This window comes from Billgrantia aerodenitrificans, from assembly GCF_021404405.1.
Lineage (GTDB): Bacteria > Pseudomonadota > Gammaproteobacteria > Pseudomonadales > Halomonadaceae > Halomonas > Halomonas aerodenitrificans.
In genome coordinates, this window is sequence record NZ_JABFTV010000005.1 from 112,808 (window position 1) to 168,598 (window position 55,791).

Here is a 55,791-nt window from a genome sequence, read left to right on the forward strand (position 1 = left end):
CCGAACTGCTCGATCAGCTCATCGATACCATTTCCCGCTTCGTACGCGAGCGCCTGATCCCCAACGAAGCTCGGCTGGCCGAGGAGGACGCCGTGCCGGCGGAGCTGCTCGAGGAGATGAAGGAGATGGGGCTGTTCGGTCTGTCGATTCCGGAGGAGTACGGCGGCCTGGGGCTGACCATGGAGGAGGAGGCGCTGGTAGCAATGGAGATCGGCAAGACCTCGCCGGCCTTTCGCTCGGTCTTCGGTACCAACAACGGCATCGGCGCCCAGGGCATTCTGATCGACGGAACCCCGGAGCAGAAGGCCAGATACGTGCCGCGCCTGGCCACCGGCGAGCTGCTGAGCTCCTTCTGCCTCACCGAACCCGACGCCGGCTCGGACGCTGCCAGCCTGCGCACCACCGCGGTCCGCGATGGCGATCACTACGTGCTCAACGGCACCAAGCGTTTCATCACCAACGGCCCCGAGGCCGATGTGTTCACCGTCATGGCGCGTACCGATCCGAACAACAAGGGCGCCGGCGGCATCACCGCCTTCATCGTCGATGGCGACACCCCGGGGCTGAAGCGCGGCCCGGCGGACAACAAGATGGGTCAGAAGGGCGCCCATACCTGCGACATCATCTTCGAGGATTGCCGGGTGTCGGCCGCGAACATCATCGGCGGCGTAGAAGGAAAGGGTTTCAAGACTGCCATGAAAGTGCTCGACCGCGGCCGCCTGCACATCTCGGCGGTGTGCGTGGGCGTGGCTGAGCGGCTGGTCGAGGAGTCGCTCAACTACGCCATCGAACGCAAGCAGTTCGGCGTGCCGCTGGCCGAGCACCAACTGGTGCAGGCGATGCTCGCCGACAGCAAGACCGAAGCCTACGCCGGCCGCGCCATGGTGCTCGACGCCGCGCGGCGCAAGGATGCCGGTGAGAACGTCTCGACGCTGGCTTCCTGCTGCAAGCTGTTCTGTGCCGAGATGGTCGGCCGCGTGGCCGACCGGGCGGTGCAGGTGCATGGTGGCGCCGGCTACATGGCCGAATACGCGGTGGAGCGCTTCTATCGCGACGTGCGTCTGTTCCGTATCTACGAGGGTACGACCCAGATCCAGCAGGTGGTGATCGCGCGCAACATGGTGCGGGAGGTGAGCTGATGGCTTCGCTGTCCCGCCAGGCGCCCGACGAACTCATCTTCGGCCGCATGGCGAGCGAGCTGGTAGCCGAACTTCCTGAGCGAATCAGTACCCGGGTGCTGGAGAACGCCGAGCGCCTGGGCGCCGAGCCGGCGCTGGTCGATGGCGAGATTCGCTGGAGCTACGCCGAGCTGGGCCGTGAGATTCGTGCCGCCGCCGACTGGCTCGACTCGCTGAGCATTCGCCCGGGTGACCGCATCATGGCCGTGAGCGAGAACGGACGGGCGCTGGTCACGCTGCTGCTGGCAGCCAGCGAGCGAGACGCCTGGGTGGCCATCGTCAACTCGCGCCTCTCGGCCCGGGAGGTCGATGCGATCCGCGACAACTGCCAGCCGCGACGGGTGTTCTACACCAGCGAAGCCTCGCCGGACGCCGAGGCCCACGGTGAACGTCACGGCGCTGCCGTCCACGCATCCCCATCTCTGGGACGCTTGAGAATATCACCGCTGGCAGAAGTCGAGCCGGAGCCGGTCGAGGCCGGCGCCAATCAGGTGGCGGCGATGATCTACACCTCGGGCACCACCGGCACGCCCAAGGGGGTGATGCTGACCCACGGTGGCATCCTCTATATCGCCTCGCTCTCGGGGGGCATGCGTCACTTGTGCCAGGGCGAACGGGTCTACGGCGTACTACCGATGTCCCACGTGTTCGGCCTGTCATCGGTGTGCATGGGTTCGCTCTACAACGGCGCCTGCCTCTACAGCGTGCCACGCTTCGATGCTCCCGCCATGCTGGCGGCATTGGAGCATGAGCGCATCACCGTTCTGCAGGGCGTACCGGCGATGTTCGCCCGTACGCTCGAGTTTCTGCGTCGCGAAGAACGAGCGCTGGTGGCCCCCGCGCTGCGCTATATCTCCGCCGGCGGTTCGCCCCTCGACGGCGACCTCAAGGGGCGCGTCCAGGCGCTGTTCGGCCTCACGCTGCACAACGGCTACGGGCTCACCGAGGCGAGCCCGACCATTAGCCAGACCCGCATCGAGGATCGCTTCGACAGCAATACCGTGGGGCGGGTGCTGCCGCTGCTGGAGTACCGCCTCGTGCCGCTGGGTGAGAGCGGCGAGGACGAGCCCGATTACGCCGGTGCGGGTGAGCTGTGGGTACGCGGCCCCAACGTGATGAAAGGCTACTTCCGACAACCCACGGCCACTCGGGCCTGCCTCACCGAGGATGGCTGGCTCAACACCGGTGACATCGCCCGGCTCGACGAGGATGGCCAGCTCTACATCGTCGGTCGCAGCAAGGAGTTGATCATCCGCTCCGGCTTCAACATATATCCTCCCGACGTGGAGGCGGTGATCAACGAACATCCGGACGTCACCCTGTCGGCCGTGGTAGGGCGCCAGGTGGAAGGTGACGAGGAGGTGGTCGCCTTCGTCCAGTGCGAGCCCGGTGCCACGCTCAGCGAAACCGAGCTGCGCGAGTTCATCGCCCCGCGGCTGGCGCCTTACAAGCGGCCCACGCGTCTGATCCTGATGGAGTCGCTGCCGGCCACCGCCAGCGGCAAGATCCTCAAGGGACGACTGCGCGACATGGTCGGTCGGGAGGGCATGGCATGAACAAGGCCGAACAGGCGCCGCTGATGGGTTATCACTGCCAGAAAGTCCCGTAGTTCGCAGCGAAATGCCTGCTCCTCTGGGGTGAAGTCGAGGTTCATGAGGCATGCTCCCCGCCAACGGCCTGGCTGGCCTGACGGTGGGGGCCGCCCAGGTAGCGAGGGTAGCCGAGCGCCTCGATGGCGAGCAGGTCGATATCGCTTTCGCGATAGGCCCAGCCGCGCTCGGCCAGCATCAGGCTCGCGGCCTCCATGGCCGCCCGGGGATTGGCGGCATCGTCACCTGCCGCCTTGGCCAGTGACGCCAGTAGGCTGCCCTGACGGCTGACCACCACGGGCAGGCGCAGCGCCTTGAGTGCATTCGCCACGGCCTGCTGCTGCTCGGCGCTGGCTCTCAGCGCCACCAGTTCCGCCATGCTGCTATCGGCCAGGACCAGGGCCAGATCGGCGGCCGCGGTATCGAGCTCCTGTGCTGCCTCGGGAGTCAGCACAGCGATCTTCAAGCAAGCCTCGGGGCAAGCCGAGTCGGCGCCAGGGGTGACCAGGCAGGCCTGGGTATTGGCATCCGGGGCCGCCGTGAGTTCGATGCCGGCTCGCTCGGCCTTGCTGCGCAGGCGCTCGAACAGCGGGTGCGTACCGAGCAGGGCGAGGCGGGTCAGTGCTGCTGCCTCGCCGGCGTCGGGCACCTTGTGCGGTGCGCGTGCGGCGAAGAAGGCGTGGATCAGCCCGGCACGCTGAGGCGAATCCATGCAGGCGAAGAACAGCTCACGCTCGCGGCGCAGGCCATCGACCAGACTGCCTTCACTGCTCAAGGCAATCGCTTCGACGCAGCGGAAGGGGGAGTAGAGCTCCGGCACCTCGCTTTTCAGCTGGGTCCGGTAGCGCTCGATGGCCGCCGGATCGGCAGAGGGGGGCGGCAACTCACCGGTGACCCGTGGCGTAAGTTTGCCGGCCAGAACATCACGCGCTACCGCCAGGCCCACCTCGAGCGGGTCGTCAGCGTCCACCACGGCGTCGACGATGCCCAGGGCAAGTGCCTCTTCGGCATCGGCAAAGCGACCGCTGGTGATCAGATCGAGGGCCGCCTCGACGCCGGTCAGGCGTGGCAGCCGCTGGGTGCCGCCGGCGCCGGGCAGCAGACCCAGCTTGACCTCGGGCAGGCCCACTTTGGTGCCGGGCAGGGCCACGCGCAGCTGACAGCCCAGCGCCACCTCGAGGCCGCCTCCCAGCGCGGTGCCGTGCAGTACGGCAACGATGGGTTTGCCGCTGGCTTCGAAGGTAGCGATCACCTCCGGCAGAATCGGCGCCTGGGGCGGCTTGCCGAACTCGCGAATGTCGGCGCCGGCAATGAAGGTACGGCCGCGCGCGACGAGTACCAGCACCCGGGCCTCGCTATCCTCGCTGCCCCGGATGACGGCCTCCATCAGGCCCTGGCGAACGGCCTGGCCCAGGGCGTTGACCGGCGGGTTGTCGATGGCGATCACGCCGATGTCTGCATGGCGCTGGTAGCTGACCGGAGTCGTCATGGGGCGTGGCTCCCATTGGCTGGGCTTGGGTGAATTGGGTTGGTTGAGTTGGGTGAATAACGCATACGGTAGCTCATCGATCGACAGGATGGGTCAGCGTCGTTGCCCGTGGCCGTGCCTGGCGCCGGTTCCAGCGCGCCAGCAGTACGGCAGGCACCAGGGCGGCGAGGGCGTAGGCGAACAGCTCGAGCTGGCTGAGCGGTACCATGCCGCCACCGGGCAGGGCGAACAGCAGGCCGGCCATCAGCACCAGGCCGCGAGAGACGATTTCGCTCACGGCGCCGATACCGAGTCGGCCGACACCGATCAGATAACCCTGCATGGCGGAGGCGAACAGCACGATGCCGATCAGCGCCTGGACGAAGACCAGGCCGATCTGCAGTGGCTCGCCCTGCATGATCAACGCCGGATTGAGCACGAACAGGAAGGGGATGAAGTAGATCACGCTGCCCAGACGCATGGCCTGCAGCCCGGTGGCCATGGGCCGCGCGCCGGCCACGGTGGCGGCGGCGAAGGCGCCGAGTGCCACCGGCGGGGTGATGAAGCTGAGCATGCCCCAGTAGAGGATGAACATGTGCACCGCCATGGGGTCGAGGCCGCCGCCCTGGATCAGCGCCGGGGCCAGGGCCACGGCGAGGAAGATGTAGGCCGCGGTAACCGTCATGCCGATGCCCAGCACGAAGCTGGTCAGTGCCCCCATGATCAACAGCAGCGGTACGCTGCCGCCGGCGATATGTATGAAGTCGTTGGCGATGGTGCCGGAGAGGCCGGTCATCGACAGCGCGCCCACCAGCATGCCGACGCCGGCAAGAATGGCGATCAGCTCGGCGAACAGCTTGGCTGCCGAGGAGAGCGCCTCGCCAAGCTCGCGCCAGCCCCAGCGGTTGCGGCGTGAAAACTGATTGAGCACCAGGAGCAGCGCGGTAGCGTAGAAGGGCGCCACCGCCTCGCGCTGCATCACCAGCAGCATCCACACCAGCAGGGCGAAGACGAAGATGAAGTACCAGCCCTGCTTGAGGGTCTGTACCAGTGAAGGCAACTCGACGGCCGGCAGTCCCTTGATGTCGTGACGCGCGGCGTAGGCGTCGATCTGGATGAACAGACCGAGGAAATAGAGAATCGAGGGGATGACGGCGGCCAGCGCCACGGCGGAATAGGGCACGTCGAGGAACATCGCCATGACGAAGGCAGTGGCGCCCATTACCGGCGGCATCAGTACCCCGCCGGTGGAGGCGCAGGCTTCCACGCCCCCGGAGAACGAGCGCCCCATGCCGATGCGGCGCATGGCGGGAATCGACAGCACGCCGGTGGTCAGCACGTTGCTGATCACGCTGCCGCTCATCGAGCCCATCAAACCGCTGGAGAAGATCGAGACCTTGGCCGGCCCGCCGCGCACGTGCCCCAGCAGGGAGAAGGCCAGGTCGATGAAGAACTTGCCGCCGCCGCTTTTCTGCAGTACCACGCCAAACACGAGAAAGCCGATCACCAGACCGGCGAAGGCCTGCAGCGGTACGCCCATGATGCTCTCGGTGCTCATGGTGTGGTACATGGCGGTCTCCTCCAGGGTGGAGGGGAACGCCTGGATGGGCCCCGGCACGATGTCGGCTACCAGCGGGTAGAGCGAGAAGGCGGCCACGATCACGGCGATGGGCCAGCCACCGGCGCGCCGGGCCGCTTCGACGATCAACAGCCACCAGGCGTAGCTGGCCATGATGGCGGTATCCGGCGCGGCGAACGCCCAGCCGCGTTCGAGAATCGGTTCGGCGTGGTAGACGAAGTAGCCGCCGACGATCAGCGTGGCCAGACTCAGCGCATAGTCGTACCAGGGAATCGGACGCTGCTGCAGCGCCGGCGTGATCGGCCACAGCAGATAGACCAGCGGTAGCAGCAGTGCCACCACGGCATAGTAGAACTGGGTTTCCAGCCCGGTGACGAAGCGCAGCCAGCCGAGATTGAACAGGTAGTCCAGCGTCATCGCCATCAGTACCACGGTCACCGCGCCGGGAATCCAGCGCAGCGCGACCGGCAGCGTGCGGATGTGGGTGACCTTCTCCTTCAGCTGGCGCGTCGATTCGTTAGGGGCGTTAGGTGGGGTCATGGCGGCGTCCGTGAATCGGGAAAGGGGCGGCAGGGCCGCCCCGAGATCGGGCTGAGGCCCCGGCTCACTCGAAGACCGGGTCGAGGCCGGCCTCGCGCAGCGCTTCGGCGCGAGCCTGCATCCAGGCCGCCTCGAACTCCTCTTCGTCGTCGGGGGCGTCGCCGAGGAAGTCGTTCCAGGTGGCGAGCAGCAGCTCCTGGCGTTCCACCAGCGCCTCCTGATGCGCCTGCATGTCCTCGGTCCAGACACCGATCTCCTCGTAGTACGCCACTACCGCATCGTGGAACGGCACGACCCATTGCAGATCCTGGTATTCGAAGGCGTACCCAACGGCACCGGGGGCGGCATCCTTGTAGTCGTCGTAGTTGTCCTGCAGTGCCTTGATCAGGCCGTAGGCGACGTTGTCGTCGAGATCCTGATTGGCCACCACGATCGGATAGGGATAGCTGGCGCTGGGTACCGGATTGTCGGCGCTCACGTTGCCGGCTCCGGCGGTGACCTCGTGGGGCCGGAAATAGGGCGCCACCGCCATCATGCGCTCCCAGCCCTCGGCGTCGTCGGGGTCGAGCACCGGCCAGCTGATGCCGCGCGGGCTACTGGCGAGCTGCTGTGCCGGCGGTGTGACAGTGGTGGTGAAGGAGGCGTCCACGTTGCCGGCGATGATGCCGTCGAAGGAGCGGGCGTAACCGGGGAAGTCGACGCGATCGACGTCGTCCCAGGTCAGGCCGCCGAAGGCCAGGTAGGCTTCGGTGCCTTTGTTCAAGGCGTCGTCGCCGCGGATATACGCGATGCGCTTGCCGGCGAGATCGGCCGGGGTCTCGACGCCGAGGTCGCCGGCAACGGCCAGCGAGAGACCGAACGATGCGGTGGAGGTGGTGATCACGCGGATCGGCTGGGGGCCCCAGTCGCGGTTGGCGAACATCATGACGCCTTCGGCGCCGTAGTAGCTGGCGATGCCGCAGGCGCACAGATCGACGCGCCCCTGCTTGAGCGGGGTCATGCGTGAGACGTCGTTGTCACCGGGCAGAATGCGTACCGAGGTGCCGTAGTGATTCTGCAGCATGTTGCCGATGGCCACGGCCTGGGCATAGCCGCTGGAGTTGGTGCCATAGGCGGTCCAGGCCATGGTGCGGGGGAGTTCGACCTCGCCGGCCTGAGCCACAGCGGCAGAGAGCAGCGAGAGCGGAAGTGCCGCGAGGACGAGTGAGCGGGACAGCTGGCGCATAGGAGACTCCTGTACGGTGAATGGTTGTTGTTTTGCTATGCGGTATTTGATTCCGAAACTGAAACCGATACTAGAAAGCCACCAGAGCGGTGTCAACGAATGCGCGGGCGTCGGGTGTCGACGTGCTTCCGCCACGCGAAACCGCCCTGTGGATGACTTCCAAAAGCCCATTGAATTAACGAGTTGCCAGCGATCGAATGTCAGCGGGAGAAGAGGGTATTAGACCAAGGTTCAATGCCCGTAGGAGCGATCTCCGGGCGTCTGGTTTACTGCGAGGGACGTGAGAGTTCGCGCCAGGCGGCGAACGTGCTGAGGAAGACCCGCCCCGTCATGTCGTCGAGAAAATCGCTGCACTTGAGGCGATCCATGACCGGGCCTTTCACTTCGGCCAGGTGCAAGGTGACGCGGGAGTCCCTGAGCCGCGCGTTGATGGCATCGAGGCTCTCCAGCGCCGAGGCATCGATCAGGTTGACGGCCGAGCAGATCAGCACCACGTGCTCGAGCTCCGGGCGAGTGGCCACCAGGTCGTAGACGGTGTCTTCCAGGTAGCGTGCATTGGCGAAATAGAGGCTTTCGTCGATGCGCAGCAGCGCCACGTGGCTGGCGGTCTCGGTCTCGTGACGTTCGACGTTGCGGAAGTGCTCGGTGCCGGGAATGCGGCCGACCAGGGCGCTGTGAGGCCGGCTGGTGCGGTAGAGAAACAGGCCGATCGAGATGGCGACCCCGCTGATGATCCCGGTTTCGACGCCCTCCACCAGGGTCAGCAGGATGGTCACCGCCATGGCGAAGAAGTCGCTGCGCGAGTAGCGCCAGGTCTGACGGATCAGGGGAATGTCGATCAAGGTCAGGATCGAGACCGTGATCGTCGCCGCCAGGGTGGCGATGGGCAGGTAGGCCAGGGCTGGCGTGAGAAACAGCGTCACGGCGCCGATGCCGATGGCCGCGAACATGCCGGCCAGCGGTGTCTGGGCGCCGGCATCGTAGTTGATGACCGTGCGCGTCAGGCCGCCGCTGACCGGCATTCCCGAGGTGAAGGCAGCGGCGAGGTTGGCCCCGCCCAGCCCGACCAGCTCCTGATTGGGCGAGATGCGCTCGCGGCGTCGGGCGGCCAGCATCTGCCCCATGGAAACCGATTCGACGAAGCCCACCACGCTGATCAGCAGGGCAGGAACCAGCAGCGCCTGCCACAGTGAGACATCGAAGCCCGGTATGCTCAACGGCGGCAAACCCTGGGGAATGTCGCCGATCACGGCGACCCCGATGGCATCGAGTTCGAATTGCCAGGTCACGAGCGTCGTCACGATCACGGCAAAGACGGGGCCCGAGCGGGTGATCAGATCGGCCAGCGGGCGGGAGAGACCAAGGCCGCGCAGCGTGGAGCGACCGTATTGGCGCAGCAGCAGCAGGAACAGCAGGCTGCCTGCGCCGATGGCCAGAGTCGGCAGATGAATGGCAGGCAGGCCGCGGACGAGTTCGACCAGTCGTGGCAGCAGGTCGCGAGCGGTAAGCTCCACGCCGAGCAGATGGCCGATCTGGCTGGCGGCGATGAGCAGGCCCGAGGCAGCGAGAAAGCCGGCGATGACGGGATGGCTGAGGAAGTTGGCCACGAAGCCCATGCGCAGCAGCCCCATGAGCAACAGCATGAGGCCAGACAGAAGAGAGAGAATCAGGGCCGCCTGCAGATACTCGGGGGTGCCTGGCGTGGCGACACCGGACAGTGCCACGCCGGTCATCAACGCGACGATGGCCACCGGCCCCACGGCCAGGGTGCGGCTGGTGCCCAGCACGACGTAGGCCAGCGCCGGCAGCAGGCTGGCATAGAGGCCCACTACCGCCGGCAGTCCCGCCAGTACGGCATAAGCCAGCGACTGAGGTATGACCATCACGGTGACGATCAGGCCCGCCAGCAGATCGGCACCGCCCAGGCGGCGATTGTAGTGGGGGAGCCATGTCAGGATCGGCAGGTAGCGTCTGAGCATCCCGTCTCTTGGTCGTCAGGGGAATGAGCCAACCAGACTAAACGATATTGGTGGTGGGGTTGAGTCTTGGTTAGCATCAGGTGAAACAACGTACTCAGTAATACCAAAAACGATAGCGACAACAGGACACGCCATGAAGCCCGAAACTATTGCCCTACATCACGGTTACGCTCCCGACGACCAGCACGCCGTGGCGGTGCCGATCCATCAGACGACCTCGTTCTCCTTCGACAGCGCCCAGCACGCCGCCGACCTGTTCGACCTCAAGGTCGAGGGCAACATCTACTCGCGCATCATGAATCCCACCTGCGCGGTGCTGGAGCAGCGCGTTGCCGCACTGGAAGGCGGCATCGCCGGTCTGGCCGTGGCTTCCGGCATGGCGGCGATCACCTATGCGATCCAGACCATAGCCGAAGCGGGCGACAATATCGTCTCCATCAGCGAACTCTACGGCGGCACCTACAACCTGTTCGCCCATACCTTGCCGCGTCAGGGAATCGAGGTGCGTTTTGCCGACAAGGACGACATCGCCGGGATCGAGTCGCTGATCGATGCGCGCACCAAGGCGGTGTTCTGCGAGAGTGTCGGCAACCCGTCCGGCAGCGTGGTCGACATGGCCAGGCTGGCCGAGGTCGCCCATCGACATGGCGTGCCGGTGATCGTCGACAACACCGTGCCGACACCTTTCCTGTGGCGGCCCATCGAACATGGGGCCGACATCGTGATTCACTCGGCCACCAAGTACATCGGCGGTCACGGCACCACGGTGGGTGGCGTCATCGTCGATTCAGGCAAGTTTCCCTGGGCCGACCATCCGCAGCGTTTCCCGCTGCTCAACGAGCCGGACGTCTCCTACCACGGCGTCTGCTACACCCGCGACGTCGGCGAGGCCGCCTTCATCGCCCGGGCGAGGGTCGTGCCGCTGCGCAACATGGGGGCCGCGCTCTCGGCCCAGGCGGCCTGGAATCTGCTGCAGGGGTTGGAGACCCTTGCGCTGCGTATCGAGCGTATCTGCGACAATGCACTCAAAGTGGCCGAATATCTGGAAGCGCACGCAGCGGTGACCTGGGTGCAGTATGCCGGCTTGCCCGGCCACAAGGATCATGAGCTCGCGCAGCGCTACATGGGCGGCAGGGCCTCGGGCATCCTGAGCTTCGGCATCCAGGGCGGGCGCGAAGCGGGGGCACGCTTCTACGATGCACTGGGCATGATCCTGCGCCTGGTCAACATCGGCGATGCCAAGACCTGCTCGTCGATCCCGGCGTCGACCACCCATCGGCAATTGAGCGATGAGGAGCTGGCCGCGGCCGGGGTGACGCCGGACATGGTGCGGCTCTCCATCGGTATCGAGCACGTCGACGACATCATCGCCGACCTGGAGCAGGCGCTGGCTGCCAGCCAGCGCTGATGGCACGGGCCGCCTTGCGCGGGCGGCCCGCTTCATATCGGCTCGTTGCACAGTCCAATTTCCAGGTCATCGGCCGCAGGGTCAGCGACTTGAGTCGTGCTTTGGTATGTCAGGCCAAAGTGGTGATGCGCATACTGCTTACATGGCGTTAATCTCGAACGACCTCTCCAATAACAAAGAGATCTGACACCATGCGGACCCTGTTGCTTCTATTGGCCGCAGCTACACTGGCCGGTGGATTCTTCCTTGTGTACTTGAACGGTTCAGGTTGGCATGCCTATGCCGGTCTTGGGTTCGGTTTGGTGTCAGGGGCCGTATGGGCTCTGAGCGGCATGGCGGCAGTCTATAGGGCTGATGCCAATACGCTTGCCGAGGGGCATTTCCACACCTGGCTGCCGTTTACCCGTGACTACCTCTCGCTGCGCCGCATGGCCCATGGCCTGATCCGCCAGGCCAGCGCCACGGCCATCGCCTCGGCCGAAGTGTCCCACCATGCCGACCGCATGGACCACCGGCTCGAGCGCCAGGAGCAGACGGTCCGGGAAGCCTCATCGAGCATGGCGGCCATCACGTCGGCCATCGAGCAGGTGGCTGCCAGTGCCGCCAACGTGGCCACACTGGCCAGCCGTTCGCGGGATGCCAGCCACGTCAGCCGCGAGTCGCTGAGCCAGGTCATCGAAGAGATGCAGGCCCTCGCCGAGCGTTCCGAGGAAGCCCTGGAACTGCTCAACGTGCTGAGTCAGAAAGCCGACAGCGTGCGCCATGTCACGTCCCTGATCGAAGAGATCGCCGAGCAGACCAATCTGTTGTCTCTCAATGCTTCCATCGAAGCCGCCCGGGCCGGTGAGCATGGTCGCGGATTCGCTGTGGTTGCCGGCGAGGTCCGTCAACTTGCCGGCCGCACGGCGGACGCGACCCGCAACGTCGAGGCCCTGGTGGGTGACATCGGCGACAGCAGTCATCGAGTGGTCGATACCATCGGCCACCTGATGCAGCGGGTGGGAGACCGGGCCAAGGAGATGAGTAAGGTGGGCGAGCAGCTCACCGAAATGACCGGGCACTTCGATCAGGTCGAGGGCGAGATTCGTTCCATTGCCGTGGCGATGGAGGATACTAACAAGCACTCGCAGCGCGTGGCCGGGACCCTGGGCACGCTGCAGGAAGATGCCGAGCAGGGCAACCGCGACATGCATGGGTTGGCCAGCCAGGCCCGGGCGCTCATGGCGGGCGCCGAGGGGGTCGACGCGGCGCTGGCACAGCAGCGTCTGGAAGGGCGCCATCAGCAGGTGTTCGAGGCGGCGCGGGAAACGGCGGTCAAGCTCGGCAAGCTGCTCGAATCCGCCATCAAGAAGGGCGACCTCGACGAACACACCCTGTTCCACGCGACCTATACCCCCATTCCCGGCACCAACCCGCAGCAGTACGTAACCGGATTCGTCGATTACACCGACGAGCACTTCCCACCCATCCAAGAACCGCTGCTCGAGCGCCTGGGCGTTGCCTACGCCATCGGCATCGATCGTCGCGGCTACATACCCACGCACAACCACAGCGTCAGTCAGCCGCCGACCGGCGACTACGAGCACGATCTCAAGTTCTGCCGCAATCGGCGCATCTACGAGGATGCGACGGGTCAGCGTTGCGGTAGCCATGAACAGACGCTACTGCTGCAAACCTACAAGCGCGATACCGGCGAAGTCATGCACGACCTCTCCGTGCCGATCTACGTCGAAGGCAAACACTGGGGTGGCTTCCGTGTAGGCTACAAGCCGGAAGTTGCCTGACCCGGCCGGCTCGGAGCGAGGTAACGTTCAATGTCGGTGGCGGGCCATGAAGCGCTCGTCCAGCCAGTGCTTCCAGAGCAGGCTGCTGCGGCCGGCCCACCACAGCCGGCCACGGATGGCCAAGCCCTGGTCCTGCCCTAGATTGAGGATGGTCAGCGCCTGGGCCTGGGGTCGGTAACGCTGCAATGGTCGGCCGTGAAGCCGGGCCTTGAGATTCGCCAGCAGCACCGGGGCCTGACGCACGCCGTAGACCCCCAGCCGGGGCAAGACGTGTTCCACCAGGGCGGCACAGTCGCCGGCAGCGAACACGTCCGGGTCGTCTACGCTCTGCAGGGTGTCGTGCACGGCCAAGCCCCTGCTGCCAAGGAGTGTCAAACCCAGACCGCCAAGCGCGCCCGGCGGGGCCAGGCCGCCGGCATGAATGACGTGATCGCACGCCAGCAGGCGCATGGCGTCCTGGCCCCTGGTCACGCCCTCCTCTGCAATCAGCAGGCCGTCCCGGTGGTGCGAGACGGCACGCATTCCAACTCGCACCTCCACGCCGATGCGGCGCAGATAGCCTGCGAGCCAACGTCGTGCACCGGATGGCGCCGTTGGAATCAGCTTGCGCGAGCTGGAAACCAGGGTAATGGCGGCGGGCGCCGCGTACCTGACCGCTAGGGAATGCAGGTTGCAGGCCAGCTCCACGCCGCTGGCGCCTCCGCCCACCACCACCAGCGCAGGGTGCTCTCCCCGCTCGTAGGCGCTTGTCAGCTGATGGCGAAGAGCGATGAGTTGTGCGATGGGCTTGACCGCCCAAACTCTGGGGCCCTCGGAGAGGGCAGTGAGCGTTGGGGCGCTAGAGCCCAGATTGAGGGAAATCAGGTCATAGTCGAGCGTGCGGCCATCCGTCAGCTGAGCCTTGTGCTCGCTCCGATCCAGTCCCGAGAGACGACCGCGAATACTTTCGAGCCCATACCGGCGGGCAAGCCGGACTGGATCGATGCGAACCTCGGCGGGGGCATGCGTGCCGCCGAGTACGCCGGCGGCCATGCCTGAATACCAGAAGGCGCCAGGATCGACGATGGTCATGTCTGCAGCGGCCAACCGACGGCGATGCCGCATCAGATAGAGGTGGGCATGGCCGGCACCGATCAGGACGATGTGCGGCCGGCCACCTCCTCGCAGCGCCGACATGGAGTCAAAGCCTCTCGCTTTTGCTTTGCTGCGGTGCGCCGGCCGGAGCGAGTGGAGAGCGGGACCTGTCGTTCCAGGCCGACCATGAGTAGAGGGCCAGGCTGGCCCAGATCAGCCCGAAGGTGCCCAACTGCACCATCGACAGAGGCTCGCGGAACACCAGCAGGGCGATGAAGAACTGAATGGTGGGGTTCAGGTACATCAAGAAGCCCAACGTAGCGAGGCGCAGGCGTCGCGCCGCGCCGGCGAAGGCCAGCAGAGGGAGGGCGGTAATTACGCCGCTGGCGATCAACAACAGCGTGAGCCGTGGCCCGTCCATGAAGTGAGAGAGTTCGGCGGTACTGAGCCAGGCCAGGGCCATCAGCCCCAATGGGAGCAGCAGCAGGGTTTCGACGAAAAGCCCGGACAGCCCGTCCAACGGGACCTGCTTGCGCAGCAGGCCGTAGGTGCCGAATGTCAACGCCAGTGTCAGGCTGATCCATGGCAGCTCACCCAGCAGCAGGAGCTGGATGACGATGGCCGTGCCCGCCAGCAGCACCGCGATGCGCTGCAGTCCCGCCATGGCCTCGCGCAGTACCAGCAGACCCAGCGCCACGTTGACCAGCGGCGTGAGAAAGTAGCCGAGACTGGCCTGAAACACTTGGCGGGTCTCGACGGCATAGATGTACAGTCCCCAGTTGATGGCGATGAGCACGGCGCAGCCAAGCACCCGGCCCAGGCGGCGTGGCTCCGCCAATGCCCGGCGAATCGGCCCCCAACGCTTTAGCAGCGTCACCAGCCCGACCAGGAACAGGCAAGACCAGATGATGCGATGGATCAGCACTTCAAAAGCAGGAACGCCCTCGAACAGGGCGAAGAAAAGAGGAAAGCAGCCCCACATGACATAGGCGAGCAGGCCGAAGCCGACACCTCTGGCGGCTTCGCGATCCGTGAGGGGCAACACTGACATTTTCGACTCTCTAGTAGTGTGGAAAGCTGTGGTTTGGAAAGCTGTAGCGTGGAAAGGCTTAAACTTAGCAGGCTACGGTATTGATCACCATGCTCTTATGCAGCCGCATGCGAAACGGCATCCGGGCTGACGCACGGCGACGCCTGGGGTAGGCTGAAAGCAAGTAACCATTCTTGGGCAAGACACACAGCAAGGGAACCAACATGAGCGATTTGCGTACCACCCTGGTGCAGTGCGACCTGCGCTGGGAGGACCCCGATGCAAACTGCCGCCTGCTCGACGAACTGCTGGGTGAACTCGGCGGCGAAGAGACCGATCTCATCGTGCTGCCGGAGATGTTCTCGACCGGTTTCACCATGAACTCCCGGGAAATGGCCGAATCCATGGCCGAAAGTCGCGCCGTGGCTTGGTTGAGCGAGCAGGCCCGCAAGCGCAACTGCGTCGTCACCGGCAGCGTGGCGATCGTCGAGGACGGCCAGTACTACAACCGCCTGGTTTGGGCACGGCCGGACGGCAGTCTTGTCACCTACGACAAACGGCATCTGTTCCGCATGGCCGGCGAGCATGAGCGGTACTCCATGGGGCACGACAGGGTCATCGTCACGCTCAAGGGGTTTCGCATCCTGCTCAGCGTCTGCTACGACCTGCGCTTCCCGGTGTGGCTGCGTCAGAGCCCCGAGCCCGGCGAGCATTTCGAATACGATGCGCTGCTGTGCGTGGCCAACTGGCCGGCGCCACGGCGGCACCCGTGGCGAATCCTGCTGCAGGCCCGCGCCATCGAGAATCTGTGTCCGGTCATCGGGGTCAACCGGGTCGGCGAGGATGCCAACGGCATGCAGTACGCCGGCGACTCGATGCTGGTGGACTTCAAGGGCGAGGCGCTCATCGATGAGCCTCACGGCACCACCTTCATCAAGACCGCCACGCTCTCGCATGCCGATCTCGAGGCCTTCCGCGAGAAGTTTCCCGCCTGGCGCGATGCCGACCACTTCACGCTGGCCGATGGGGTCGGGTTCTGATGCGTCTGGATCGATTTCTCGCGGAAACTACCGAGCTGACTCGAAGCCTGGCCAAGAAGGCGCTGCACCGTGGTGAAGTCACCCTGAACGGCGCCGTGGTAAAGCAGGCCGCGACGAAGGTGGGCGAGGATGACAGGGTGGAGTGGGACGGCAAGCCCCTTGCGCTGGTTGGATTGCGCTATGTGATGTTGCACAAGCCCACCGACGTGGAGTGCAGCGCGCGGCGCGGGCTCTATCCACGCGCTGTGGATCTGATCGAGCTGCCCAAGGCCGAACGACTGCAGACGGTAGGGCGACTCGACGTCGACACGACCGGACTCGTGCTGCTGACGGACGATGGTCAGTGGGCGCATCGTGTCACATCGCCGCGACGGCGCTGCGCCAAGGTGTATCGTGCCACCCTGGCCGAACCGCTGGTGGGGGATGGGCTAAAGGTAGCCATCGCGCGCTTCGAGGAAGGTCTTCTGCTCGATGGGGAGGAGAAGCCGACACTACCGGCGGATCTCGTCATGCGCAGCGACCATGAAGCCGAGCTGACGCTGTACGAAGGGCGCTACCATCAGGTCAAGCGCATGTTCGCTGCCATCGGGAATCACGTCACCGCACTGCACCGGGAGAGCGTTGGGGCGCTGACGTTGGGCTCGCTAGGCCAGGGAGAGTGGCGCGAACTGACTGCTGACGAAGTGGAATCCTTCGACTGATCAAGTGATGGCGGATGCATACGTCTCGCAGCGATCGCGTCCGCTGCGTTTGGCATGATAGAGGGCCGTATCAGCCAGTTGGAGCAGGGCGCAGGGATCGTCGGTATGGGTCGGATAGCTGGCGATCCCGCAGGACAGTCCGACGCTGCCGAGAGCGCTGTCGCCATGCTCGAAACGGTGCCTGCGGACCGTATCGAGCAGGCGCTCGATGGCCTCTCTGGCCTGTCCTTCGGACGTCGAGGGCATGAGAATGACGAACTCCTCACCGCCAAGGCGGCAGACGACATCCGCCTCGCGGAAATGCTCACCGATCAGCCGTGCCGTGGTAATCAGCACGCAATCCCCGGCTTCATGACCGTGCAGGTCGTTGAAGAGCTTGAAATGGTCGATATCGAGCATGGCCAAGGTCAGGGGCGCGCCGCGTTTGGCAATGGCGGCCTCGCGGGCAAAGATCTCATTGAAGTAGCGGCGGTTCTTGAGCCCGGTCAGAGGGTCCTGGTAAGAGAAGATGCGGAAGCGTTCGACCAGTTGCTGCAGCTCCTTGGTGCGCTCCGCCACCTCCTTTTCCAGCCGTTGGTTGAGTACGACCAGTTCGCGCTGGGTACGGGCGTAGTGGCGCAGCGAAATGGCCACGATGACGAGGCTGAACAGGAGCGCACCCAGGCTGACCGGAATGCGCTGCCAGGCCAGCAGGCCATGAGCGACCGACATGTCCAGCAGGAGCAACAGGCCGAACACGCCGTAGGCGGCGATGATCAGGCGCTGCTCCCCATCAAGCCGCTTGAGACTGCCGATGAGCAGGGCGAACAGCAGCGGCAGGCTGATTGCCAGCAGGGCGTCGAACACAGGAAAGGTGCTGGACAGATTGACGATGCCAGCAAGGGCCAGGCCGATAGCCAGCAACCAGTAAGTCAGGTGGAATTGCCAAAGGTAGCGAATCCAGCGTTTGTGCCGCCCGGTAAACCAGGTTTCCAGTAGCAGCCCGATTCCCACCGGCAGGGCATAGTAGCCACCCGCAGCCATATAGTCCCACGCCAGCGGTTTGGCCAGCAGGAACTGGCTGGCCTGGGTTTCGGCCAGGATCATGATGCCGGAGGCGAAGGAGAACAGCGCAATGCCCAGGTAGTTTCGGCGTCGCTGCTGCACCAGGGCGAAGCCGGCGGCGAGCAGAGCAAGCAGCAGGCAGAAAGCGCTGACGGCCAGATCGGTCGCCGAGCGCTGGAGTATCATGGCGAACAGGTCGGGGCGATCCATCAGACGAACTTCGCCCCACAGGCCGATATCGGTGTAGTTGGAATAGATCCGGAAGGAAAGCTGGCGGCCGGCGAAATCTTCCGGAAGGCTGATCATGTGCCACGGCCAGCCCACGAACGGCCCCTCGCCGCGCTCGTCGAAGCTGCCATGCTGGTAGATCAATACGTCGTCCAGGAAGGCCTGGGCAATGAGATCGATGCTGTAGACGTACAGCACCGGATCGCGCCATTCGCCTGCCGGCAGGCTGATCCTGAACCAGGCGTGCCGTTGACCATCTCGTCCCGGCGGGTTGGAAGGGAAGTCGATGCTGTGCCAGGCGCCCTCCGATGAGGTTTCGACCAGCCACGCTGGCGTGCCGTCTGCCAGATAAGGTGAGTCTCCCCAGCGATACTCCCAGCCCTCGTCGAGATCCAGCGCCGATGCCGAGGCAATGGCTGGCCACAGAAGCAGCACCAGTGACAACGTTAGGCAGGGCCACAGTAGCGGGGCAAGGCGGCGCATGAGTGACGTTCCCGGTCAGTAGGATTCACATTATGTCACGGTGTGCGTTGAAATCGCGTGGTGATGTTCTAGCTGCTAGTTTTATACCGTTATCTTTTATGGTTTTCTTCCGTATACGAAAAGTCGGAAACATCAATCATAAGCAGACAAGCCCGCAGCCTTGACCAAGGCCCGAGTGTAAGCGCTGGTAGGTTCAGCCAACAGCGGCAGACATTCCCCCTGTTCCACCAGCTCACCGTCCTTGAGTACCAGAACGCGATGCGCCATGGCACGAACCACCGCGAGGTCGTGGCTGATGAACAAGAAGCTCAAACCACGCCGAGCCTGCAGGTCACGTAACAGCTCCACGAGCTGCTTCTGTACCGTGCGGTCGAGGGCCGACGTGGGCTCGTCGAGAACGACCAGCGCGGGTTCCAGAATCAGCGCCCTGGCCACGGCAATGCGCTGGCGTTGACCACCCGAGAACTCGTGGGGATAGCGCGCGGCACAATCACTCGGCAGCCCGACCTCCTTGATGGCGGCCGTCACCCGCGCGGCGACTTCCTCTTCGGAAAGCTCGGGATAATGGAAACGCAGCCCCTCGCTGATGATGTCCGAGACGGGCATGCGCGGCGACAGCGAGCCATAGGGGTCCTGAAACACGACCTGGATACGGCGGCGCCGCTTGCGCAGGGCATTGCCGGTCAGTCGGTCCAACCGTTCTCCATCGAGTTCGATCTCCCCGCGCGACTCCACCAGGCGCAGCAGGGCCATGGCCAACGTGGTCTTGCCGGAACCGGATTCGCCGACGATGCCCAAGGTTTCACCGGGGGCCAGGTGCAGGTCGATCGGCTTCACCGCCTCGAAAGCGGGCGGGCGCTTGGCGAACAAGCGCTTGGAGCGCTGAAAGCTGACCGAGACGCCACGCGCTTCGAGCAGGCGGGCCGTCGAGGTGACCGGGGCGGGGCGTCCCGTCGGCTCCGCATCCAGCAGGGTACGGGTGTAGGCGCTGCGGGGCGAGGAGAAGACGTCGTCGACCGGGCCGGTTTCCTGCTCCTGGCCGTTGTAGAGCACGCAGACGCGATCGGCATGGCGCCGCACCAGATTGAGGTCGTGGGTGATGAAGAGCATGCCCATGCCATGTCGCTCGCGCAGCTCGGCAAGCAGGGCGAGGATGTCCTGCTGCACGGTCACGTCGAGTGCCGTGGTAGGCTCGTCGGCAATCAGCAGTTCAGGATCGTTGGCGATGGCCATGGCGATCATCACGCGCTGACGCTGGCCGCCGGAGAGCTGGTGCGGCCAGGCGTCGAGCAGCTCATCGGGCCGCGGCAGCTTGACCTGCTCGAGCAACTTGCGGCTGCGCTCACGTGCCGCGCGGCCTGACAGCCCCTGATGCAAGCGCAGGGTCTCGCCGATCTGCTTGGCGATGGTGTGCAGCGGATTGAGCGAGGTCATCGGCTCCTGGAACACGAAGCCCACCCGTCTACCCAGCAGCGACTGCCATTGGCGCTTCTTCAACGCGGCAAGATCCGTCTCGCCCAGCCAGCGACCGCCGCTGACCTGGGCGTTGTCCGGCAGCAGGTTCATGGCACCGAGCGCTGAGACCGACTTGCCGGAGCCGGACTCGCCGACCAGTGCCAGGGTTTCACCACGATGAACCTCCAGCGAGAGCTCCTGGAGTACCGGCTTGTCGCCGAAGGCAATCGACAGCTTGTCGAGGCGAAGCAAGGGCTGCGAATCAGGCATTGGGCTGAGTCCTGGTCAACGGGGTGGCGCTGGGTGCGTGCTGAATATGGCGAGGATCGAAGGCATCTCGCAGCCCCTCGCCGATGAAAACCAGCAGCGAGAGCATCAGCGACAGACTGACGAAGGCGGTGATGCCCAGCCACGGAGCATGCAGATTGTTCTTGCCCTGGGCCACCAGTTCGCCCAGGGAGGGCGAGCCTGGCGGCAGGCCGAAGCCGAGGAAGTCGAGAGCCGTCAGGGTGGTGATAGCGCCGGTGAACAGGAACGGAATGAAGGTCAGCGTGGCGACCATGGCATTGGGCAGTACATGACGCCACATGATCAGCCTCGACGGCAGGCCCATCGCCTTGGCCGCGCGGACGTACTCCAGGTTGCGCGCGCGGAGGAATTCGGCGCGCACCACGTCCACCAGGCCGAGCCAGGAGAACAACAGCATGATACCCAGCAGCCACCAGAAGCCGGGCTGTACCAGGCTGGCCAGAATGATCAGCAGGAACAGCACCGGCAGCCCCGACCATATCTCTGTGAGCCGCTGGCCGATCAGGTCGGTCTTGCCGCCGAAGTAGCCCTGTATGCCGCCGATGATCACCCCCATCACCAGCGAGCCGGCGGTAAGCACCAAAGCGAAGAAGACCGACAGGCGAAAGCCGTAGATGACCCGGGCCAGCACATCGCGCCCCTGATCGTCGGTGCCCAGCCAGTGGCGGGCGTCGGGCGGCGATGGTGAAGGCCGCATCATCTGCATGTCCAGCGTCTGGTAGGAGAAAGGAATCAGCGGCCAGAGCGCCCAGCCGTTCTCCTCGATCTGCTGCTGGATGAACGGGTCGTGATAGTCCGCCCGGGTAGGCAGGAAACCACCGAACTCGGTTTCGGGATAGTCCACCAGCAGCGGCACGTACCACTGCCCGTCGTACTGCATGACGATGGGCTTGTCATTAGCGATCAGCTCCGCCGCCAGACTCACCACGAACAGGGCGAGGAAGATCCACAGCGAGATCCGGGCACGCCGGTTGCTGCGAAAGACATCGATACGACGGCGCGCAATGGGGGAGAGCTTGGAGGTGAAGGCAATGGGCATCGTCTCAGGACTCCCGGGTCTCGAAATCTATGCGCGGGTCCACCCAGACATAGGTGAGATCGGAGATCAGCTTCAGAATCAGACCGATCAGGGTATACAGGAACAGGGTGCCGAAGATTACCGGGTAGTCGCGCTGCATCACCGCCTCGAAACCGAGCAGGCCAAGCCCTTCGAGGGAGAAGATCACCTCGATCAGCAGCGATCCGGTGAAGAAGATCGTGACCAGCGCCCCGGGCAGGCCGGCGATGATGATCAGCATGGCATTGCGGAACACGTGGCCATACAGCGTACGCCGGTCACTGGCGCCCTTGGCTCGCGCCGTCAGCACGTATTGCTTGTGGATCTCGTCCAGGAAGCTGTTCTTGGTCAGCATGGTCAGGGTGGCGAAACTGCCGATGGTCATGGCCGTGACCGGCAGGGTGATGTGCCAGAAGTAATCCTTGATCTTGCCCCAGGTGGAGAGCTCCTCGAAGTCCGGCGAGGTCAATCCGCGCAGCGGAAACAGGTCCCAGTAGCTGCCTCCGGCGAACAGCACGATCAGCAGAATGGCGAACAGGAAGCCGGGAATGGCATAGCCGACGATCACCAGCCCCGAGGTCCAGACGTCGAAGCGTGAGCCGTGATGCAGCGCCTTGCGTATCCCCAGCGGGATCGAGATCAGATAAACCAGCAGCGTGGTCCACAGGCCCAGCGAGATCGACACCGGCAGGCGTTCGATCATCAACTCCACCACTGGCCTATCGCGGAAAAAACTGTTGCCGAAGTCGAAGGTGGCGTAGTCGCGCATCATGGTCAGGAAGCGGATGTGAGCCGGCTGGTCGAAGCCGAACTGCTGCTCGAGCTGCTCGATGAAGCGCGGATCGACGCCGCGAGCGCCGCGCGACTCATCCTGTACCACCACGTCGCCGCCGCCGGCATCCAGACGGGTACTGGCCATGGCGTCCATGCCCTCGAAGCGGGCCAGCATCTGGTCGATGGGCCCGCCCGGGGCGGCCTGCACGATGATGAAGTTGAGCAGCATGATGCCGATCAGGGTCGGGATCATCAGCAGCAGGCGGCGCAGGATGTAGCGACTCACGATAGATCATCCTCGTAGGAGCTTGGGTAGCAAACGGTGACTGCCTATCTGCGTCGCAGACGGCGGTTCAACTCGGCTTCGCGGGCGGTGTCCACCCACCAGGCCGAGAGGTCCAAGCCATACTTGGGAAACGGCTCCGGATAGCCGAACTTGTCCCATACCGCTATGCGGGTTTCGCCGGAATGGTACTGGGGAACGGTGATGAAACTCCACAGTAGTACCCGGTCCAGCGCACGCGTGGCGGTGTTGAGCTCCTCCCGGCTGTCGGCGCGAATGATGCGTTCCACCAGCTCGTCCACCGCCGGGCTCTCGAGCCCCATCAGGTTGCGGCTCTGGGGCGAGTGGGCGAACTCGCTGGTCCAGTATTCGCGCTGCTCGTTGCCGGGGTTGTTCGACTGCGGGAACTGGCCGACGACGATGTCGAAATCGAAGCTGCGCAGACGGTTGAGGAACTGGTTGATGTCCACGATGCGCAGCCGGCCCTGCACGCCAAGGCGCGACATGTTGCGCAGCATCGGCTGCACCACGCGCTCCATGCCGCTGTCGAACAGCATCACCTCGACGGTGAGAGGGCGTCCACGCTCATCGACCAATCTGCCGTCCCGTACCTCGTAGCCGGCTTCGAGCAGCAGATCGTAGGCAAGCCGCAGGCGTTCGCGAAGATCCTCGGGATGATCGATGGGTACCGGACTGTCGAATACACGCGCGGGGAGTTCATCGCGATGGGGTTCGAGCAGTTCGAGCTCCGCTTCGCTCGGCAAGCCCTCGGCGGCCATCTCGGAGTTCTGGAAATAGCTCTCGGTGGGGTGATAGGAGTCGTAGAACAGGTTGGCGTTGAGCCAGGGGAAGTCGAAGGTCAGGTTCAGCGCCTCACGAACGCGGGGATCCTGGAACTTGTCGCGGCGCAGGTTGAACACGAACGACTGCATGCGCGAAGGCTGACCGTCCGGCACGGTGATGCGCTTGACCAGGCCGTCGCGATAGGCGGGAAAATCGTAGCCGATGGCCCAGGTGGCCGCGCGGGCGTCGATGCGGTAGTCCATCACACCCGCCTTGAAGGCTTCCCAAGCGATGTCGCGATCGCGGTAGTAGTCGTAGATCAGGCGGTCGATGTTGTGCCGGCCGACGTTGACCGGCAGGTCGCGCCCCCAGTAGTCGTCGTCGCGCCGATAGACGATGCGCCGACCGGGCTCGACGCTGGCGATTCGGTACGGTCCTGAACCGGGATGGCGTGCCAGCGTCGGAGCGCTGAAGTCGCGTTCTTCCCAGTAGTGCTTGGGCAGGATTGGCAGTTGACCGACGATCAGCGGCAGTTCACGCGAGTGGTTGGTGGAGAACTCGAAGCGCACGATATGAGGATCCAGCGCCACGACCCGTTCGACGTCGGCGTAATAGCCGCGATAGAACGGATTGCCCTCCTCGATCAGCAGGTTGAAGCTGAACACCACGTCTTCGGCCGTTACCGGCTCGCCGTCGTGAAAGCGGGCCTCAGGGCGCAGGTCGAACTCGATCCAGTAGCGCTCCGGATCGAGCCGTATGCCTTCGGCCAGCAAGCCGTAGACGCTGAACGGCTCGTCGGCGTTCTCGGTGAGCAGCGTATCGTAGATCTGGCCGATGCCGATGGCCGGCGTGCCGCGGATGATGAAAGGGTTGGTCGAATCGAAGCTGCTGCCTACCGCCGCCTGCGTCATGGTGCCACCCTTGGGAGCATCGGGCTCCACATAGGGAAAGTGGCTGAAATCTTCGGGCAGGGCAGGCTCATCGTAGAGAGCCAGGCCGTGGACGGTAGGAACGGTATCGGCACCGGCCGCGAGCGGAGAGGCCCACCCGCCGATCAACAGGCAGCAGCACAGCGTGGAGCGCAAGACGAACCGCATCTAAGACATCCTTGGTAGGGGCTATCCCGGAAAATCGAGCATTACCGCCATAAGGTGTCAGGCCACCCGTCGCTTGTAAACCTCGGTTTGTGCTGCGTTGCTGCCTATTTTACCGTGCGGCCAGGCTGCGATGAGGAATCTCGAGCGTCTGGCCCACCTGAATGGTGTCGCCACGCAGGCCGTTATGCTGGCGTAGCTCGGCCACGCTGATGCTATGACGAGCCGCAATGGCAGAGAGACTGTCGCCTCGTTGCACCAGATATTGGCTGTCGCCAGCCGGCGCTGGTGCTGTTTGCGGTGCCGGAGCGCTCAGCTCGGCCAGTATCAGCTCTTCCTGTTCGACCGGCACCAGCACCACCTCGACCGTGGACGGGTTGGCGCTACCGTTGGTAAGGCCGGGATTGAGCGAGGTGAGTTCCGAGGCGGCAACGCCAGTCGCCCTGGCCAGTTGGGAAAGCTCGATGGGCCGATTGACCGGCACCTTGGCAAAGGCAGGCGCATCGTCGATCTCGGGCAGGGCGACACCATAGGCATCGGGATCTTCGATGATCGCTGCGATGGCGTTCAGCTTGGGCAGGTATTGCATGGTTTCGTTGGGCAACTGCAACTGCCAGTAATCACCGGCTTCGCCGCGAGCTTGAGCGCCATGCCGCGCGCGGTTGACCGTACCGGCGCCGGCGTTGTACGCCGCCAGCGAAAGCTCGATGTCGCCTTCATACCACTGCTCGGCCTGCAGCTCGATGTAGTCCAGCGCGGCGTGAGTGGCAGCAACCACATCGAGACGCCCATCGTAGCCGCCATGCCGGCGCAGCCCCAGGGCATCGGCGGTCCCGGGCATGAACTGCCAGAGCCCGGCTGCGCCCCGGTTGCTGCGGGCATGGGGGTCGTAGGAGCTTTCGACGAAGGGGATCAGGCTCACTTCGCCGGGCAGCCCGCGCAGTTCCACCTGCTCGGTGATCCAGGCCATCCAGGGGCGGGCGCGCTCGATGATCTCGACCACGTTGTGGGGGTTGGCGCGGTAATGCTCGATCCAGTGCTGCACCCGGGCGTCATGGCGACGATCCTGCCACGCCAGATTGTCGCGCAACCGCTCCCAGGCATCTCCCGGCATGGCCTCGAGATTCAGGTCGTCCCAGAAATGGTGAGTGGGCAAGGCAGGTGAGGCGCCCGGATGAGGTGATGCCAACAGCGCCGGGCTGGTCGCCGACAGCGCGCCAATCATGGCGATACCCCCGGCAAGTGCCAGCGTCCACTGCCTCGTCGTTCGATAAGTCATGCGTTCTCCTTCTGGGCATTCGTCGTCGCGTTGCCCATGGGATTCGTCGATTCTTGAAAAGCCGTGTCTTGAAAACGTGTCTTTAAAATCGATGTCAGAAACCGTCTTTCCAGGCACGCAGGGTCGCGAAGGTGCTCTGGTCGGTTTCGGTATTGCCATGCTGAGAAGCGGTGGCGCGTACGTCCGGGTCTGCACAGCGCAAGAAGGGATTGATGCGCTTCTCGCGTGCAATCTGGCTGGGCAGAGTGGGGCGGTCGTGCTCGCGGGCACGCCGAGTTTCCGCCAGGGCATCGGCAACGTCCCGGTTGTGCGGGTCCGCCGCCTGAGCAAATTTCAGGTTGGCCAGGGTGTACTCGTGAGCCGCGAAAACCAGAGTGTCGTCCGGCAGCGCGGCCAGGGTCTGTAGAGAGCGGTACATCTGCTCCGGGCTGCCTTCGAACAGCCGGCCGCAGCCCCCCGCAAACAGCGTGTCGCCGCAGAACAGCAGTGGGGGGATGCCAGCCGTGAAGAAGGCGATATGATCGAGGGTATGGCCGGGCACCTCGTGGACGTCGAAGCGACGTCCCATGACGCGGCAGGAGTCGCCTTGACCGACTCGCTGCGTCAGGCCCGAGATAGCCGGGTTGTCGGGGCCGATGACCTCGGGTGAATAGCGTTCGATGAGCTCCGGCAGGCCACCCGTGTGGTCGTGATGATGATGGGTGACGAGAATGGTGCCGAGGGCGAGGCCTTCCTGCTCCAGCGTCTGGATGACCGGCGCCGCATCGCCTGGATCCACGACACAGGCTTCCGGGCTCGTATCCTGGCGCAGTAGCCAGATATAGTTGTCGCTAAAAGCGGGAATCGGTGTCACGCTCAGCATAGGCGGTCTGTCCTTGTTGCGTCGTCAACCGAATTGTCAACCGAAATGAATGCAGCTCGCCGGTGTTTCCCATTGCGTCCGGCGTCACTTGGGGTCGCCAGCATGCGAAACATGGCGACGAAATAGCGGCCAATTAGCCAAAAATTGCCTGCAAAACCGGTGATCATGGAGGTAATGGTCGGAAATGTCAAATCCGCACGGAGCGGCCACCTTGGCTCAGCTGTATCGAGAGGGGCATCGCTACTGGTCCAGCGAGAACGGACAGGCGCATTGGCGTGCCGAACGGGCCTGCCTGGGTCCCGTATGTGAAAGCCTGCACGGCGGCCACAGTCTTGAACTGGGAATGGGGCCTTCGCTGACCGACATGTCACCCATCCGCCATAACATTCGCTGGGCTCCCACCGCCGAGCTCTCCGAGTCTGCGTCGAGCCTGGTCTGTCCGCTGGACGCGCTCCCTCTGCCGGATGAATGTCTGCATCTGGTCATCGTGCACCACTTGCTCGAACTCGTGGAAGAACCGCACCGGCTACTGCAGGAAGCAGCTCGGGTCACGGCGGACGATGGCTGTCTGATCGTACTGGGCTGGATGCCGCTGGGCATTACCGGCCTGGCACGGCTCTCGCCCAGGCGGCGTAACCGCTTGCCCTGGCGTGGTCACTGGAGAACCCCGGCAAAGCTCGGAGACTGGCTGGCGTTTGTCGACTTTCGCATCGAGCGGGTAGACTATTGCGGCTTTCATCTTCCTGGCAGCCTACCTAACAATGCCACGCTCGAAACTCTCGGGCGGCGGCATAACGTGCCGCTGGGCGATAGCTACATCATTCGTGCCAGACGCCGAGCGCGCCTCGTTCAGAGTCAGCGACCCAAGCTGCGCATTCAGAGCAGCCTGGGCGGCGGAGCCCTGGGTCATGCGACGCGTGTCGGAAGTACCGCGCCGGAACCAAGTAGAAGGACCACCGAAGTTGAGTGACAGTGAGCGCGATCAGCCCCTCCCCAGCGTGACGATACACACCGATGGTGCCTGCCGCGGTAACCCGGGCCCGGGGGGGTGGGGGGCCGTACTGGAAAGCGGCAGTCACGAGAAGACCCTCAATGGCTTCGAGGCGAACACCACCAACAATCGCATGGAGTTGATGGCCGCCATCATGGCGTTGCGCACGCTCAAGCGCCCCTGCGAGGTGGAGCTCTGGACCGACTCCGAATACCTGCGGCTCGGCATCACCGAATGGATCCACGGCTGGATGAAGCGCAATTGGAAGACGGCCAATCGTCAACCCGTCAAGAATGCGGAGCTTTGGCGCGAGCTGCTCGAGGAGACTCGGCGCCATCGGATTCATTGGCATTGGGTCAAGGGGCACAGCGGCCATCCCGGCAACGAGCGCGCCGATGCGCTGGCCAACGCCGCCATCGATGCCCACCGGACCAGCTCCAAGCCCACCATCACTCAACCTGAGTCCTAGCCATGCGTCAGATCGTGCTGGATACCGAAACCACCGGTATCGACCCCCGGGAAGGCCACCGCCTGATCGAGATCGGTGCCCTTGAGCTCGTGAACCGCCGATTCACGGGACGCACCTACCATCAGTACATCAATCCCGAGCGCGAGGTCGAGGCCGAGGCCATCGGGGTGCACGGCATCACCAACGAGTTTCTCGAGGACAAACCGGTCTTTTCCGCGGTCGCCGATGAGTTCTGGGCATTCGTGCGCGGTGCCGAACTTGTGATCCACAACGCCGCGTTCGACGTCGGCTTCATCGACCACGAGTTCAACCTGCTTCTGTCGGCTCGCGGTGAGCCACGCCTGGGGCCGGTGGCCGAGCACTGTCGAATCCTGGATACGCTGAAACTGGCACGCGAGCGCCACCCCGGCCAGCGCAACAACCTGGATGCCTTGTGCAAACGCTACGAGATCGACAACGGTCATCGTGTGCTGCACGGCGCCTTGCTCGATGCAGAGATCCTGGCCGAAGTCTATCTGGCCATGACCGGTGGTCAGACGGCGCTGTCGCTGGATGCGGAGGAGAGCAGCAGTAGCGACGCCATGGCCAGCGGCCTGTCCATCAGGCGCCTTGCCTTGCCTGCCGGCACTCTGCGCGTGGTGCAGCCCGGCGCCGAGGAACTGGCTGCCCACCAGGCCAAACTCGACCAGATTCGTCAGGCATCGGGCAGCTGCCACTGGGACGCGCTGCTAGGCCAGACGCACGAGGCCAGCGATGCTGCGCCGTGAGCTACCGCTCGGCTGTAGCTACGGCCGCCTGATTCGTGTGGCCGATGGACGCATTGCCATCGGCCCGGATGGTAGCCCGCTGCAGCCGGAGCAACCCTGGCCCCAGAGCGTGCAGCCACTGGCCTTCTGGCATGACGAGCCGATCGCGCTGTCGGTGGAAGAGCATGCCGACGAGAGTTGGCCCGACGGACGGCAGTGGCTGGCACGGCTACCGGAATCCTGGTTTCCGCTGATCTCCACCGCGCTGCAGGTGGCAGCCTGGATACGCGATCATCGCTTCTGCGGGCGCTGCGGAGCGCCCTCGGCGCGGCTCGATGCCGAATTCGCCATGCACTGTGAGCAGTGCGGGCATCGTAACTATCCGCGCATCTCGCCCTGCATCATCACCCTTGTCACTCATGGCGAAGCCATGCTGTTGGCTCGCAGTCCGCGCTTTCCGCCGGGACGCTACTCCACGCTGGCCGGCTTCATCGAGCCGGGCGAATCGGCCGAGGAGGCGGTTCACCGCGAGGTGCACGAGGAAGTGGGCGTCAGCGTAGGGCGCATACGCTACTACCGCAGCCAGGCTTGGCCCTTTCCCCACGCCCTGATGCTGGGCTTCTTCGCCGAAGCCGCCAGCCGGCGCATTCGCATCGACGGCATCGAGATCGCCGACGCCGCCTGGTTCACGCCCGGCCGGCTGCCCCAACTTCCGCCGACATACTCCATATCCCGGGCGCTGATCGAAACCCACCTGGCCGAGGTCGCGGGCGGGGTCGCGCGTAAATGACAGGCGGTGGCTTGCAGTAATGAAAAGGGCCGCCTGTTGGCGGCCCTTCGACGCTGTGTCGACGCGGGTCGATCAGCGATTAGGGAACAGGCTGGTGAGCTTGGTGGCCAGCATCACGTTACCGGTGGCCTTGAGCTTGCCTGTCATGAAGGCCGTCATGCCATTGACGTCTCCAGTCATGATGCCTTTCAGGGTATCGGTGCTCATGGAGAGCGAGACGGAAGGGTCGTCATGCTCGCCCTCCTCGATTGCCAGGGTGCCATCCTTGACGACCAGATAATGGCTGCCGTTGTCGCTGAAGTGGAACTGGAAGACATCGTCCATGCCCTTGGCGGCCTGGGGATCGAAGCGCTCTTGCAGTTTATCGAGGGTCGAGATGGACATGGTATTTCCTATGGGTATTGAGCCGGGGACTTGAGAACCTGTTTGTCAAAGGTTATTTCAAACGATCGTTTCAATCAAGTCCGTTGTCAATGTCCTCGGTCGAGGTCACGATTGGCAATCAACCAACGGAGGGAGTGGCAACGTGAATGAATGGCTGATGGATATCGGGCGCTTCATCGTACAGATGTCGGTACTCACGCTGCTGGTCGTCGTGGCGGTGGTGGTCATTGCCCGGATCAAGGGCGAGGGCCGCGAGCGCACACGGCTGAAAATCGAGGAGTTGAACGACCGGCTGGAGTATCGCCGGCGACGCCTGACCCTGGCCGCCACCGAGCCCAGTGCGCGCAAGCGCCTGGTCAAGGCCTTTCGGCGCGACGACAAGAGCCGTTCCCGCAGCCGCAAGTCGCCGTCCGAGCCGCGCCCCACGGTATGGGTGCTGGATTTCCGCGGTGACATCAAGGCCTCGGGCGTGGGGCGCTTCGCCGAGGAGATCTCCAGCGTGATCGCCGCGGCCGAAACGGGGGACGAGGTCGTCGTGCGTCTCGAGTCCGCCGGTGGCCTGGTGCACTCCTACGGGCTCGCCGCCGCCCAGATGGATCGCCTGCGAGAGGCCGGGCTGAAGACTATCGTCTGCGTGGACAAGGTTGCTGCCAGCGGCGGCTACCTCATGGCATGTGCCGCCGACCAGCTGCGCGCCGCACCGTTTGCCGTACTGGGCTCGATCGGCGTCGTCGCTCAGCTGCCCAACGTTCATCGCCTGCTGAAACGCCACGACGTCGATGTCGAATTGCTCACGGCCGGTGAGTACAAGCGGACGCTGACCGTCTTCGGTGAGAACACCGAAGAGGGGCGTGAAAAGTTCCAGTCCGATCTCGACAACATTCATGCTCTGTTCAAGCGTCACGTGGCCGAGCGGCGCCCCGATCTCGATATCGAAGCGGTGGCAACGGGCGAGGTGTGGTACGGGCGGGACGCCCTGGACAAGGGGCTGATCGATGAGCTCGGTACCAGTGAGGCTTATCTGGTATCGCGTATGGAAGAGGCACGTATCATCGGCGTTCGTCTCGAGACCCGCCACCCGATGGGCGAACGGCTGGGAATGGCAACCAGCAAGGCCGTCGAGGGAGCCATCATGCGTGTGCTCGAGCGCCTCGACGCCAGCCGCTGGGAAAAACGCTGAGTGCGGCGTCGCAGCCGCTCACGCCTCCTGCAAACGCACCAGGGCGTCGATCATGCGACGCGCCTGTTCGCCCTGCAGCGAGTAGTAGATGGTCTGCGATGCCCGGCGCGTCGACACGAGTCCTTCACGACGCAGGATCGCCAAGTGCTGCGAGAGGGCGGATTGGCTCAGCGAAAGCCGCTGGTTGAGTTCGGTCACCGAAAGCTCGGCACCGTCCAGCAGACACAGGATACGTAAGCGATTGTCGTTGGCCAGTGCCTTCAGCAGGGCAGTAGCGTTGTCGATGGCCGGGTTGCCAGCTTGAAGAAGCCGGCTTGCAGCGCTGTGCGAGGTGCTCATGATGTTCTCCCCATATTGCCCGAGCCACAGTGGCTTGACTCAGGGCTTGGCGGCTTCAGGCATCTACCTCGGTCCGGGACAAGACAGCGCAAACGACATGTCACAGCCGTTGCTGTTCGGCAGCGCCCAATCTTGGTCATGGCATTGCTGATTTAGTCATCATTGATAGTGACTTCCTCCCTGTCAAACGGAGAATCAACCAAAGTCGCTATTTCCTCCTTGCTGCTCCTCTCTTTTGCTTCTCATTGTCAACAACCCAGTGGCGCCTGACGACAATGTGCCGGCTTTTTTCTCGATATTAGCCGATGGTATGAAGGAAAAACCGAAGAAAATCTCTAAAGTGTCAACAATCAAGTTCTCTTCGATGTCGGACAGATGCCCATGCCAGCCTACAAGAACGAATACCAACGCTCGATCGAACAGCCGCAATCCTTCTGGGCCGACCAAGCGCGCCGGATCCCTTGGTTCACGTCGCCCAAGACCGTCCTCGATTACGACGAGCAAGGGCACGCTCGCTGGTACACGGACGGCGAACTCAACCTGTGCCACGCCGCCCTGGATCATCATGTCGACCAGGGGCGAGGCGACCAGCCGGCCATCTATTGGGACTCGCCCGTCACCGGGGGGAAACGCACGCTGACCTACCGCGAGATGCGCGACGAGGTGGCACTGTTCGCCGGCGCGCTCAAGGGGCTCGGGGTGGAGAAGGGCGATCGCATCGTCATCTACATGCCGATGGTGCCGGAGGCGCTGGTGGCGATGTACGCCTGCGCGCGCTTGGGCGCCGTGCATTCGGTGGTATTCGGCGGTTTCGCCCCTCACGAGCTCGCCGTTCGCATCGACGACGCCAAGCCCAAGGTCGTGGTGGCGGCCTCCTGCGGCGTCGAAATCGACCGGGTCATTGCCTATCAGCCGAACATCGCTGCAGCGATCGAGCTGAGCGAGCACAAGCCCGATGCTTGCATCTACCTGCAGCGTCAGCAGCAGTTGGCCGAACTCGGTCCGCGCGATCTCGATTGGGCCGAGCTGCTCGAGAACGCCGAGCCGGCCGACTGTGTGCCGGTGAAGGGGAGCGATCCTCTTTACGTTCTCTACACTTCCGGGACGACCGGCAAGCCCAAGGGCGTGGTACGCGACACGGCGGGATACGCCGTAGCACTGCATTACTCGATGGAAACCATCTACGACGTGGCCCCGGGCGACGTGTTCTTCTCAGCCTCGGACGTGGGCTGGGTAGTGGGCCACTCCTATATCGTCTATGCCCCGCTGCTGCGTGGCTGCACCACCGTGGTCTACGAAGGAAAGCCCGTCAAGACGCCTGACGCCGGCGCCTTCTGGCGGCTGATCAGCCAGTATCGGGTCAAGAGCTTCTTCACTGCGCCGACGGCCTTCCGCGCCATCAAGAAAGAGGACCCTGACGGCATCCTGCTGCAGCAGTACGATATCTCCTGCCTCAAGGCGCTCTATCTGGCGGGTGAGCGCCTCGATCCGCCGACGTTCCACTGGCTGGACGACCTGCTCGACGTGCCGGTCATCGACCACTGGTGGCAGACCGAGACCGGCTGGCCGATAGCAGCCAATCTGCAGGGGCTCGAACCGATGCCGACCAAGGCCGGCAGCGCCACTGTGCCGGTGCCCGGCTTCAACGTGCAAATCCTCAACCGGGAAGGGGAGCAGGCCGCGCCGATGGAACAGGGCAGCGTGGTCATCAAGCAGCCCATGCCGCCGGGCTGTCTGGTCGGCGTATGGGGCGATCCTCAGCGGTTCCACAGTGCCTACATGGCCGCCTTTCCCGGCTATTACCTGACCGGCGACGGCGGCTACTTCGACGAACAGGGTTATCTCTTCATCATGGGGCGCACCGACGACGTCATCAACGTGGCCGGACACAGGCTCTCCACCGGCGAGATGGAAGAGGTGGTCGGCGCCCACCGGGCCGTGGCCGAATGCGCAGTGATCGGCATTCACGATGCCCTGAAGGGGCAGATACCGGTCGGCCTGGTCATCCCCAAGGACGGTTTCGATGGCGACGAGGTCACCCTGGAAAACGAGCTGATCGCGCTGGTGCGGGAGAAGATCGGCCCGATCGCCTGCTTCAAGCAGGTGCTGGTGGTCAACCGCCTGCCCAAGACCCGCTCGGGCAAGATCCTGCGCAAACTGCTGCGCAACATCGCCGACGGCAAGGAGTACGGCGTTCCCTCGACCATCGACGACCCGGCAAGCCTGCAGGACGTGCACGAAGCCATGAAGGCGCGTGACGTGGGTTCGGCGCACGAGGCACGCCAGGTCTGATCCTCGAGCGCTGAGCCGCCACCCGGCGGCTCAGCGCTCCATCCTCGCTTCGTCTTCTCCTGTCTGCGGACGGGCATTGGCCAGTGCCAGCGGGCCACGTATAATCCCTGCCTCATTCCGGCACCCGACGATACGGGCGCCGGCGAGGGTTCCCTCACCCCTCGTCATCGACTTGGCCGCCGTGGCGGCCGTCAAAAAAGGATTCACTCATGTTCGTCTTGTCCGAAGCGCAGCAGCGACGCTGCCTACTGCTGCTGGTGTCGTTTCACATCCTGGTCATTGCCGCCAGCAATTATCTCGTCCAGCTGCCGTTCACGCTGTTCGGTTTCCATACCACCTGGGGGGCGTTCAGCTTTCCTTTCATCTTTCTCGCCACCGACCTCACCGTGAGGCTGTTCGGCAAGGAGCCGGCCCGCGCCATCATCATGCGCGTGATGCTGCCTGCGCTGCTGATCTCCTACGTCGTCTCGGTCGTCTTCCCCCGTGGCAGCTTCGCCGGCCTGGAAGCGCTGGGCGAGTGGAACCTCTTCGTGGCGCGCATCGCCTTGGCAAGCTTTGCCGCCTACGTGCTCGGCCAACTGCTCGATGTACAGGTCTTCGATCGCTTGCGCAGCCTGCGAGCCTGGTGGGTCGCCCCGGCCGTTTCCACCGTGCTGGGCAATCTCGCCGATACCGCCGCGTTCTTTGCCATGGCCTTCTATCGCAGCCCTGATCCCTTCATGGCAGCCAACTGGGTCGAGATCGCCACCGTGGACTATGTCATCAAGCTGGGCATCAGCCTGTTGTTCTTCCTGCCGCTCTATGGCGTGTTGCTGAGCTCGCTGAGCCGCAGGCTGGTGCAAATCACCGGGCAGCAGGATCTGGCACCGCAGCGGCTCTGAACGATGCTCAGACCAAAATGCCCGGGCCCACACGCTCATGTAAGGGAGGAAGGATGACCGTCGAACTCAATTTCCAGGATAGCGGTGGAGAGGGTACCCCGCTCATCGTCGTCCACGGCCTGCTGGGCAGCGCCGACAACTGGCGCTCCCACGTCAAGCAGTGGCAGGAGCAGCGCCGGGTAATCGCGGTCGACCTGCGCAATCACGGTCGCTCGCCCCACGCCGATGGCATGAGCTATGGCGAAATGGCCGAGGATCTGCTGGCCCTGATGGATCGCCTGGGAATCGACCGGGCACATCTGCTGGGGCATTCCATGGGTGGCAAGGTGGTCATCAGTCTGGCCCGCATGACGCCACAGCGAGTGGCGTCGCTGATCGTGGCCGACATCGCACCGCAGAAGTACGGCCATGGCCACGACGCGGTCTTTGCCGGCCTGCGCAATCTGCAGCGCGGCAGGCCGGAAAACCGACGCGAGGCGGATGCACTACTGGCCGAACATGTCGAAGAACGTGGCACGCGCCTGTTTCTCGCCACCAACCTGGAGCGCGATGCCGAGGGCATGCTGGCATTGCGCGTGGGGCTCGACCAGATCGAGACAGGCTACGAAGAGATCATGCAGGCGCCTGCCGGTGAGGGCGCTTTCGATGGGCCGGTGCTGGTGCTGCGTGGTGGCCGTTCGCACTATGTCCCGGATTCGGCGCTGCCGGCGCTGCGTGAGGTATTGCCGACGGCCGAAGTGGTGACCCTGCAGGACGCCGGCCACTGGTTGCATGCCGAGCAGCCCGAAGCCTTTCAGGCCAAGGTCAACGCTTTTCTCTCAGCCTTGTCAGCCTGATTTCCACCATGCGCATCGGCTAGGGAGTGGCCGTACCCAGGTCTATCGCGAGCCGCTCCAGGGGTGTTGGCACCTCGATGATGCCGGCCTCCAGCAGGTACTGCTCGAGGCGCAGATAGCGCCCCTTGTCCACGGCCGCCGGTTGCAGAGAGAAGCGCGGGGCGATGCCGGCCCAGGCTTCCCGATTGATCGGGTCGGCCAGGGCGGGTTCGGCCTTTTCCAGTAACTCCCACGCCTCCCGGGGATGGTTGACGATCCACAGCGCCGCTTCCTCCAGTGCCGAGACGAAGCGGCGCAGTGCATCGCGCTTGCCATTGAGCTGATCGCGGTTGGCCATCAGGATCAAGCCATCATGCAGTGGCAGGCCGAACTCCTCGATCGGCAGGGTGTGGGTAAATATGCCTTCGTCGGCCAGTTGGCGCGGCAGCAGATAGCGATGATGCATCATCATGCCGTCGACGTCCTGGGCGCGCATGGCATCGAGCATCGCGTAGTTGGTGTCCTTCAACTCCACCAGATCCAATCCGTTGACCGTTCCCAGCAGTTCGCTCAGCACGCTCTGCAGCATGGCATCGCGACCATCGGCATCGGTATAGCCGATGCGCATGCCTTCCACGGCCAAGTCCTGTTTCTCCGAATCGGCATTGGCACGCAGCATCAGCCCCGAGACGGGGGCCGCTATCAGGGTGGCGATACGCACCAGCGGCATGCCGCTATCGACCAGCAGATGCAGTTGGGTCTGGCGCCCCAACGCAAGGTCGGTTCGTCCTGCAGCCAACAGCTTGGCGGGTACGTTGGGATCGGCCGGCACCACCAGCGCCACGTCCAGTCCGCGACGCAGGAACATACCTTTTTCACGTGCTATCAGCAGGGTGGCGTGCTGGGGATTGAGGTACCAGTCCAGCGTCACGCTCAGTTGGGTGGTGGGTGGCGGTACAATCGGATCGGCCGGGGCAGTGACCACCGTTGGCACGTCCGGCGCGGGCTCGCTCGAGCTTTCCTCGTGCTCGTCGAGCGCGCCCGGTGCCTCTGGCAGAAGGTGCCCGATGACCCCGATCCCCTCGACGACGGGGGGCGCCTCGACCAGCGGCACGGCGCCATCCGGCGCCATGGCCTCGCTGATGACCAGGGTGGGAAATACCGTGACCTCAGTGTCGAGTTCGAGTTCGACTTCCAGCGGCGGCGCGGGCAGGGGCTCCGCCTCTTCCGCAGCCGGCTCGGCCTGCAGCAACAGCGGCACCAACAGCAGGGCTGTCGTCAACGCCACTGCCAGGATGCGAATCATGGTGCTGCGATCAGGCTTGGCCATGGCGCTCCAAAGCATGTGTAATCTTCAGTAAGCGACCAGTTTATCGTTGTCATGACAGGCATGGCTAGCTGAGACCGCCCTGCGAGAGTATGGGCGGCATGGCATAATGGAGCCATTCCGGCTCGAGGTCATGCATGGACACCATCAATACGCTGTTTCTGTTATCCGGCTTTCTCATCGCTTTGAGCGTCGTGGCCAGCCGTATCTCTTCGATGGTGGGCTTGCCGCTGCTGCTGATCTTCCTCGGGCTGGGTATGCTGGCTGGCGAAGACGGTATTCTGGGAATTCAGTTCGACGATTATTCATTGGCTTTCCTGATCGGTCACCTCGCGCTGGCCATGATCCTTCTCGATGGCGGGCTGCGCACCCGCCTCAAGACGTTCCGGGTCGGTTTTCGACCGGCGCTCTCCCTCGCCACGCTCGGCGTTTTCGTTACCAGCGCCATCGTCGGCCTGTTCGCCATGTGGATCTTCGACCTGACGCTCGTCCAGGGCCTACTGGTCGGCGCCATCGTCGGTTCCACCGATGCCGCGGCGGTTTTCTCGATGCTCAGCGGTCGCGGCGTGCATCTCAATGAGCGCGTCAGCGCAACGCTCGAGATCGAGTCCGGCACCAACGATCCCATGGCCATCTTCCTGACCGTGCTGCTCGTCGAACTACTGGTAGGCGACATCCGCGGGCTGGGTTCGACGGCAACGTTCATGGCGCTGCAGTTCGGCCTGGCCCTGGTGATCGGGGTGGGCGGCGGCTGGCTGAGCGCCAAACTGCTGCGCTGGCTGGATCTCGCCCCAGGGCTCTACTCACTGCTGGCACTGGGGCTTGGGTTCTGCGTTTTCGGTGCCACCAGCTTCCTCGGCGGCAGCGGCTTCCTGGCGATCTATCTCACCGGGTTGATGATCGGCAACCAGCCGGGGCGCCATCTCAACTTCATTCTGCCCGTGCATGATGGCCTGGCCTGGTTGAGCCAGATCGGGCTGTTCCTGATCCTGGGTCTGTTGGTCAGCCCATCGGGGCTGCTCGAGTTCGCCTTGCCGGCTGCCCTGGTGGCGCTGGTGCTGATCTTCATCGCCCGCCCGCTGGCGGTACTGGTGACGGTCAAGCCGTTCTTTCGCTTCCGCTGGCGGGAAATCGGCTTCATCTCCTGGGTCGGCCTGAGAGGAGCGGTCCCCATCGTATTGGCCATTTTCCCGGTGATCGGCGGGGTGGAGAATTCCGCGCTCTATTTCAACGTCGCCTTTGCCGTGGTTCTGCTCTCGCTGCTGATTCAGGGCGGCACGCTACCCCTGATGGCACGCTGGACCAAGGTGGAGGTGCCCGTTGGCGTGACCCCCAACAATCGCGGCCCGCTCGGCATCCTGCCGGAAAACGATTACGAGATGTTCGTCTACAAGGTGGACAATCAGGATCTCGACGACGTCCCCATTCGCCTGTTGCGCTTTCCCTCGGGCGCGGTGATTTCCGCACTGTTTCGCCAACACGCCATGCTGCACCCCAAGGGCAGCACGCGCCTGAAGCTTGGCGACGTGATTTGCGTCATCGGGCGCAGCGAGGATCTGCCGGCGCTCAACCGGCTGTTCAGCGGCGATGCCAAGTTGAAGCGGGAGCGTGCCTTCTTCGGCACTTTCACCTTCGATGGCGATGCCTTGATGCGGGATATCGCCAGCGTTTACGGCCTGACCCTGAGCCCCGGAGAGAGTGAGATGACCTTGGCCGAGTTCGTGTCCTTGCGGGTAGGTGGCCATCCCGTCGTGGGTGACGACGTCGACTGGCACGGCATTCACTGGGTGGTCAGCGAGATGGACGGCAATCGGGTAACCCGGGTCGGCTTGCGCCTCTATTGAGGCTCAGGCGACACCCGCTTCGCTTGCAGCACTGGAAGGCGGCTTCTATCTTCTCGTAACCACAATCGGCATCGACAAGGAGACGTCACATGCTCAAATTTCTGGCAAGTACCGCCGGGATCATCTTTCTCATTGGCCTGCTGGTGGTCATCGGCCTGCTAATGCTCATCTTCTGACACTCATTTCTCTATGAAAGCGACAGATACGAGACGGGGCAGCCAAGCTGCCCCGTCTTGCGTCTTACCAGCGACTACTCAGCCGATGGTAAAGCTGGCCGCATTGAGCCATAAGTGAACCGCGATGCTGGCCACATAGCCCAACAGGATCACCGGCGCCCAGCGCAAGTGGCCCATGAAGGTATAGTTGCCACGCGCCTGGCCCATGAGTGCGACACCCGCAGCGGAGCCGATCGACAGCACGCTGCCACCCACACCGGCCGTCAGGGTGATCAGCAGCCACTGCCCATGGGACATGTCAGGCTGCATGGTCAACACGGCAAACATCACGGGAATGTTGTCGACCACCGCCGAGACCAGCCCCAGCACGATGTTGGCCCAGGTCGGGTTCCAGCCCAGGTAGAGCGCCTCGGAAAGCAGGCCCAGATAACCCATGAAGCCCAGGCCGCCCACGCACATCACGACGCCGTAGAAGAACAGCAGAGTATCCCACTCGGCCCGTGCCACGCGATTGAACACGTCGAAGGGCACCACGCTGCCCAACTGCGCCAATTTGCGCTCATCGCCACGGGCGGTGTAGCGAGCACGCTTGCGCTCCAGCGAGCGCGGCAGGCTACGGCGCAGGTAATAGCCGAAGAACTGCAGGTATCCAAGGCCCGTCATCATGCCCAGCACGGGCGGCAAGTGGAGCAGGGTGTGACAGGCGACCGCCGTGGCCACGGTGAGCAGGAACAGGGCGATGATGCGACGCGCACCGCGCTTGAGCCAGACGTCCTCGTACACGCCTTCCGGTTTGCGGTTGTTGATGAAGAAGCTCATCACCACCGCGGGAATGAGGAAATTGACGATGGAAGGAATCAGCAGCGTGAAGAACTCATAGAACTGCACGATGCCGGCCTGCCATACCATCAGCGTGGTGATGTCGCCGAACGGGCTGAACGCGCCGCCGGCGTTGGCGGCCACCACGATGTTGATGCAGCACAGGTTGATGAAGCGCTTGTCGCCCTCGGCCACTTTGGTCACCACCGCACACATCAGCATGGCCGTGGTCAGGTTGTCGGCGATAGGCGAGATCATGAAGGCCAGCACGCCCGTCAGCCAGAAGAGCTGCCGGTAGCTGAAGCCCTTGCGTACCATCCATGAGCGTAGGGCATCGAAAACGCGGCGCTCGTCCATGGCGTTGATGTAGGTCATCGCCACCAGCAGGAAGAGCATGAGCTCGGTGAACTCGAGCAGGGTTTCGCGGAAGGCGTGCTCGGCCTGGTCGGGCATGCCGGCCTGCACGTAGACCCAGCCGATCATCGTCCAGATCAAGCCGGCGGCAACCAGCACCGGCTTCGACTTGCGCATGTGCAGCTTCTCTTCGGCCATGACCAGGGAGTAGGCCAGCACGAAGATCAGGACTGCCAGGAAACCGACCATCGAGCCGGTCATCGGGATACTCCCGGTGACGGCAAGCGCGGCCGGGCTGAAGGACATAGCGAGAAGAGCGAGCATAGCGATGCCTGACCACCGGGAGAGGCCCCGGAGTCTGGCGAGGGAACAAAAGCCGATAGGCATGGATTGAGTTCCTGGATGGAGTAGTAGGGGAGGGATGAAAAACGCCATTATTCTAACACCTCATATTGCACCGCAATAGAGGTGGCGAGCGTCCGAATTCGGCTTCGCCAGCACATCGAACTGGTGGCTGGGCGAAGATAGGCGGCATGCAGTGAGCATGTCGCCTATCTGCTTGATGTTGGGCGGGATGGCGGGCAAACGAAAAAAGCGCCCGCAGGCGCTTGATTCTAAAGACTAGGTGGCGGAGGGACAGGGATTCGAACCCTGGAAAGGCTTTCACCTTTGCCGGTTTTCAAGACCGGTGCATTCAACCGCTCTGCCATCCCTCCGGCTCACGGGGGCGAATATTACCAGTTATGCTCATAAGGTCAAGAGCATCGCTGCGTTACCGCCGAGGAGTCGTCATGTCAGCCCCGCGCGAAACACAAACTGGCCCCATCGTCGCCGTCGCAGCGGCGGCGATCGAGCAGGGCAGGGTATTGGTAGTGCGACGCACCAAGCCGCCCAACGCCAATCGGCTGGCACTGCCGGGCGGCCGCGTGGAACCGGGTGAGTCGCTGTTCGAGGCTGCCGTGCGCGAACTGCGCGAGGAAACCGGGGTCGAGGCCGAGGCGGAGCGTGTTATGACAGCCGTCGAGGAGATCCAGCATGATGCCCAGAGACGCTTGCTGTACCACTACGTGATCGTCGTGGTGAGCTGCCGGTGGCTCGGCGGAGAGGCGGTCGCCGGCGACGATGCCAGTGAAATTCGCTGGCTCGACCGCAGGCAGATAGCGCAAGAACCGGAGCTGTGCGAAAACACCCGGCGGGTGGCCGCTGCGCTGTATGAAGAACTATACTCGCGATGAAGATGCGTTGAGCGTTGTAGAACTAAGGACTTGCGTCGGGAACCAACCGACGGCATCCTTGGTCCACTGCTGAGATCAACCAAGATCAACTACAGGGAGCTCTCGATCAATGGCCTATCACGACACACATGTGGCCCAGCACTCGTCCCAGGCCGTCAGCGCCAACAAGGTTCTTCGCAACACCTACGCGCTGCTGGCGATGACTCTGCTGTTCTCCGCCGTCACAGCGGGTGCCGCCATGGCCATGGGCGTCGAGCGGATGAACATCTTCGTGTTCTTCATCGGCGCATACGGCTTGATGTTCCTGGTCCACAAGACCGCCAACTCGGCTACCGGCCTGCTGGCCACCTTCGCCTTCACCGGCTTCATGGGCTTTACCCTCGGCCCGATTCTCAGTGCCTACCTGGCCCTGCCCAACGGCGCCGCGCTGATCATGAACGCACTGGCCATGACCGGTCTGACCTTCATCGGGCTTTCCGCCGTGGCACTGGTGTCCAAGAAGGACTTCAGCTTCCTGGCCAACTTCCTGATGGCAGGCGCCATCGTGCTGATCCTGGCCATGGTCGCAGGCCTGATCTTCCAGATCCCCACCCTGATGCTGATGGTATCTGCCGGCTTCGTGCTGTTCGCCTCGGCCGCCATCCTTTATCAGACCAGCGAGATCGTGCACCGCGCCGGCGAGACCAACTACATCCTCGCCACCATCACGCTGTACGTCTCGATCTACAACCTCTTCGTCAGCCTGCTGGCGCTGCTCGGCATCATGAGCAACGACTGATCGCCGATCACGAGGGTATCGCCGGGCCCCGCTGATGCGGGGCCTGCGCGTTTGAGCAGACAGGTACCGCCATGCGCTACGCTCTACTCGTCCAGGGAGCGCCCTACAGCAGCCAGGCGTCCCATTCCGCGCTGCGCTTTGCCTCGGCGCTGCTGACCCGCGGCCACCGCCTGGAGTGCGTCTTCTTCTATCATGAAGGGGTATACAACGCCGCCCGCCTGGCCGCACCGCCTCAGGACGAACCGCACCTCTACGATGCCTGGTGCGCACTCAATGCCGAACATGGCACGCAGTTGCAGGTGTGCATTGCCGCCGCCCTGCGCCGCGGCATGCTCGACGAGCGCGAGGCCAACCGCCATGGCAAGCACGGCCATAGCGTCGAGCCCCCCTTCGAACTGACGGGGCTCGGTCAGTTGATCGACCTGGGGCAGAGCGTCGACCGCCTGGTGACCTTCGCCCCCTGAGGAGAACGAACGGATGTCGTCACACGCCCCTGCCACCGGAGACCTGCTGGTCATCCTGCGCCACGCACCACATGGCAGCAGCTGGCTGCGCGAAGGTCTGGATGCGGCCTTGGTGGCCGCGGCTTTCGGTCAGTCGGTGACGCTACTGTTCCAGAGCGATGGCGTACTGGCCCTGGCCCGTGGCCAGCAGACCGGACCGCTGGGCCAGAAGAGCACTGCGCCCACCCTGGACATGCTGGCCATGTACGACATCGAGTCGCTGTACTTCGTCGAGGATGCCCTGGCGAGCTTCGGCCTGACCCAGCAGGATCTGCAACTCCCGGCCTCGGGAATCCCCGCCGCAGTGATTCCCGAGCTACTTGCCGGCCACAAGCTGATCCTGACTTTCTGATAGGCTTCGATGCCACTGTGAGGCTTCATGATCCTGCATATTCTCAACCGACCGCCCAGTTCGAGCCTGGTGTATCGCGAAACGCTCGCCGCCATGAGCGACACGGACCGCCTGCTGCTGGTCGAAGATGGCGTGCTGGGTGCACTGACGTCCCAGGTACGTCATTTCCAACAGGTTGAGGGGCGTCTGTTCGCGCTGCGCGAGGACCTGCACGCACGCGGGCTCGAGGGCCAGTGCGACGCCGTCGTTCAGGTCGTCGATGTGGATGGCTTCGTCACCCTGACCGAAGAAGCCGACAAGACGGTGAGCTGGTTCTGATGGCTTCCACCGAAGTTGCACGCTACCTGAACGTCGGCGACAGACGCATCGCCCTGGACCCGGAAGGCTACCTCGTCGAGCTCAGCGACTGGACGCCGGCCGTGGCCGAGGCCCTGGCCGCCGAGGAGGGACGCGATCTCGGCGAGGAGCACTGGGAGGTGATCGAGGTGATCCGAGATTTCTATGCCCGCTATCAGGCCTCACCGGCCATGCGCCCGCTGGTCAAGGCGGTGGGCCTGGCTCTGGGGCCGGAGAAGGGGCGCTCGCTGCACCTGATGCGCCTGTTCCCCGACAGCCCCGCCAAGGTAACGGCTCGCCTTGCCGGGCTGCCGAAACCTGCCAACTGCCTCTGACGGCCCACATGAACTTCCTGGCCCACGCCTGGCTTGCCCGCGGCGGCAGCGATGAGTTTCTCTACGGTAATCTGATCGCCGATGGGGTCAAGGGCAGCGACCTTTCCGGCTGGCCTGCCGAGGTGGCGCTGGGGATTCGCCATCATCGCCGGGTCGATGCCTTCGTCGATGCTCACCCGATCGTACTGTCGGCGCGCAGGCGCGCGCCTGCCGAGTATCGGCGCTATGCCGGCATCGCGCTGGACCTGCTATGGGATCATTTCGTGGCCCGTGAACTCGAGCTCGAGACTCAGGAGTCGCGTCTGGTGCTGCGCAGCTATCGGGTGCTGAGTCACCGTCCCGCACCGACACGCCTGGAGCGGATGATACCGGCCCTGGTCGCCCAGGACTGGCTGCACCGCTACGCCGATTTCAGCTTCACCTGCGATGCGGTGCGGGGGATCGGCAACCGCCTGTCGGGCCCCAATCGGCTGGCTGCCCTGGTGCCCTGGCTCGAGACGGACTACGGCAACCTGCAGCGCGACTTCGACCGGCTGTGGCCGGCGGTCACCGAGGCCCTCGAGGTTCCTGCCCACTGATTCGGCTCATACGGGTCGACTCCGCCATTTTCAGCTCGCAGGCTCGCGCCAGCAGATGAACCAGGATGATCGCGGCGCAGATCGGCACTGCCATTGCTACCCAGGACATCGGAAACCCGAGCGTATCTGCGCTGAGCCGGGCCTGTCGTGCAATGAATCCGCGTGTCGTATCCATCCCCGGGCCGAAGATGCTGAAATAGATGATCGGCACCAGAAAAATAAGCACTGCCGTGCCGCGCACGAGTGCCGTGAGCTGCCACCAAGGGCTCCCCTTGTCGTGACAGGGATCCTTGAAGAGTGCCGGATCGTCTTTCGACTTGAAGGAGAGAGTGGCACCAAGCAGCCCACTCCAGACCATCATGTAGCGGGCCATTTCTTCAGTCCAGGATGGTGGTGCGCTGAAGGCATAACGCGCAATGACTTGTATGGCCACGAACACCAGCATGGCCGTCAGACACAGCACCGCCAGGCGCCGTGTCAGCCAGTCCAGCCAGTCACTGAAAATGACGATTGAGCGATACATATTCGGCACACCCTGTCAGGAACACGACGATTACCCAGCCCCGGTGCCAGTTTGAGCCTGGTACCGGGGAGCCTACCCGCTGAAATCAGCGGGTACGTTGGGCCAGCTCCGACCAGGTTTCCACCTGCTCCGCTGTCAGCGTCGTGTCATGATAGACAGGCTGTGACAGTTCACGGAATCTCTCTCTCGCCGCATCCGACAACACCATGACCTCTACGCCGGCAGCTTCCAGTTCCGCCAGCGCTTTGGGCGTGACCTCCTCCAGCCAGTCGCGGTTGGCCTGGTTGGCAACCTCGACGGACTCATCGACGATGCCTCTCTCCTCATCGCTCAGGCCCCGGTACCAGTCATCCGACACCAGGACGGCGCGCAACGCATTCATGACATTGGCATCGGTGTAATAGCGCACGATGTCAGTTTGGCCAAACATGATGGGTACGAGCGGCGTATTGATGTAGCCGTCGACGATTCCTGTCTGCAGGGCAGCCGGGACCTCCCCCCAGGAGACGATGGTGCCATTGGACCCCCAGGCCCTGTAGAGGGCGATCTGAGCATCGTCGAGGGCGCGCATCCTCAAACCGGACATGTCATCGGGCGTGGTGACGGCCTTGCGTGTCGTGATGATGCCCGAGGGCGGCCCGAGCGGCACGATCGCCAGCAATCGAACGCTGGCATGGGCAATGTCGTCATTGATGCGATTCAACACCTCGCCTTCGACCAAGGCCCGGTCCATATGGGCCACGCCATCGAACAGATAAGGCAATCGCACGCCGAAGATGAAGGGGTCGATTCGCGCGACGGAATTCACATCCGACAGCGATACTTCCAACAGCCCCATTGCGATCTGATCGAGCTTTTCCGCCTCACCTCCGACGGCGTCACGTGGCAGCTCCCTGGCCCTCAGGCCCCGTTCATTGAGCGCTTCGGTAAAATGGTGCGCCCACACATAGGAGCCTGACTTCTCTAGGTCCGGCGGGCTGTCGAGGGCAACCTTGATCTCACTGCTCCAGGCTACTGTGGTCAGAGCAAGCAGGGCACCGGCCAAAGCCAGCTTTTGCAACAGTTTCATGGCATGTCTCCTCTTGTGGTTATTATGGTCAATCCACTTTGAAGCCGAATATCCGAGGCAGTGACAGACTGATCTCAGGAAAGAATGCAATCATCAACAGGGTGACGATCTGCACGGCGATGAACGGCAGGGTTGCCAGGGCAAGCCGCCAATAGTCGAGTTTGGCGATAGCCGCCACCACGATGAGGCACTTGCCCAGGGGCGGCGTTATCAAGCCGATGCAGAGGTTGAAACACACCACGATGCCCAGGTGTACCGGACTTATCCCCTGAAGCAGGGCCGTAGGTGCGAGTAGTGGCACCAGAAGGGTGAGCGCCACCGGGGTGTCCATGAACATCCCGGCAATCAACAGCACCCCGATCAGCAGGATGAGATAGCGAGTCCCGGTAAGTCCCGCCGACTCCACCCATCCCGACAGCAACTGCGGCCAGCCGAGCAGCCCTGCCAGATAGCTCAGTACCGCAATGGCACACAGGATGATGAATATCGCGCCCGTCAAACGGGCCGTTGCCTCTGCCGCTTCATAGAAGAGCTTGGGCGTCATGGCGCCCAGCAGCCTGCCGACAAGAATGGCAGCCACGACTGCCAGTGCGGCACCCTCGGTCGGCGTGGTCAGGCCGAAAACGATGCTGCCCAGGATGATGACCGGGATGGCCAGGGCAGGGGCGGCCCTGAGGAAGCTAGCTCGAAGAGGCGGTACTTCGATGGTGTCTCCACCAGGGTGATTCTCTCGGCGAGCAAGCCAGCCGTTCATGCCGAACAGCATGCAGGCCAGCAGCAGACCGGGAAGGATGCCGGCGACGAATAGCGCTGCCACCGAAGTGCCGGTCAACCCGCCATAAATGATCATGATGATGCTGGGTGGAATGATCGGTCCGATCATGGAGGAGGCCGCCGTGATGGCGCCGGCGTAATAGGGCGAGTAACCACGCTCCCGCATGGCAGGGATCAAGGTATTCGACACTGCCGCCGAATCGGCCACGGCGGAGCCCGATATACCCGAGAAAAAGAGACTGGTCATGATGTTGACGTGTCCGAGCCCACCCTTGAGACGTCCCAGCAGGGCCATCGCCAGATCGATCAAGGCTCGCGTCACCCCGGTGCGGTTCATCAGCTCGCCAGTGAGGATGAACAGCGGCATTGCCATGAAGGCGAATACATCCAACTGGGAGAAGATACGTTGGGGAACGATGGCCAGATACTGGGGATAGCCCGCCGCAATGAAAGCAAGGATCGCGGTTGCCCCCATCAGATAGGCAAACGCCGTACCGGTGGTGAGGAATACCAGAAAGGCTGCAATGACGTAGGCCATGACTAACTCCTAGACGGGAACGGATGCCGACGTCGCGGAGTGGCCATCGTCCGAACCGGGAGGCGACGTGACGATGGACTTCAACTCCGGTGTGGGCTCGGAAAGCCTGGCGAGATCCGGCTTCGGACGCCGTGTCGCCTGTAGCGATTCGAAGGCTTGCTCGATGGCTCGGGCAGCCTGCAGCAATTGGGCGTCTCCCCTGAACTGGCCGATCACCTGCATGCCGAATGGCATGCCGGCATGGTCGAGCCCGCACGGCATCGACAGGGCCGGGTTGTTGGCCAATGTGACCACATAGGTGAGTGCCAGCCAGCGATAGTACGTGGCGAGCGGAATGCCGTCGATGCGCTCGGCATAGGCCTGCTGCCAGCTGAAGGGAGTCACTGGGGTTACCGGGGCAAGCACCACATCCACATCGGCCAACGTCCGTTGGAAGCTGCGAAAGATGCGTGTCTGTTCAGCATGCGCCCAGGCCCGGTCCGCCAGGGACATGGATGCGCCGAGCTCGTAGTTGGCCTTGACGGACGGGGCCAGAAGTTCCGGGTTTCGCCTGTAATCGTCATGGAAAGCGGCAACGAAGCTTTCGGCACGCACGACGTCGAAGCATTGATCAGCCTCACCCAAGTCGAAATCGAGCGGACGACACTCGCCAAACAGAGGAGCAATCGCTGCCATGCGCTCGCGAAACACCTTGCGGATATCGTTATCGACGGCACAGACGCCGAAGTCTTCGGTGTAGCCGACACGCAGCGAACGCAATTGCGGCGGATCGAATGTACCGAAGGGGGCGGAATCGTTGCTCGTCGAGAGCGGGTCGCGAGAGTCGTACCCGATCATGGCGCGAAGCAGAAGGCAGAGATCGTCAACGTTGCGGGCCATGGGGCCGAGCAACGATATCGAGGACCAGCCCAGGGGGCGAGTCGCGTGCGGGACCAAATTCGGAGAGGGGCGAAAGCCCACGATGCCACACAGTGCGGCCGGAATACGCAGTGACCCGCCGGTGTCCGACCCGGTGCAGAGGGGAAGCATGTCAAGCGCGAGCGCTACCGCCGAACCGCCTGACGAGCCTCCGGCATTCAGCATGGGATTGAAGGGATTGCCGGTGGCCCCCCATACCGGGTTTCGGGTATTGGCACCGGCGCCCATCTCCGGCACGTTGGTCTTGCCGACCACGATTGCCCCGGCGCGGCGCAGCGAGGCCACCAAGGGGTGGTCGGCGGAAGGAACATGGTCCCGAAAGCGGGGAGAGCCATAGGTCGTGAGCAGGCCCTGCGTTTCCTGGAGATCCTTGATGCCGATAGGCAAGCCGTGCAGGGGACCGACGTTGTCGCCACGACGCAGCCGATGCTCCGCTTCGCGCGCCTCTGCACGGGCCCGTTCGTAGCAGGTGGCAGTGACGGCATTGACGGCCGGATTCAGGCGTTCGATCCGCTCGATACAGGAGGCCAGGAGCTCGATGGGAGACACCTCTCCCAGTCCCATCAAACGCATCAGTTCGCTGGCTGACGCGGACGTCAGGTTATCTGAAGACATGCAATACGCCCCACCTGAGCCGAGAGTCTTTTTTTTGTCATGACTCGAGCGTACGCAGCGGAGCGGGGGCAAACCAATGAAATCTTGCCGGCAGCGCATTACCAAATGGTAATGCCATGAAACGATAGCTCGCGCGCCACCGTTACAGAGGAGCGAAACGCGCCTGGCGGCTGGCCTGCTCCAGACACTCGCGAAAGAGATTGGACGTCGCGTTGGCGGACTCCTTCCTCCAGTAGCAGCGGGCCTCGGAGAGCACGCCTTCCATTTGTAGTGGCAGAATGGTCAGGTCGCCCTTTCCCGCATGGTGCCGTGCCAGCCATTGGGGCATGAGACTGATGAAGGGGGAGATCCGCATGAGCTCGATATTGAGCGGGAGCGATGTGGATTCCACATGACCGGATGGAAATGCGAGCCCCGACTTGGCCAGGAAAGCATCGATGGCCTGTCGTGCCAGCGATCCCGCGGCCGGACTGATCCATGGCCAGGCGACCGCATCCTTCCATTCGATCTCCTGGCGCCCGGCCAATGGATGCTGCACGCCGGCCACCAGCAGAACGGGTTCGCGTAGCAGGGTGGCCTGCTCGATACCCTCGCGGAACACAGGCTCCCATACCCGGGCGATCAACAAATCCAGCCCGCCGCTTTCCAGCATCGGCAGCAACTGATTGAAATGGCCCTCCACGACCGAGACGACGGCAGGCGGAGCGGTGATTTTCAACAACCGTATCGCCTCCGGCAGCAGGGTAGGGGCAATCGAGGTGACGACACCGACGACGACACGGCCACCGAGCCCGCGATGCACGGCATCGACATCGAATTCGGCCCGTTCGATCTGCTGCACGATCTCCCTGGCGTGAGTCGCCAGCCTCTCGCCGACAGGCGTCAAGACGATGCGATTGCCCTGTCGCTGCACGATGGGAATCTTCAGCGCTCGCTCGATCTCGCCAATTTGCTTGGAAACGGCAGGCTGAGTGACGTTCAACTCCTGAGCGACCCGGCTCACCTGTCCCATCTCGGCCAGCAGCGCAATCGTACGCAGATGTCTGAGCTTCAGGGTCTGTTTGAAGAAGCGCTTGATGTCCTGGTTGGTTTCCGGCATCTCGGTGCTCTCGACTTGGGTCACTCATCCAACGACTAATTGAAGCCAGCGAGGATCAGGCCTTGCGAGGCGACTTCGAAGTGCTTCTCGAGGGCCGCGCGAGCCGCATCGGGATCGCGTTCCATTATCGCCTGCGCGATGGCTCCATGCAGAGCCACGACCTCTTCGCGCGCGGTGCTTGACGTGCGATAGCGCCAAACGATGGTGTTGGTGTCATGCATGGCCGTGGTCAGGGACGATACCAGTACCGGAAACAGAGGATTGCGTGTCGCCTGCGCCACCGCAACATGAAAGGCAATGTCGGCCTCGGTCATGGCCTCGACTTCGTTATACGACGTCCGCATCCGCTCGACCAGGGAGAGCAGTTCTCTCGCCTCGGCCTCGCTGCGTCGACCCGCGGCCAATTCCACGGTGCGCAGCTCAATGGCGCGTCGCGCATCCAGCAGTTGTTGAGGATTGAGCTGCTCGGTGCGCAGGGCGTGAGACAAGGTGAGGGCAATGGCAGTGTCGTCGAATGCTGCCACGCGTGTACGGCGACCGGCACTCATCTCGAGGATTCGCATGGCGGCCAGCGATTTGAACGCTTCACGCACTACGGTACGGCTGACGCCAAGGGCCTCGATGAAGTAGGCCTCGCTCTGCAGCGGATCGCCTGCCATCAACCCTTGTCGATGAATGTGATCGAGAATGCTGCGCATCGCTTTATCGACCATCGTCTCGGGAGCCTCTTCGCTTCCGCGCTTCACTGTCATTCGCCATCCTCTGACTGTCGTCATGCCGGGCAGGTCGGCCGTGTTGCGATTATGATGCCACACCGCTGGGCTCCCGTCTGGTTGCATCCCTCCAACACCTGGCATATGTTAGGCACAACCTATCATATAGGTTTTTGCCATCCATGCGACGTTAGCGCTGACGTTAATTGCTCGAATGACTCTGGGAGCCTAAATACAATGAAACCCGTGATTGAAGCTCTGATCGATGCTCTAGGCGAGCAGGCCGTGTTGCATGGCGCTCGGGTCGCCGAGCGTGCCACGAGCTACTGGGACGCATCCCCGACCCAGGCACTAGCAGTGGTCAAGCCGCGTACCACCGGGGAGGTCAGCAAGGCGCTCGAGATTTGCCATCGCCACGACCAACCGGTCGTGACCCAGGGCGGACTGACGGGGTGCGTACAAGGCGCGGTTGCCTCGAACGAAGAGGTCATCGTCTCGCTGGAGCGCATGAACGCCATCGAGTCCATCGACCCGGTCGGTGGTAGTGCGACGGTCCAGGCGGGCGTCACCTTGCAGGCCCTTCAGGAGGCGGCACGGGAGCACGACTGTCTGTTCGCACTGGACCTGGGGGCACGCGGCAGCTGCACCATTGGCGGCAACGTCGCGACCAATGCCGGCGGCATCAGCGTGATGCGCTACGGCATGATGCGCAGCCAGATCCTCGGCCTGGAAGCGGTACTCGCCGACGGCACGGTGATGTCGAGCATGGACGAAGTGCTCAAGAACAATGCCGGCTACGATCTCAAGCACCTGATGATCGGCACTGAAGGTACGCTGGGGATCGTGACCCGAGTGGTAGTGCGTCTTCATCCCTTGCCGAAGAGTTGCAATACGGCTCTCGCCGCCCTGACCTCCTTCGAGGCGGTAACGCAGCTGCTGACGGATATGCAGAGAGACCTGGCTGGCACACTCAGCGCTTATGAGGTGATGTGGAACAGCTACTACCATGCGGCTACCGAGCCGGGTGGGCACCCGTCTCCACTGGGCCGGGAGTATCCGTTCTATGTTCTGCTGCAGGCAGAAGGTGCCGATGTCGAAAGAGATTCGCTGCATTTCGAACAGTTGCTCGAACGGTCTCTCGAATCTGGCGTGATCGTCGATGCCGTGATTCCAAAATCCGAGAGCGAGCGGCACGCCTTATGGGAAATCCGGGAAAACTTCGAGGCCATGCTCGCGGGGCGAACCACCTTTCTTTACGACGTGAGCCTGCCGATCAGGGCGATGGCAGGCTACGCGGAAGCCGTCAGGCAGCGGATCGTCGCGCGCTGGCCCGATGCGCGCTGCATCCAGTTCGGCCACATCGCCGACGGTAACCTGCACCTCTTCATACAGCCCGAGAGCCAGGATGCCGATCACCTGGCAAGCGACGAGGCAGTATATGCACCCTTGCTCGACGTGGGAGGATCGGTCTCGGCCGAGCACGGCATCGGCATGGAGAAGAAGGCCTGGCTTGCCCGCAGCCGGAGCGATACCGAGGTCGAACTCATGCGAAGCCTCAAGCGTGCCTGGGACCCCAAGAATCTGCTCAACCCCGGTAGAGTTTTCTCGCTGTAGTGCCTGAGTTAGTTAGCGCCTGAACTCAATCGACCCGCAGCCATAGACAGTCGAGCCTGTCGCCTGGGTTGATCTGGGCATCGGCCGGCACCACCGCCAGCGCATCGGCCTTCACGCAGGAGGAGAGCACGCCGGAGCCCTGATCGGGAAAGGCGTGCGCGGTGAGCTCGCCCTGCGTCATGTTCAGCGCCACCCGCATGTAGTGCCGCCGCGGTCCGGTACGGGTGGAGAAGTCGGCCCGCGCGCTCAGGGTGGGCAGCGTGGCCAGGGCGGGGCAGGCGAGCAGGGCGCCCATCAGCGGCCGCAGGAACAGCCAGGCGGCAACGAAACTGGAGACCGGGTTGCCGGGCAGGCCGACGAAGCGAACCTCACGCCCGTCACTGGCGTCGAGCCGGCCCAGCGCCAGCGGCTTGCCGGGCTTGAGCGCCAGGCGCCACAGGTCGAGCCGGCCGATGTCTTCGATGGCGTTCTTGACGTGGTCTTCCTCACCGACGCTGACGCCACCGGTGGTGACGACCACTTCGGCCTGGTCCGCGGCCAGCGCCAGCATGGCCCGGGTGCCTTCGGCGTCGTCGGGCATCGAGGCGATGAAGGTGACCTCGGCGCCGAAGCGCTCCAGTAGCTCCTTCAACATGGGCCGATTGGTGTTGTAGATCTGGCCGGCTGCCAAAGGCTGGCCAGGCTCGACGATCTCGTCGCCACTGTTGAGCAGCGCGACCCGCGGCCGTCGCCGCACCGCCACCTCGACCACGCCCTGGCTGGCCAGATGCCCAAGCGCGGCGGCATCCAGCCGATGGCCGGCCTCGAGCAGCACCGCACCGGCTGCCACGTCGCTGCCGCGGTGGCGCACGTTATTGTCGGCAGGCACCTGAGCCGGGATGTCGGCGGCGTCGCCGACGACCTCGACCTGCTCCTGCATCACCACGCAGTCGGCGCCTTGCGGCAGCTCGGCCCCGGTGAAGATGCGCGCGCAGGTGCCCCGCATGAGCGGCTGCGGCGAGACACCGGCGGCAATCCGCTGGACGATCGGCAAGCGCTGACCGGCATCTGCATGGTGCAGGGCATAGCCGTCCATGGCGCTGTTGTGAAACGGGGGCACGTCGAGCCGGGCGACGACCTCGTCGGCCAGCACCCGACGGCTGGCCTGGGCACAGTCGACGATTTCCGCATCGACGGCGACGACACCCTCGAGCAGGGCAGCCAGGGCCGCCTCGACGGATTGCAGTTCAGACATGCTGGCCTCGTTCGGGAATGACCAGATTGGCGAAATTGCACGGCTTGTGGCGGCTGTCGAGCTGCTCGGCGAGCAACCCGTCCCAGGCAGTGCGACAAGCCCCGCTGGAGCCTGGCAGGCAGAAGATCACCGTGGCATTGGCCAGGCCACCGAGACAGCGGCTCTGGATGGTCGAGCTGCCGACCTCCTGCCAGGAGAGCTGACGAAACTGCTCGCCGAACCCCTCGATACGCTTGTCCAGCAGCACCGATACCGCCTCGGGGGTGGAGTCGCGGCCGGTAAAGCCGGTGCCCCCGGTGGTCAGGATCACCTGAACTTCGGGATCGGCGATCCACTCCGATACCACCGCGCGGATGCGGTAGACGTCATCGATGACGATGCGGCGCTCGGCCAGCCGGTGCCCGGCTTCGGTCAAACGCTCGGCGAGCAGGGCGCCGCTGCGGTCGCTGTTGAAGTCGCGGGTATCGGAAATGGTCAGTACCGCTACGTTGAGCGGGATCATCGCCTCACTCATGCCTGCGACTCCTGCTTGCGGGCCTGGCGCTCTTCGAAGGCGGCCAGCTGTTCCGGCGTGGCCTTGAGCTGATACTTGGCCTTCCATTCCTCGTAGGGCATGCCATAGACGTAGTCGCGGGCCGTTTCGTAGTCGAGCTCGGCCCCTTGTTCGTCGGCGGCGGCCACCAGCCACTTCGACAGGCAGTTGCGGCAGAAGTCGGCGAGAATCATCAGATCGATGTTCTGCACGTCCTTGTTGGCGTCCAGATGCCGGAGCAGGCGGCGGAAAGCGGCGGCCTCGAGCTGAGTGCGGGTGGCGTCGTCGAGATGCTGCATACGTTGGCTCCTGTTGAAATCGCCTCAGGATAGCAAAACTGCTGCGCCGGTGGGCTCAAACGGCATCACCGCGGGTGCAGACCGACAGCACTACGGCATCCTCTTCACTGACCGAGACCAGGGCGTGGCCCATGTCGCTGTCGAAATAGATGCTGTCGCCGCGGGAGAGCTGCAGCGGCTCGTAGAATTCGGTATAGAGGAGAATCTCGCCCTCCAGCACCATCAGGAACTCCTCCCCGTCGTGACGCACCCACTCGCTGAACTCTTCGAAACTGCGTGCCCGCACGATGGTCTTGAAGGGGATCATGCGCTTCTGGGCCAGCTCGCAGCTGAGCAGCTCGTGCTCGTAGGTGGGGGTCGGGTGGCGCTCGCCTTCGCCCTGACGGGTCAGGTCGCGGCGTCCCATGGTGCGTGTCTGCACCTTGGGTGGGGTAAGCAGCTGGGGAAGATCGATGCCCAGACCGTTGATGAGTTTCTGTACCGCGGTGAACGTCGGCGAGATCTGGTTGTTCTCGATCTTGGAAAGGGTGGAGCGGGCCAGCCCCGTGCGCTGACTGACATCCTCCAGCGTCCACTGGTTGGACAGGCGAATTTCCTTGAGTCGTTCACCCAGGCGCAGGGGCTCGACGAACGGCTTGCGTCCCGAGGCGATGCGCAGTGCAGCCTGCTGATCGGTATTGGCGGGCATGGATCGGTTCACTATTGGAAACAGAGTTTCTCAAAGCGTACCACAGAAGGGACGGCGTGCCTCGCACCAACACGCCCCTGGTTTGCCTGGCGCCGACGCCTCACTGCTCGAAGGGAAGCCCCAGCAGCGCCTTGACGTGCGCCTCTACGCTGCGCCCCAGAGAATCCAGGTCGTAGCCGCCCTCGAGCACCGAGACCAGGCGGTTGTCGGCGTACAGCGCGGCGATGTCCAGCGCCAGCCGGGTGATCCAGTAGTAGTCCTCGTCTTCCAGGCAGAGCTCAGCCAGGGGGTCTTCGCGATGCGCGTCGAAGCCGGCCGAGACGAGTACCAGCTCGGGCTTGAAGGCATGCAGCGCCGGCAGCCAATCGTCCTCGATCGCCTTGCGGAAGGCAGCACTTTCGGTACCGGCCTCGAGGGGGGTGTTGACCACGTTCTGCCACTCGCTGCGCAGGTAGCGCCAGGGATAGAAGGGGTACTGGAAACTGGTGCAGATCAGGATGTCGGGATCATCCTTGAAGATGTCGATGGTGCCGTTGCACTGGTGCACGTCGAAATCGAGAATCGCGATACGGCGTACGCCATGGCGCGCGCGGGCATGAGCAGCACCGACCGCGACGTTGTTGTAGAAGCAGAAGCCCATGGCGTCGGTGGCCTCGGCATGGTGGCCGGGCGGGCGTACCGCGCAGAAGACGTTGTCGGCCTGGCCGCGATAGACCTGATCGACCCCGCGGATCACCGCGCCAGCGGCCACCCGGGCGGCGCTCAGGCTGTCGGGGTTCATCAGAGTATCGCTGTCCAGCGTGACGATACCCGTTTCGGGAACGCACTTGTCCAGGGCGCGAAGGTGGCGCAGCGGATGGACCCTGGCCAGCTCCTCTTCGCTGGCCGGGCGCGCTTCCGACTGCATGGTCTGCTGCAACAGGCCGCTGAGGGCGAGGCGGGCGCGAATGGCCTCGAGACGCAGGGGGCTTTCGGGGTGCTCCGGGCCCATATGGTGAAGGTCGCAGTCGGGATGCGAAATGAACGACGTGATCATATGAACTCCAGAGTGACTGAAGTCACCTTAATGCGCCCAAGCCCTTGCACAACAGTGTCAATAAGTCGTACACAGGGAAGCATCTTTCCGTTCTGGTGGAGGCGACGTCTTGAGTACCCGGTTCCTGCGCCACTTCTTCGAACCTCGCACCATTGCGGTGATCGGCGCTTCGGAAAAGCCTCATTCGATCGGCGGCATCGTGATCCGGAACCTGCAGGAAGCGGGCTTTCCCGGCACGCTGTGGGCGGTCAACCGCAGGGGCTATGAGTCGGTCTTCGGCCAGCCCTGCGTTTCACGCATCGCCGAGCTGCCCGAAACGCCGGATCTGGCGGTGGTCTGTACCCCGGCCGACACCCTGCCCAAGGTGAT

53 protein-coding genes and 1 tRNA gene (2 of these 54 only partly in view) are annotated in these 55,791 nt (G+C 63.7%); 25 read left to right on the top strand and 29 right to left on the bottom strand.

The features are described 5' to 3' along the window. Both HOP59_RS11000 and HOP59_RS11005 read left to right on the top strand, forming a co-directional pair. Positions 1–1,139, top strand: partial view of an acyl-CoA dehydrogenase family protein gene (locus HOP59_RS11000; RefSeq protein WP_010628521.1) — the 3' portion only. 13 nt of this gene lie to the left of the window's left edge; only the last 1,139 of its 1,152 coding nucleotides appear in the window; its start codon lies beyond the left edge, outside the window; its stop codon occupies positions 1,137–1,139. Continuing rightward, on the top strand, positions 1,139–2,734 hold the full coding sequence (locus HOP59_RS11005) for a class I adenylate-forming enzyme family protein (RefSeq protein ID WP_234253996.1): 1,596 nt from the start codon (positions 1,139–1,141) through the stop codon (positions 2,732–2,734). The genes HOP59_RS11000 and HOP59_RS11005 overlap by 1 nt, the downstream gene beginning before the upstream one ends. 94 nt (positions 2,735–2,828) lie before the next feature. Here HOP59_RS11005 and HOP59_RS11010 read toward each other — a convergent pair whose 3' ends face one another. From HOP59_RS11010 to HOP59_RS11025, 4 genes are all read right to left on the bottom strand, one after another. Then, entirely contained in the window at positions 2,829–4,256 is a 1,428-nt protein-coding gene (locus HOP59_RS11010; RefSeq protein ID WP_234253997.1) for an enoyl-CoA hydratase/isomerase family protein, read from the bottom strand. A gap of 73 nt (positions 4,257–4,329) precedes the next feature. Further along, complete coding sequence (locus HOP59_RS11015) at positions 4,330–6,354, bottom strand: TRAP transporter permease (RefSeq protein WP_234253998.1); 2,025 nt, start codon at positions 6,352–6,354, stop codon at positions 4,330–4,332. 64 nt (positions 6,355–6,418) lie between these two features. Continuing rightward, positions 6,419–7,579 (bottom strand): TAXI family TRAP transporter solute-binding subunit, encoded by a 1,161-nt coding sequence (locus tag HOP59_RS11020; RefSeq protein WP_234253999.1) that lies wholly within the window; start codon positions 7,577–7,579, stop codon positions 6,419–6,421. A 266-nt stretch (positions 7,580–7,845) separates the two neighbouring features. Continuing rightward, positions 7,846–9,558: a SulP family inorganic anion transporter gene (locus HOP59_RS11025; protein ID WP_234254000.1), complete on the bottom strand. Its 1,713-nt coding sequence runs from the start codon at positions 9,556–9,558 to the stop codon at positions 7,846–7,848. 133 nt (positions 9,559–9,691) lie between these two features. Here HOP59_RS11025 and HOP59_RS11030 point away from each other — a divergent pair, with 133 nt between their 5' ends. Continuing rightward, positions 9,692–10,966, top strand: coding sequence for an O-acetylhomoserine aminocarboxypropyltransferase/cysteine synthase family protein (locus HOP59_RS11030; RefSeq protein ID WP_234254001.1), 1,275 nt, complete (start codon positions 9,692–9,694; stop codon positions 10,964–10,966). Positions 10,967–11,298: 332 nt separating this feature from the next. Next, positions 11,299–12,750, top strand: a complete 1,452-nt coding sequence (locus HOP59_RS11035) for a methyl-accepting chemotaxis protein (RefSeq protein ID WP_010628528.1) — start codon at positions 11,299–11,301, stop codon at positions 12,748–12,750. A 27-nt stretch (positions 12,751–12,777) separates the two neighbouring features. On the opposite strand, the gene HOP59_RS11040 is transcribed toward HOP59_RS11035, so the two are convergent. Continuing rightward, the gene (locus tag HOP59_RS11040; protein ID WP_234254002.1) at positions 12,778–13,926 is read right to left on the bottom strand and encodes an FAD-dependent oxidoreductase; all 1,149 of its coding nucleotides are present in this window, start codon (positions 13,924–13,926) and stop codon (positions 12,778–12,780) included. A 4-nt stretch (positions 13,927–13,930) separates the two neighbouring features. After that, positions 13,931–14,875 (bottom strand): EamA family transporter RarD, encoded by a 945-nt coding sequence (gene rarD / locus HOP59_RS11045; RefSeq protein ID WP_010628530.1) that lies wholly within the window; start codon positions 14,873–14,875, stop codon positions 13,931–13,933. Positions 14,876–15,078: 203 nt separating this feature from the next. On the opposite strand from rarD, the gene HOP59_RS11050 reads away from it, so the two are divergent. Beyond that, entirely contained in the window at positions 15,079–15,894 is an 816-nt protein-coding gene (locus tag HOP59_RS11050) for an amidohydrolase (protein WP_010628531.1), read from the top strand. After that, positions 15,894–16,595 carry a pseudouridine synthase gene (locus tag HOP59_RS11055; RefSeq protein ID WP_010628532.1) on the top strand — a complete coding sequence of 234 codons (702 nt, stop codon included), beginning with the start codon at positions 15,894–15,896 and terminating at the stop codon, positions 16,593–16,595. The genes HOP59_RS11050 and HOP59_RS11055 overlap by 1 nt, the downstream gene beginning before the upstream one ends. Here HOP59_RS11055 and HOP59_RS11060 read toward each other — a convergent pair whose 3' ends face one another. The 7 genes from HOP59_RS11060 to gloB all read right to left on the bottom strand — a co-directional run bounded on the left by HOP59_RS11060 (position 16,596) and on the right by gloB (position 26,246). Next, a complete protein-coding gene (locus tag HOP59_RS11060; protein ID WP_234254003.1) occupies positions 16,596–18,350 on the bottom strand; it encodes a sensor domain-containing diguanylate cyclase in 1,755 nt (584 codons plus the stop codon). A 132-nt stretch (positions 18,351–18,482) separates the two neighbouring features. Next, positions 18,483–20,075, bottom strand: coding sequence for an ABC transporter ATP-binding protein (locus HOP59_RS11065; RefSeq protein ID WP_010628534.1), 1,593 nt, complete (start codon positions 20,073–20,075; stop codon positions 18,483–18,485). After that, positions 20,068–21,153, bottom strand: a complete 1,086-nt coding sequence (locus HOP59_RS11070; protein WP_010628535.1) for an ABC transporter permease — start codon at positions 21,151–21,153, stop codon at positions 20,068–20,070. Before HOP59_RS11070 ends, HOP59_RS11065 begins: the two co-directional genes overlap by 8 nt. Positions 21,154–21,157: 4 nt before the next feature. After that, positions 21,158–22,231 (bottom strand): microcin C ABC transporter permease YejB, encoded by a 1,074-nt coding sequence (locus HOP59_RS11075; protein ID WP_010628536.1) that lies wholly within the window; start codon positions 22,229–22,231, stop codon positions 21,158–21,160. Between the two features lie 44 nt (positions 22,232–22,275). Continuing rightward, a complete protein-coding gene (locus tag HOP59_RS11080) occupies positions 22,276–24,108 on the bottom strand; it encodes an extracellular solute-binding protein (RefSeq protein ID WP_010628537.1) in 1,833 nt (610 codons plus the stop codon). Positions 24,109–24,217: 109 nt separating this feature from the next. Further along, positions 24,218–25,384 carry a transglycosylase SLT domain-containing protein gene (locus HOP59_RS11085; protein WP_010628538.1) on the bottom strand — a complete coding sequence of 389 codons (1,167 nt, stop codon included), beginning with the start codon at positions 25,382–25,384 and terminating at the stop codon, positions 24,218–24,220. A gap of 94 nt (positions 25,385–25,478) precedes the next feature. Beyond that, positions 25,479–26,246: a hydroxyacylglutathione hydrolase gene (gloB, locus tag HOP59_RS11090; protein ID WP_010628539.1), complete on the bottom strand. Its 768-nt coding sequence runs from the start codon at positions 26,244–26,246 to the stop codon at positions 25,479–25,481. Positions 26,247–26,430: 184 nt separating this feature from the next. On the opposite strand from gloB, the gene HOP59_RS11095 reads away from it, so the two are divergent. The 4 genes from HOP59_RS11095 to nudC are packed head-to-tail and all read left to right on the top strand — an operon-like array spanning position 26,431 to position 29,242. After that, on the top strand, positions 26,431–27,216 hold the full coding sequence (locus HOP59_RS11095) for a class I SAM-dependent methyltransferase (RefSeq protein WP_010628540.1): 786 nt from the start codon (positions 26,431–26,433) through the stop codon (positions 27,214–27,216). Next, positions 27,209–27,706 carry a ribonuclease HI gene (rnhA, locus tag HOP59_RS11100; protein WP_010628541.1) on the top strand — a complete coding sequence of 166 codons (498 nt, stop codon included), beginning with the start codon at positions 27,209–27,211 and terminating at the stop codon, positions 27,704–27,706. Before HOP59_RS11095 ends, rnhA begins: the two co-directional genes overlap by 8 nt. A 2-nt stretch (positions 27,707–27,708) precedes the next feature. Continuing rightward, positions 27,709–28,473, top strand: coding sequence for a DNA polymerase III subunit epsilon (gene dnaQ / locus HOP59_RS11105; RefSeq protein WP_234254004.1), 765 nt, complete (start codon positions 27,709–27,711; stop codon positions 28,471–28,473). After that, positions 28,460–29,242, top strand: a complete 783-nt coding sequence (nudC, locus tag HOP59_RS11110; RefSeq protein WP_234254005.1) for an NAD(+) diphosphatase — start codon at positions 28,460–28,462, stop codon at positions 29,240–29,242. Before dnaQ ends, nudC begins: the two co-directional genes overlap by 14 nt. Before the next feature lie 72 nt (positions 29,243–29,314). On the opposite strand, the gene HOP59_RS11115 is transcribed toward nudC, so the two are convergent. Then, positions 29,315–29,626: an SCP2 sterol-binding domain-containing protein gene (locus HOP59_RS11115; protein ID WP_010628544.1), complete on the bottom strand. Its 312-nt coding sequence runs from the start codon at positions 29,624–29,626 to the stop codon at positions 29,315–29,317. A gap of 142 nt (positions 29,627–29,768) precedes the next feature. On the opposite strand from HOP59_RS11115, the gene sohB reads away from it, so the two are divergent. Beyond that, complete coding sequence (sohB, locus tag HOP59_RS11120; protein ID WP_234254006.1) at positions 29,769–30,806, top strand: protease SohB; 1,038 nt, start codon at positions 29,769–29,771, stop codon at positions 30,804–30,806. An 18-nt stretch (positions 30,807–30,824) separates the two neighbouring features. Here the strand turns inward: sohB and HOP59_RS11125 are convergent, their stop codons facing one another. After that, entirely contained in the window at positions 30,825–31,145 is a 321-nt protein-coding gene (locus HOP59_RS11125) for an ArsR/SmtB family transcription factor (protein ID WP_010628546.1), read from the bottom strand. 381 nt (positions 31,146–31,526) lie between these two features. Here HOP59_RS11125 and HOP59_RS11130 point away from each other — a divergent pair, with 381 nt between their 5' ends. The 3 genes from HOP59_RS11130 (at position 31,527) to HOP59_RS11140 (ending at position 35,154) form a co-directional block, all read left to right on the top strand. Next, positions 31,527–33,437, top strand: a complete 1,911-nt coding sequence (locus HOP59_RS11130) for a propionyl-CoA synthetase (protein ID WP_234254007.1) — start codon at positions 31,527–31,529, stop codon at positions 33,435–33,437. A 209-nt stretch (positions 33,438–33,646) separates the two neighbouring features. After that, complete coding sequence (locus HOP59_RS11135; protein ID WP_010628548.1) at positions 33,647–34,318, top strand: 7-cyano-7-deazaguanine/7-aminomethyl-7-deazaguanine transporter; 672 nt, start codon at positions 33,647–33,649, stop codon at positions 34,316–34,318. Between the two features lie 53 nt (positions 34,319–34,371). After that, entirely contained in the window at positions 34,372–35,154 is a 783-nt protein-coding gene (locus HOP59_RS11140) for an alpha/beta fold hydrolase (protein WP_234254008.1), read from the top strand. Between the two features lie 19 nt (positions 35,155–35,173). Here the strand turns inward: HOP59_RS11140 and HOP59_RS11145 are convergent, their stop codons facing one another. Further along, complete coding sequence (locus HOP59_RS11145; RefSeq protein WP_234254009.1) at positions 35,174–36,463, bottom strand: ABC transporter substrate-binding protein; 1,290 nt, start codon at positions 36,461–36,463, stop codon at positions 35,174–35,176. Positions 36,464–36,597: 134 nt separating this feature from the next. Here HOP59_RS11145 and HOP59_RS11150 point away from each other — a divergent pair, with 134 nt between their 5' ends. Both HOP59_RS11150 and HOP59_RS23725 read left to right on the top strand, forming a co-directional pair. Further along, positions 36,598–38,304 (top strand): potassium/proton antiporter, encoded by a 1,707-nt coding sequence (locus tag HOP59_RS11150; RefSeq protein WP_010628551.1) that lies wholly within the window; start codon positions 36,598–36,600, stop codon positions 38,302–38,304. Positions 38,305–38,393: 89 nt separating this feature from the next. Continuing rightward, complete coding sequence (locus tag HOP59_RS23725; protein ID WP_442861953.1) at positions 38,394–38,480, top strand: small membrane protein YohP; 87 nt, start codon at positions 38,394–38,396, stop codon at positions 38,478–38,480. A gap of 78 nt (positions 38,481–38,558) precedes the next feature. Here HOP59_RS23725 and nhaD read toward each other — a convergent pair whose 3' ends face one another. Continuing rightward, positions 38,559–39,977, bottom strand: coding sequence for a sodium:proton antiporter NhaD (gene nhaD, locus HOP59_RS11155; RefSeq protein WP_234254010.1), 1,419 nt, complete (start codon positions 39,975–39,977; stop codon positions 38,559–38,561). A 302-nt stretch (positions 39,978–40,279) separates the two neighbouring features. After that, positions 40,280–40,369 (bottom strand) — tRNA-Ser (locus tag HOP59_RS11160). Between the two features lie 75 nt (positions 40,370–40,444). Here HOP59_RS11160 and HOP59_RS11165 point away from each other — a divergent pair. From HOP59_RS11165 to HOP59_RS11195, 7 genes are all read left to right on the top strand, one after another. Continuing rightward, the gene (locus HOP59_RS11165) at positions 40,445–40,888 is read left to right on the top strand and encodes an NUDIX hydrolase (RefSeq protein ID WP_234254011.1); all 444 of its coding nucleotides are present in this window, start codon (positions 40,445–40,447) and stop codon (positions 40,886–40,888) included. A gap of 109 nt (positions 40,889–40,997) precedes the next feature. Next, entirely contained in the window at positions 40,998–41,666 is a 669-nt protein-coding gene (locus tag HOP59_RS11170) for a Bax inhibitor-1/YccA family protein (protein WP_010628554.1), read from the top strand. Between the two features lie 71 nt (positions 41,667–41,737). Then, positions 41,738–42,130, top strand: a complete 393-nt coding sequence (gene tusD, locus HOP59_RS11175; protein ID WP_010628555.1) for a sulfurtransferase complex subunit TusD — start codon at positions 41,738–41,740, stop codon at positions 42,128–42,130. 13 nt (positions 42,131–42,143) lie between these two features. Further along, positions 42,144–42,521 carry a sulfurtransferase complex subunit TusC gene (gene tusC, locus HOP59_RS11180; protein WP_234254012.1) on the top strand — a complete coding sequence of 126 codons (378 nt, stop codon included), beginning with the start codon at positions 42,144–42,146 and terminating at the stop codon, positions 42,519–42,521. A gap of 27 nt (positions 42,522–42,548) precedes the next feature. Then, positions 42,549–42,839, top strand: coding sequence for a sulfurtransferase complex subunit TusB (gene tusB, locus HOP59_RS11185; RefSeq protein WP_010628557.1), 291 nt, complete (start codon positions 42,549–42,551; stop codon positions 42,837–42,839). Further along, positions 42,839–43,192 (top strand): TusE/DsrC/DsvC family sulfur relay protein, encoded by a 354-nt coding sequence (locus HOP59_RS11190; RefSeq protein ID WP_010628558.1) that lies wholly within the window; start codon positions 42,839–42,841, stop codon positions 43,190–43,192. Before tusB ends, HOP59_RS11190 begins: the two co-directional genes overlap by 1 nt. Positions 43,193–43,200: 8 nt before the next feature. Then, positions 43,201–43,770, top strand: a complete 570-nt coding sequence (locus HOP59_RS11195) for an acyl carrier protein phosphodiesterase (protein ID WP_234254013.1) — start codon at positions 43,201–43,203, stop codon at positions 43,768–43,770. Here HOP59_RS11195 and HOP59_RS11200 read toward each other — a convergent pair. The 6 genes from HOP59_RS11200 to HOP59_RS11225 all read right to left on the bottom strand — a co-directional run bounded on the left by HOP59_RS11200 (position 43,739) and on the right by HOP59_RS11225 (position 50,058). Then, the gene (locus HOP59_RS11200; RefSeq protein WP_234254014.1) at positions 43,739–44,293 is read right to left on the bottom strand and encodes a TRAP transporter small permease; all 555 of its coding nucleotides are present in this window, start codon (positions 44,291–44,293) and stop codon (positions 43,739–43,741) included. The genes HOP59_RS11195 and HOP59_RS11200 overlap by 32 nt on opposite strands. A gap of 85 nt (positions 44,294–44,378) precedes the next feature. Continuing rightward, a complete protein-coding gene (locus tag HOP59_RS11205) occupies positions 44,379–45,362 on the bottom strand; it encodes a TRAP transporter substrate-binding protein (protein ID WP_234254015.1) in 984 nt (327 codons plus the stop codon). Between the two features lie 28 nt (positions 45,363–45,390). Further along, the gene (locus HOP59_RS11210) at positions 45,391–46,674 is read right to left on the bottom strand and encodes a TRAP transporter large permease (protein ID WP_234254016.1); all 1,284 of its coding nucleotides are present in this window, start codon (positions 46,672–46,674) and stop codon (positions 45,391–45,393) included. A gap of 9 nt (positions 46,675–46,683) precedes the next feature. Continuing rightward, entirely contained in the window at positions 46,684–48,207 is a 1,524-nt protein-coding gene (locus tag HOP59_RS11215) for an amidase (protein WP_234254017.1), read from the bottom strand. 142 nt (positions 48,208–48,349) lie between these two features. Further along, positions 48,350–49,306: a LysR family transcriptional regulator gene (locus tag HOP59_RS11220; RefSeq protein WP_234254018.1), complete on the bottom strand. Its 957-nt coding sequence runs from the start codon at positions 49,304–49,306 to the stop codon at positions 48,350–48,352. A gap of 35 nt (positions 49,307–49,341) precedes the next feature. Then, on the bottom strand, positions 49,342–50,058 hold the full coding sequence (locus HOP59_RS11225) for a FadR/GntR family transcriptional regulator (protein ID WP_010628565.1): 717 nt from the start codon (positions 50,056–50,058) through the stop codon (positions 49,342–49,344). 198 nt (positions 50,059–50,256) lie between these two features. Between HOP59_RS11225 and HOP59_RS11230 the strand changes: the two genes are divergently transcribed. After that, positions 50,257–51,633 (top strand): FAD-binding oxidoreductase, encoded by a 1,377-nt coding sequence (locus HOP59_RS11230; protein ID WP_234254019.1) that lies wholly within the window; start codon positions 50,257–50,259, stop codon positions 51,631–51,633. A 25-nt stretch (positions 51,634–51,658) separates the two neighbouring features. Here the strand turns inward: HOP59_RS11230 and HOP59_RS11235 are convergent, their stop codons facing one another. From HOP59_RS11235 to HOP59_RS11255, 5 genes are all read right to left on the bottom strand, one after another. Next, positions 51,659–52,867 carry a molybdopterin molybdotransferase MoeA gene (locus HOP59_RS11235; protein WP_234254020.1) on the bottom strand — a complete coding sequence of 403 codons (1,209 nt, stop codon included), beginning with the start codon at positions 52,865–52,867 and terminating at the stop codon, positions 51,659–51,661. Continuing rightward, positions 52,860–53,381 carry a molybdenum cofactor biosynthesis protein B gene (gene moaB, locus HOP59_RS11240; RefSeq protein ID WP_010628568.1) on the bottom strand — a complete coding sequence of 174 codons (522 nt, stop codon included), beginning with the start codon at positions 53,379–53,381 and terminating at the stop codon, positions 52,860–52,862. Before moaB ends, HOP59_RS11235 begins: the two co-directional genes overlap by 8 nt. Further along, positions 53,378–53,698, bottom strand: coding sequence for a DUF1244 domain-containing protein (locus HOP59_RS11245; RefSeq protein ID WP_010628569.1), 321 nt, complete (start codon positions 53,696–53,698; stop codon positions 53,378–53,380). Before HOP59_RS11245 ends, moaB begins: the two co-directional genes overlap by 4 nt. 55 nt (positions 53,699–53,753) lie before the next feature. After that, positions 53,754–54,386, bottom strand: a complete 633-nt coding sequence (locus tag HOP59_RS11250; protein WP_010628570.1) for a helix-turn-helix domain-containing protein — start codon at positions 54,384–54,386, stop codon at positions 53,754–53,756. A 100-nt stretch (positions 54,387–54,486) separates the two neighbouring features. Continuing rightward, on the bottom strand, positions 54,487–55,422 hold the full coding sequence (locus HOP59_RS11255; protein WP_010628571.1) for a histone deacetylase family protein: 936 nt from the start codon (positions 55,420–55,422) through the stop codon (positions 54,487–54,489). 109 nt (positions 55,423–55,531) lie between these two features. On the opposite strand from HOP59_RS11255, the gene HOP59_RS11260 reads away from it, so the two are divergent. Continuing rightward, on the top strand, positions 55,532–55,791 hold the 5' portion of the coding sequence (locus HOP59_RS11260; protein WP_010628572.1) for a bifunctional acetate--CoA ligase family protein/GNAT family N-acetyltransferase. 2,488 nt of this gene lie beyond the right edge of the window; only the first 260 of its 2,748 coding nucleotides appear in the window; its start codon is at positions 55,532–55,534; the stop codon falls past the right edge of the window.

What these genes read in the sequence shown, in the direction of transcription:
- HOP59_RS11005 (WP_234253996.1), top strand. Translation starts at nt 1,139, where the DNA reads ATGGCTTCGCTGTCCCGCCAGGCGCCCGACGAACTCATCTTCGGCCGC.
- HOP59_RS11010 (WP_234253997.1), bottom strand. Translation starts at nt 4,256, where the DNA reads ATGACGACTCCGGTCAGCTACCAGCGCCATGCAGACATCGGCGTGATC.
- HOP59_RS11015 (WP_234253998.1), bottom strand. Translation starts at nt 6,354, where the DNA reads ATGACCCCACCTAACGCCCCTAACGAATCGACGCGCCAGCTGAAGGAG.
- HOP59_RS11020 (WP_234253999.1), bottom strand. Translation starts at nt 7,579, where the DNA reads ATGCGCCAGCTGTCCCGCTCACTCGTCCTCGCGGCACTTCCGCTCTCG.
- HOP59_RS11025 (WP_234254000.1), bottom strand. Translation starts at nt 9,558, where the DNA reads ATGCTCAGACGCTACCTGCCGATCCTGACATGGCTCCCCCACTACAAT.
- HOP59_RS11030 (WP_234254001.1), top strand. Translation starts at nt 9,692, where the DNA reads ATGAAGCCCGAAACTATTGCCCTACATCACGGTTACGCTCCCGACGAC.
- HOP59_RS11035 (WP_010628528.1), top strand. Translation starts at nt 11,299, where the DNA reads ATGGCGGCAGTCTATAGGGCTGATGCCAATACGCTTGCCGAGGGGCAT.
- HOP59_RS11040 (WP_234254002.1), bottom strand. Translation starts at nt 13,926, where the DNA reads ATGTCGGCGCTGCGAGGAGGTGGCCGGCCGCACATCGTCCTGATCGGT.
- rarD (WP_010628530.1), bottom strand. Translation starts at nt 14,875, where the DNA reads ATGTCAGTGTTGCCCCTCACGGATCGCGAAGCCGCCAGAGGTGTCGGC.
- HOP59_RS11050 (WP_010628531.1), top strand. Translation starts at nt 15,079, where the DNA reads ATGAGCGATTTGCGTACCACCCTGGTGCAGTGCGACCTGCGCTGGGAG.
- HOP59_RS11055 (WP_010628532.1), top strand. Translation starts at nt 15,894, where the DNA reads ATGCGTCTGGATCGATTTCTCGCGGAAACTACCGAGCTGACTCGAAGC.
- HOP59_RS11060 (WP_234254003.1), bottom strand. Translation starts at nt 18,350, where the DNA reads ATGCGCCGCCTTGCCCCGCTACTGTGGCCCTGCCTAACGTTGTCACTG.
- HOP59_RS11065 (WP_010628534.1), bottom strand. Translation starts at nt 20,075, where the DNA reads ATGCCTGATTCGCAGCCCTTGCTTCGCCTCGACAAGCTGTCGATTGCC.
- HOP59_RS11070 (WP_010628535.1), bottom strand. Translation starts at nt 21,153, where the DNA reads ATGCCCATTGCCTTCACCTCCAAGCTCTCCCCCATTGCGCGCCGTCGT.
- HOP59_RS11080 (WP_010628537.1), bottom strand. Translation starts at nt 24,108, where the DNA reads ATGCGGTTCGTCTTGCGCTCCACGCTGTGCTGCTGCCTGTTGATCGGC.
- HOP59_RS11085 (WP_010628538.1), bottom strand. Translation starts at nt 25,384, where the DNA reads ATGACTTATCGAACGACGAGGCAGTGGACGCTGGCACTTGCCGGGGGT.
- gloB (WP_010628539.1), bottom strand. Translation starts at nt 26,246, where the DNA reads ATGCTGAGCGTGACACCGATTCCCGCTTTTAGCGACAACTATATCTGG.
- HOP59_RS11095 (WP_010628540.1), top strand. Translation starts at nt 26,431, where the DNA reads ATGTCAAATCCGCACGGAGCGGCCACCTTGGCTCAGCTGTATCGAGAG.
- dnaQ (WP_234254004.1), top strand. Translation starts at nt 27,709, where the DNA reads ATGCGTCAGATCGTGCTGGATACCGAAACCACCGGTATCGACCCCCGG.
- nudC (WP_234254005.1), top strand. Translation starts at nt 28,460, where the DNA reads ATGCTGCGCCGTGAGCTACCGCTCGGCTGTAGCTACGGCCGCCTGATT.
- HOP59_RS11115 (WP_010628544.1), bottom strand. Translation starts at nt 29,626, where the DNA reads ATGTCCATCTCGACCCTCGATAAACTGCAAGAGCGCTTCGATCCCCAG.
- HOP59_RS11125 (WP_010628546.1), bottom strand. Translation starts at nt 31,145, where the DNA reads ATGAGCACCTCGCACAGCGCTGCAAGCCGGCTTCTTCAAGCTGGCAAC.
- HOP59_RS11130 (WP_234254007.1), top strand. Translation starts at nt 31,527, where the DNA reads ATGCCAGCCTACAAGAACGAATACCAACGCTCGATCGAACAGCCGCAA.
- HOP59_RS11135 (WP_010628548.1), top strand. Translation starts at nt 33,647, where the DNA reads ATGTTCGTCTTGTCCGAAGCGCAGCAGCGACGCTGCCTACTGCTGCTG.
- HOP59_RS11140 (WP_234254008.1), top strand. Translation starts at nt 34,372, where the DNA reads ATGACCGTCGAACTCAATTTCCAGGATAGCGGTGGAGAGGGTACCCCG.
- HOP59_RS11145 (WP_234254009.1), bottom strand. Translation starts at nt 36,463, where the DNA reads ATGGCCAAGCCTGATCGCAGCACCATGATTCGCATCCTGGCAGTGGCG.
- HOP59_RS11150 (WP_010628551.1), top strand. Translation starts at nt 36,598, where the DNA reads ATGGACACCATCAATACGCTGTTTCTGTTATCCGGCTTTCTCATCGCT.
- HOP59_RS23725 (WP_442861953.1), top strand. Translation starts at nt 38,394, where the DNA reads ATGCTCAAATTTCTGGCAAGTACCGCCGGGATCATCTTTCTCATTGGC.
- nhaD (WP_234254010.1), bottom strand. Translation starts at nt 39,977, where the DNA reads ATGCTCGCTCTTCTCGCTATGTCCTTCAGCCCGGCCGCGCTTGCCGTC.
- HOP59_RS11165 (WP_234254011.1), top strand. Translation starts at nt 40,445, where the DNA reads ATGTCAGCCCCGCGCGAAACACAAACTGGCCCCATCGTCGCCGTCGCA.
- HOP59_RS11170 (WP_010628554.1), top strand. Translation starts at nt 40,998, where the DNA reads ATGGCCTATCACGACACACATGTGGCCCAGCACTCGTCCCAGGCCGTC.
- tusD (WP_010628555.1), top strand. Translation starts at nt 41,738, where the DNA reads ATGCGCTACGCTCTACTCGTCCAGGGAGCGCCCTACAGCAGCCAGGCG.
- tusC (WP_234254012.1), top strand. Translation starts at nt 42,144, where the DNA reads ATGTCGTCACACGCCCCTGCCACCGGAGACCTGCTGGTCATCCTGCGC.
- tusB (WP_010628557.1), top strand. Translation starts at nt 42,549, where the DNA reads ATGATCCTGCATATTCTCAACCGACCGCCCAGTTCGAGCCTGGTGTAT.
- HOP59_RS11190 (WP_010628558.1), top strand. Translation starts at nt 42,839, where the DNA reads ATGGCTTCCACCGAAGTTGCACGCTACCTGAACGTCGGCGACAGACGC.
- HOP59_RS11195 (WP_234254013.1), top strand. Translation starts at nt 43,201, where the DNA reads ATGAACTTCCTGGCCCACGCCTGGCTTGCCCGCGGCGGCAGCGATGAG.
- HOP59_RS11200 (WP_234254014.1), bottom strand. Translation starts at nt 44,293, where the DNA reads ATGTATCGCTCAATCGTCATTTTCAGTGACTGGCTGGACTGGCTGACA.
- HOP59_RS11205 (WP_234254015.1), bottom strand. Translation starts at nt 45,362, where the DNA reads ATGAAACTGTTGCAAAAGCTGGCTTTGGCCGGTGCCCTGCTTGCTCTG.
- HOP59_RS11210 (WP_234254016.1), bottom strand. Translation starts at nt 46,674, where the DNA reads ATGGCCTACGTCATTGCAGCCTTTCTGGTATTCCTCACCACCGGTACG.
- HOP59_RS11215 (WP_234254017.1), bottom strand. Translation starts at nt 48,207, where the DNA reads ATGTCTTCAGATAACCTGACGTCCGCGTCAGCCAGCGAACTGATGCGT.
- HOP59_RS11220 (WP_234254018.1), bottom strand. Translation starts at nt 49,306, where the DNA reads ATGCCGGAAACCAACCAGGACATCAAGCGCTTCTTCAAACAGACCCTG.
- HOP59_RS11225 (WP_010628565.1), bottom strand. Translation starts at nt 50,058, where the DNA reads ATGACAGTGAAGCGCGGAAGCGAAGAGGCTCCCGAGACGATGGTCGAT.
- HOP59_RS11230 (WP_234254019.1), top strand. Translation starts at nt 50,257, where the DNA reads ATGAAACCCGTGATTGAAGCTCTGATCGATGCTCTAGGCGAGCAGGCC.
- HOP59_RS11235 (WP_234254020.1), bottom strand. Translation starts at nt 52,867, where the DNA reads ATGTCTGAACTGCAATCCGTCGAGGCGGCCCTGGCTGCCCTGCTCGAG.
- moaB (WP_010628568.1), bottom strand. Translation starts at nt 53,381, where the DNA reads ATGAGTGAGGCGATGATCCCGCTCAACGTAGCGGTACTGACCATTTCC.
- HOP59_RS11245 (WP_010628569.1), bottom strand. Translation starts at nt 53,698, where the DNA reads ATGCAGCATCTCGACGACGCCACCCGCACTCAGCTCGAGGCCGCCGCT.
- HOP59_RS11250 (WP_010628570.1), bottom strand. Translation starts at nt 54,386, where the DNA reads ATGCCCGCCAATACCGATCAGCAGGCTGCACTGCGCATCGCCTCGGGA.
- HOP59_RS11255 (WP_010628571.1), bottom strand. Translation starts at nt 55,422, where the DNA reads ATGATCACGTCGTTCATTTCGCATCCCGACTGCGACCTTCACCATATG.